This window comes from Vibrio chemaguriensis, from assembly GCF_012275705.1.
Taxonomy (GTDB): domain Bacteria; phylum Pseudomonadota; class Gammaproteobacteria; order Enterobacterales; family Vibrionaceae; genus Vibrio; species Vibrio diabolicus.
Window position 1 is genome coordinate 57672 of sequence record NZ_SHOE01000015.1, and the last position, 57671, is coordinate 115342.

General features: G+C 44.5%; 55 protein-coding genes and 1 riboswitch (2 of these 56 cut by a window edge). Of the genes, 19 read left to right on the top strand and 36 right to left on the bottom strand.

From position 1 onward, the window contains the following. The 21 genes from EX191_RS14990 to aspS form a co-directional block, all read right to left on the bottom strand. Positions 1 to 492, bottom strand: the 5' end (the start) of a protein-coding gene (locus EX191_RS14990) for a glutathionylspermidine synthase family protein (protein ID WP_193447984.1). It extends 675 nt beyond the left edge of the window; the window shows 492 of its 1167 coding nt (coding positions 1-492); the start codon lies at positions 490 to 492; its stop codon lies beyond the left edge, outside the window. A gap of 8 nt (positions 493 to 500) precedes the next feature. Continuing rightward, positions 501 to 1070 carry a DUF1190 domain-containing protein gene (locus EX191_RS14995; protein WP_193447985.1) on the bottom strand — a complete coding sequence of 190 codons (570 nt, stop codon included), beginning with the start codon at positions 1068 to 1070 and terminating at the stop codon, positions 501 to 503. Positions 1071 to 1078: 8 nt separating this feature from the next. Continuing rightward, positions 1079 to 1495 (bottom strand): DUF350 domain-containing protein, encoded by a 417-nt coding sequence (locus EX191_RS15000; RefSeq protein ID WP_005390766.1) that lies wholly within the window; start codon positions 1493 to 1495, stop codon positions 1079 to 1081. After that, positions 1495 to 2538 (bottom strand): potassium channel family protein, encoded by a 1044-nt coding sequence (locus EX191_RS15005; RefSeq protein ID WP_193447986.1) that lies wholly within the window; start codon positions 2536 to 2538, stop codon positions 1495 to 1497. The genes EX191_RS15000 and EX191_RS15005 overlap by 1 nt, the downstream gene beginning before the upstream one ends. Before the next feature lie 118 nt (positions 2539 to 2656). Then, positions 2657 to 3718, bottom strand: coding sequence for a quinolinate synthase NadA (nadA, locus tag EX191_RS15010; RefSeq protein WP_193447987.1), 1062 nt, complete (start codon positions 3716 to 3718; stop codon positions 2657 to 2659). A 253-nt stretch (positions 3719 to 3971) separates the two neighbouring features. Further along, on the bottom strand, positions 3972 to 4724 hold the full coding sequence (ybgF, locus tag EX191_RS15015; protein WP_006742904.1) for a tol-pal system protein YbgF: 753 nt from the start codon (positions 4722 to 4724) through the stop codon (positions 3972 to 3974). A 15-nt stretch (positions 4725 to 4739) separates the two neighbouring features. Next, complete coding sequence (pal, locus tag EX191_RS15020) at positions 4740 to 5264, bottom strand: peptidoglycan-associated lipoprotein Pal (protein WP_005378293.1); 525 nt, start codon at positions 5262 to 5264, stop codon at positions 4740 to 4742. A 30-nt stretch (positions 5265 to 5294) separates the two neighbouring features. Beyond that, the gene (gene tolB / locus EX191_RS15025) at positions 5295 to 6647 is read right to left on the bottom strand and encodes a Tol-Pal system beta propeller repeat protein TolB (protein WP_005390758.1); all 1353 of its coding nucleotides are present in this window, start codon (positions 6645 to 6647) and stop codon (positions 5295 to 5297) included. A 12-nt stretch (positions 6648 to 6659) separates the two neighbouring features. After that, on the bottom strand, positions 6660 to 7727 hold the full coding sequence (gene tolA / locus EX191_RS15030; protein ID WP_193447988.1) for a cell envelope integrity protein TolA: 1068 nt from the start codon (positions 7725 to 7727) through the stop codon (positions 6660 to 6662). A 13-nt stretch (positions 7728 to 7740) separates the two neighbouring features. Continuing rightward, positions 7741 to 8184 carry an ExbD/TolR family protein gene (locus tag EX191_RS15035; RefSeq protein WP_005378298.1) on the bottom strand — a complete coding sequence of 148 codons (444 nt, stop codon included), beginning with the start codon at positions 8182 to 8184 and terminating at the stop codon, positions 7741 to 7743. A 3-nt stretch (positions 8185 to 8187) separates the two neighbouring features. Next, a complete protein-coding gene (gene tolQ, locus EX191_RS15040; protein WP_005378301.1) occupies positions 8188 to 8886 on the bottom strand; it encodes a protein TolQ in 699 nt (232 codons plus the stop codon). Continuing rightward, on the bottom strand, positions 8876 to 9295 hold the full coding sequence (gene ybgC / locus EX191_RS15045) for a tol-pal system-associated acyl-CoA thioesterase (RefSeq protein WP_012841975.1): 420 nt from the start codon (positions 9293 to 9295) through the stop codon (positions 8876 to 8878). Before ybgC ends, tolQ begins: the two co-directional genes overlap by 11 nt. Positions 9296 to 9467: 172 nt before the next feature. Further along, positions 9468 to 9770: a cyd operon protein YbgE gene (gene ybgE / locus EX191_RS15050; RefSeq protein WP_193447989.1), complete on the bottom strand. Its 303-nt coding sequence runs from the start codon at positions 9768 to 9770 to the stop codon at positions 9468 to 9470. Next, positions 9763 to 9870, bottom strand: a complete 108-nt coding sequence (gene cydX / locus EX191_RS15055; protein WP_000270284.1) for a cytochrome bd-I oxidase subunit CydX — start codon at positions 9868 to 9870, stop codon at positions 9763 to 9765. The genes ybgE and cydX overlap by 8 nt, the downstream gene beginning before the upstream one ends. A gap of 12 nt (positions 9871 to 9882) precedes the next feature. Then, complete coding sequence (cydB, locus tag EX191_RS15060; RefSeq protein WP_006742909.1) at positions 9883 to 11019, bottom strand: cytochrome d ubiquinol oxidase subunit II; 1137 nt, start codon at positions 11017 to 11019, stop codon at positions 9883 to 9885. A 17-nt stretch (positions 11020 to 11036) separates the two neighbouring features. Continuing rightward, positions 11037 to 12623 (bottom strand): cytochrome ubiquinol oxidase subunit I, encoded by a 1587-nt coding sequence (gene cydA / locus EX191_RS15065; protein WP_012841977.1) that lies wholly within the window; start codon positions 12621 to 12623, stop codon positions 11037 to 11039. A 461-nt stretch (positions 12624 to 13084) separates the two neighbouring features. Beyond that, the gene (ruvB, locus tag EX191_RS15070; RefSeq protein ID WP_031780162.1) at positions 13085 to 14089 is read right to left on the bottom strand and encodes a Holliday junction branch migration DNA helicase RuvB; all 1005 of its coding nucleotides are present in this window, start codon (positions 14087 to 14089) and stop codon (positions 13085 to 13087) included. 286 nt (positions 14090 to 14375) lie between these two features. Beyond that, on the bottom strand, positions 14376 to 14987 hold the full coding sequence (ruvA, locus tag EX191_RS15075; protein ID WP_012841979.1) for a Holliday junction branch migration protein RuvA: 612 nt from the start codon (positions 14985 to 14987) through the stop codon (positions 14376 to 14378). Between the two features lie 67 nt (positions 14988 to 15054). After that, positions 15055 to 15576 carry a crossover junction endodeoxyribonuclease RuvC gene (gene ruvC / locus EX191_RS15080; RefSeq protein ID WP_012841980.1) on the bottom strand — a complete coding sequence of 174 codons (522 nt, stop codon included), beginning with the start codon at positions 15574 to 15576 and terminating at the stop codon, positions 15055 to 15057. A 102-nt stretch (positions 15577 to 15678) separates the two neighbouring features. After that, a complete protein-coding gene (locus EX191_RS15085) occupies positions 15679 to 16425 on the bottom strand; it encodes a YebC/PmpR family DNA-binding transcriptional regulator (protein ID WP_193447990.1) in 747 nt (248 codons plus the stop codon). A 142-nt stretch (positions 16426 to 16567) separates the two neighbouring features. Then, the gene (gene aspS, locus EX191_RS15090) at positions 16568 to 18346 is read right to left on the bottom strand and encodes an aspartate--tRNA ligase (protein WP_046874741.1); all 1779 of its coding nucleotides are present in this window, start codon (positions 18344 to 18346) and stop codon (positions 16568 to 16570) included. A 273-nt stretch (positions 18347 to 18619) separates the two neighbouring features. Between aspS and EX191_RS15095 the strand changes: the two genes are divergently transcribed. The 7 genes from EX191_RS15095 to EX191_RS15125 all read left to right on the top strand — a co-directional run bounded on the left by EX191_RS15095 (position 18620) and on the right by EX191_RS15125 (position 25259). Continuing rightward, positions 18620 to 19486: a DUF72 domain-containing protein gene (locus tag EX191_RS15095; protein ID WP_193447991.1), complete on the top strand. Its 867-nt coding sequence runs from the start codon at positions 18620 to 18622 to the stop codon at positions 19484 to 19486. Between the two features lie 93 nt (positions 19487 to 19579). Next, positions 19580 to 20317 (top strand): carboxy-S-adenosyl-L-methionine synthase CmoA, encoded by a 738-nt coding sequence (gene cmoA / locus EX191_RS15100; RefSeq protein WP_048626189.1) that lies wholly within the window; start codon positions 19580 to 19582, stop codon positions 20315 to 20317. Positions 20318 to 20402: 85 nt separating this feature from the next. Next, positions 20403 to 21374 carry a tRNA 5-methoxyuridine(34)/uridine 5-oxyacetic acid(34) synthase CmoB gene (gene cmoB / locus EX191_RS15105; RefSeq protein ID WP_012841985.1) on the top strand — a complete coding sequence of 324 codons (972 nt, stop codon included), beginning with the start codon at positions 20403 to 20405 and terminating at the stop codon, positions 21372 to 21374. Positions 21375 to 21650: 276 nt separating this feature from the next. Continuing rightward, a complete protein-coding gene (locus tag EX191_RS15110; RefSeq protein WP_012841986.1) occupies positions 21651 to 22397 on the top strand; it encodes an ATP-dependent zinc protease family protein in 747 nt (248 codons plus the stop codon). An 11-nt stretch (positions 22398 to 22408) separates the two neighbouring features. Then, the gene (locus EX191_RS15115; protein ID WP_005390741.1) at positions 22409 to 23914 is read left to right on the top strand and encodes an inactive transglutaminase family protein; all 1506 of its coding nucleotides are present in this window, start codon (positions 22409 to 22411) and stop codon (positions 23912 to 23914) included. A 3-nt stretch (positions 23915 to 23917) separates the two neighbouring features. Next, complete coding sequence (locus EX191_RS15120) at positions 23918 to 24886, top strand: alpha-L-glutamate ligase-like protein (RefSeq protein ID WP_005390739.1); 969 nt, start codon at positions 23918 to 23920, stop codon at positions 24884 to 24886. A gap of 220 nt (positions 24887 to 25106) precedes the next feature. Then, positions 25107 to 25259, top strand: a complete 153-nt coding sequence (locus EX191_RS15125; protein ID WP_005390736.1) for a hypothetical protein — start codon at positions 25107 to 25109, stop codon at positions 25257 to 25259. Positions 25260 to 25386: 127 nt separating this feature from the next. Here the strand turns inward: EX191_RS15125 and mukB are convergent, their stop codons facing one another. From mukB to cmoM, 4 genes are read right to left on the bottom strand one after another with little or no spacing between them, the layout of a single operon-like run. After that, positions 25387 to 29850, bottom strand: coding sequence for a chromosome partition protein MukB (gene mukB / locus EX191_RS15130; RefSeq protein WP_193448005.1), 4464 nt, complete (start codon positions 29848 to 29850; stop codon positions 25387 to 25389). 2 nt (positions 29851 to 29852) lie between these two features. Beyond that, positions 29853 to 30578 (bottom strand): chromosome partition protein MukE, encoded by a 726-nt coding sequence (gene mukE / locus EX191_RS15135; protein ID WP_168187816.1) that lies wholly within the window; start codon positions 30576 to 30578, stop codon positions 29853 to 29855. Beyond that, on the bottom strand, positions 30559 to 31896 hold the full coding sequence (gene mukF, locus EX191_RS15140) for a chromosome partition protein MukF (protein WP_048626187.1): 1338 nt from the start codon (positions 31894 to 31896) through the stop codon (positions 30559 to 30561). The genes mukE and mukF overlap by 20 nt, the downstream gene beginning before the upstream one ends. A 2-nt stretch (positions 31897 to 31898) precedes the next feature. Continuing rightward, entirely contained in the window at positions 31899 to 32690 is a 792-nt protein-coding gene (gene cmoM / locus EX191_RS15145) for a tRNA uridine 5-oxyacetic acid(34) methyltransferase CmoM (RefSeq protein ID WP_031780158.1), read from the bottom strand. A 114-nt stretch (positions 32691 to 32804) separates the two neighbouring features. Here cmoM and elyC point away from each other — a divergent pair, with 114 nt between their 5' ends. Then, a complete protein-coding gene (gene elyC, locus EX191_RS15150) occupies positions 32805 to 33590 on the top strand; it encodes an envelope biogenesis factor ElyC (RefSeq protein ID WP_006742121.1) in 786 nt (261 codons plus the stop codon). 72 nt (positions 33591 to 33662) lie between these two features. Here the strand turns inward: elyC and torR are convergent, their stop codons facing one another. Then, positions 33663 to 34373, bottom strand: coding sequence for a two-component system response regulator TorR (torR, locus tag EX191_RS15155; RefSeq protein WP_005390726.1), 711 nt, complete (start codon positions 34371 to 34373; stop codon positions 33663 to 33665). Between the two features lie 266 nt (positions 34374 to 34639). On the opposite strand from torR, the gene torD reads away from it, so the two are divergent. The 5 genes from torD to EX191_RS15180 all read left to right on the top strand — a co-directional run bounded on the left by torD (position 34640) and on the right by EX191_RS15180 (position 38984). Continuing rightward, the gene (torD, locus tag EX191_RS15160) at positions 34640 to 35287 is read left to right on the top strand and encodes a molecular chaperone TorD (RefSeq protein ID WP_134646941.1); all 648 of its coding nucleotides are present in this window, start codon (positions 34640 to 34642) and stop codon (positions 35285 to 35287) included. Between the two features lie 467 nt (positions 35288 to 35754). Beyond that, positions 35755 to 36759: an HTH-type transcriptional repressor PurR gene (gene purR / locus EX191_RS15165; protein WP_053807169.1), complete on the top strand. Its 1005-nt coding sequence runs from the start codon at positions 35755 to 35757 to the stop codon at positions 36757 to 36759. Positions 36760 to 37044: 285 nt separating this feature from the next. Beyond that, positions 37045 to 37134, top strand: a riboswitch (cyclic di-GMP riboswitch). Positions 37135 to 37250: 116 nt separating this feature from the next. Continuing rightward, the gene (locus EX191_RS15170; RefSeq protein ID WP_005390721.1) at positions 37251 to 37841 is read left to right on the top strand and encodes a TfoX/Sxy family DNA transformation protein; all 591 of its coding nucleotides are present in this window, start codon (positions 37251 to 37253) and stop codon (positions 37839 to 37841) included. Between the two features lie 115 nt (positions 37842 to 37956). After that, positions 37957 to 38643 (top strand): TVP38/TMEM64 family protein, encoded by a 687-nt coding sequence (locus EX191_RS15175; protein ID WP_193447992.1) that lies wholly within the window; start codon positions 37957 to 37959, stop codon positions 38641 to 38643. A 20-nt stretch (positions 38644 to 38663) separates the two neighbouring features. After that, a complete protein-coding gene (locus tag EX191_RS15180) occupies positions 38664 to 38984 on the top strand; it encodes a hypothetical protein (protein ID WP_005390719.1) in 321 nt (106 codons plus the stop codon). A 37-nt stretch (positions 38985 to 39021) separates the two neighbouring features. Here the strand turns inward: EX191_RS15180 and EX191_RS15185 are convergent, their stop codons facing one another. The 4 genes from EX191_RS15185 to topA all read right to left on the bottom strand — a co-directional run bounded on the left by EX191_RS15185 (position 39022) and on the right by topA (position 45841). Then, positions 39022 to 39825 (bottom strand): alpha/beta fold hydrolase, encoded by an 804-nt coding sequence (locus EX191_RS15185; RefSeq protein WP_006742124.1) that lies wholly within the window; start codon positions 39823 to 39825, stop codon positions 39022 to 39024. A 110-nt stretch (positions 39826 to 39935) separates the two neighbouring features. Continuing rightward, the gene (gene glgA, locus EX191_RS15190; protein WP_193447993.1) at positions 39936 to 41393 is read right to left on the bottom strand and encodes a glycogen synthase GlgA; all 1458 of its coding nucleotides are present in this window, start codon (positions 41391 to 41393) and stop codon (positions 39936 to 39938) included. Further along, a complete protein-coding gene (glgC, locus tag EX191_RS15195) occupies positions 41383 to 42600 on the bottom strand; it encodes a glucose-1-phosphate adenylyltransferase (protein ID WP_005390714.1) in 1218 nt (405 codons plus the stop codon). Before glgC ends, glgA begins: the two co-directional genes overlap by 11 nt. 610 nt (positions 42601 to 43210) lie before the next feature. Further along, positions 43211 to 45841, bottom strand: coding sequence for a type I DNA topoisomerase (gene topA, locus EX191_RS15200; RefSeq protein WP_005390711.1), 2631 nt, complete (start codon positions 45839 to 45841; stop codon positions 43211 to 43213). A 437-nt stretch (positions 45842 to 46278) separates the two neighbouring features. Here topA and EX191_RS15205 point away from each other — a divergent pair, with 437 nt between their 5' ends. Next, positions 46279 to 46527 (top strand): YciN family protein, encoded by a 249-nt coding sequence (locus EX191_RS15205; protein ID WP_005387884.1) that lies wholly within the window; start codon positions 46279 to 46281, stop codon positions 46525 to 46527. 63 nt (positions 46528 to 46590) lie between these two features. Here EX191_RS15205 and aroA read toward each other — a convergent pair whose 3' ends face one another. Both aroA and EX191_RS15215 read right to left on the bottom strand, forming a co-directional pair. Further along, positions 46591 to 47871 carry a 3-phosphoshikimate 1-carboxyvinyltransferase gene (aroA, locus tag EX191_RS15210; RefSeq protein WP_046874732.1) on the bottom strand — a complete coding sequence of 427 codons (1281 nt, stop codon included), beginning with the start codon at positions 47869 to 47871 and terminating at the stop codon, positions 46591 to 46593. A gap of 290 nt (positions 47872 to 48161) precedes the next feature. Further along, a complete protein-coding gene (locus tag EX191_RS15215) occupies positions 48162 to 48638 on the bottom strand; it encodes an outer membrane lipoprotein (protein WP_193447994.1) in 477 nt (158 codons plus the stop codon). Between the two features lie 39 nt (positions 48639 to 48677). Here EX191_RS15215 and aat point away from each other — a divergent pair, with 39 nt between their 5' ends. The 3 genes from aat (at position 48678) to infA (ending at position 50383) form a co-directional block, all read left to right on the top strand. Beyond that, positions 48678 to 49385 carry a leucyl/phenylalanyl-tRNA--protein transferase gene (gene aat, locus EX191_RS15220; protein WP_048626183.1) on the top strand — a complete coding sequence of 236 codons (708 nt, stop codon included), beginning with the start codon at positions 48678 to 48680 and terminating at the stop codon, positions 49383 to 49385. Beyond that, positions 49382 to 50083 (top strand): arginyltransferase, encoded by a 702-nt coding sequence (locus EX191_RS15225; protein WP_145474280.1) that lies wholly within the window; start codon positions 49382 to 49384, stop codon positions 50081 to 50083. Before aat ends, EX191_RS15225 begins: the two co-directional genes overlap by 4 nt. An 81-nt stretch (positions 50084 to 50164) precedes the next feature. Beyond that, positions 50165 to 50383 (top strand): translation initiation factor IF-1, encoded by a 219-nt coding sequence (gene infA / locus EX191_RS15230; protein WP_001040192.1) that lies wholly within the window; start codon positions 50165 to 50167, stop codon positions 50381 to 50383. 135 nt (positions 50384 to 50518) lie between these two features. On the opposite strand, the gene clpA is transcribed toward infA, so the two are convergent. Together clpA and clpS are read right to left on the bottom strand one after the other, a co-directional pair. Further along, positions 50519 to 52786 carry an ATP-dependent Clp protease ATP-binding subunit ClpA gene (gene clpA, locus EX191_RS15235; RefSeq protein WP_005390700.1) on the bottom strand — a complete coding sequence of 756 codons (2268 nt, stop codon included), beginning with the start codon at positions 52784 to 52786 and terminating at the stop codon, positions 50519 to 50521. Between the two features lie 50 nt (positions 52787 to 52836). Beyond that, positions 52837 to 53157, bottom strand: a complete 321-nt coding sequence (gene clpS, locus EX191_RS15240) for an ATP-dependent Clp protease adapter ClpS (protein WP_031780157.1) — start codon at positions 53155 to 53157, stop codon at positions 52837 to 52839. A gap of 703 nt (positions 53158 to 53860) precedes the next feature. On the opposite strand from clpS, the gene cspD reads away from it, so the two are divergent. Further along, complete coding sequence (cspD, locus tag EX191_RS15245) at positions 53861 to 54079, top strand: cold shock domain-containing protein CspD (protein WP_005378407.1); 219 nt, start codon at positions 53861 to 53863, stop codon at positions 54077 to 54079. 187 nt (positions 54080 to 54266) lie between these two features. Here cspD and EX191_RS15250 read toward each other — a convergent pair whose 3' ends face one another. Next, positions 54267 to 56492 carry an NADP-dependent isocitrate dehydrogenase gene (locus EX191_RS15250; RefSeq protein WP_193447995.1) on the bottom strand — a complete coding sequence of 742 codons (2226 nt, stop codon included), beginning with the start codon at positions 56490 to 56492 and terminating at the stop codon, positions 54267 to 54269. Between the two features lie 311 nt (positions 56493 to 56803). Here EX191_RS15250 and EX191_RS15255 point away from each other — a divergent pair, with 311 nt between their 5' ends. Then, positions 56804 to 57505: a pseudouridine synthase gene (locus EX191_RS15255; protein WP_193447996.1), complete on the top strand. Its 702-nt coding sequence runs from the start codon at positions 56804 to 56806 to the stop codon at positions 57503 to 57505. Between the two features lie 98 nt (positions 57506 to 57603). Here the strand turns inward: EX191_RS15255 and EX191_RS15260 are convergent, their stop codons facing one another. Continuing rightward, positions 57604 to 57671, bottom strand: partial view of a DUF2057 family protein gene (locus tag EX191_RS15260; RefSeq protein ID WP_104972064.1) — the 3' end only. The gene runs 610 nt beyond the window's last position; the window shows 68 of its 678 coding nt (coding positions 611-678); its start codon lies beyond the right edge, outside the window; it ends in the stop codon at positions 57604 to 57606.

Consider the following 57671-nt stretch of genomic DNA (forward strand, 5'->3'; position numbering starts at 1 on the left):
GGAAAAACGCTCAATCAAAAAGTCTTGAAGAATGTTGAATTGATCCGCGCTCTGGTGAATTAGACCTTTATTTACAACATCCTCTAACCACACCCACTGCCAAAAACCCGTTTCAAACAGGCTGGTCGGCGTATCCGCATTGTTCTCCAGTAACTTAGCTGGCGAAGTTCCGTTGTATGCAAAATCCAGACGCGAATAGAGTGAGGGTTCATTTCGGTGCCACGAAGAAGCAACCTGCTCCCACATAAATTCAGGGATCGCACATTGCGTCAGCAACCTCTCACTCCGAACTACTTCATCCACAATAGCCAAGCACATCTGATGCAGCTCTTCAGTGGGCGCTTCAATATCGTTCTCTATTTGCTCAAGCGTGAATTGATAGTAAGCACTCTCATCCCAATACGGTTGGTCATACATGGAATGGAAGCCAAAACCAAACTGGCGTGCTAACTCACGCCAGTTTTCTCGTTCTTGTATTTCTCGTCGAAACATAGTGCTTATTAACCGCCTCGGCTGACCGATACCGCTTTACCAAACCCGCCTCGAGACATTGCTCTACCAATAGTTCCGCCACCACGTTTATTTAGGTTATTGGTCGCCACCTTCGTCGGCTGATTACGATAGGAACCAAAAAATTGTCCGGCACCATTATAGAATTTGGATTTATAGCGATACATTGGTTCAGAGTAATAGCTCTTGTTGTAACCTTTCAAACCGCTCAGTGCGCGACTGTAAAAGAAGCCCCCAAAGTGAGGCACATAAGCTCGGGAACTGGAACTGTAGTAACAATCGTCTTCGTAAAAATCATTTTCACATTCGAACTCATTGTTGTAGCGAGGGGCATTTCGTTCGGCGCGAGCCAAAGCTTCTTGATAAGCAATGTCACACTGCTCACTGAACTCTGGCGAGTTTGATTTGCATTCATCAGCGTCAGAAAAAATGTAGCCCTCGGTTTTCGATTCTTGTGTCGCAAAGAAGAAAATACCGCCAAAAGCAGCAAAGGGAATAATTTTCCCAAGCTTTAAACTTTTGTCCATGGAAGAACGTTTAACGTTAGAACTCCGCTTCATCGTTCCTCCTAGTACGTCATACAAGCGGCATTTAATACACCGACCGATATAGAAACAGCCGCTAATACAATACCGGCAGGCAGCTCATCTTTTTCGATACGCTCAGTCACTTTTGGAAGTAAAACAAAACGTACAATCGCAAATGCAATGATCTGCGCCAGCATTGCAACAACGCCCCACACCATAAAATCGACAATGTTGACTGAGTTTTTTGCAGCCCCCGAAATCGCAATACAATAACCAAGAAATGCGCCACTTAGTGCAATCGCTGCCGCTGTATTTTGCTTTTCTTTGATCAGGTGCCATTCATCGTAAGGCGTAAGCTTGACGTAGATGAACTTAAACGCCAAAACGAAAATAATAGAAACAGAAAAATAGAGTAAAAAATTGGGAAAACCTGCTAACAGGTCAGCAATCATGTGCATTATTGTTCCTTGTTCATTTCTTTCCATGCAAAATCTTCAATACGTTCATCTGCAATGTAAAACAGCTTGGTACTCGGTGGTACTTCTGCATCTAAATCTGGGTTGAGTTGGATACCATGGCCAATGTCAAAAGCAATTAGCGTGGCATGATGACGCCTTTTGAGAAAAACGAAGAGACTCTCAACAGTAGTTACTGGCAGCCTTTCAGGATAAATGACCGAGTATTGAGTCATACCTCGTGTTGAAGCTAATAGCTCTTGGTGAAGTGCACTTGAGCCCGGATCTACCGCCGCTTTTGCCAGCATTTCCGCGCCAACTGCAGGTATGCATTCCGCTTTCGGACAATGTTGACTTAAAAGACGGCCTAACGCCTCATCTTTAAAGTAAGCGACCAAATGTGCGGAAGGATTCACAGAAGCGCAGTACAGCGCGGCTGACAGCGTAATATCGTCCGAGAGGTTATCAACAATAACGCAAGCGGCTTCCGCAATGTTGGCGTTTTTCATCTCTTGTGAATCCGTGTAGCTGGTCACTTTGATAAAACTGATCTCGCCTGGTAACGGGTTTTCTATTTCTGAACGGCTGCACAAAACAATCGGACGCTTCCCCTCTTCTTCATGTTGTAACATGCGAATAAGGTGCATCGTTCTCGATCCATTCCAACCCAACAATACAATATGGTTTTCCACTCTTACTCTCCGTTTTCCTAAAATACCCGCTCTCCAGTAATCCATCGCTGCTCCAGCGACACGTCCCAATAATGCAGCGAATAGGCTCAAACCGCCTGGGATCACAAACAGAGCAACAACCCATTTACCCAAATCTGTCACTGGAGAATGATCGCCATAGCCCACCGTACTCGCCGTAACCATAAGGTAATAGATAAAGTTAGAGAAGCTGTCTGTTAATGCGGTTTCACCAGCGAGAACAAGCAGTCCCCATGAAAGGCTCACATACAAGCCACTAAAGATGAGAAGACTTCGGTTGCTCAATTTAAAAAGGTGTGAACTAAGCCACTTTTTAACTACTAACCACACCGCCATAAATTTATGACCTCGATATTCATTGATTACATCAATAGTAACTCATTGATAGTAAGACACAAAAAAACCAGCCATATTCGGCTGGTTTTTGAGATTTACTTTCAGTTACGCCTACTTTTTAAGCATTACCTTTCACTTGCATATTTAGCTGCTCAGCAAAGTCCAACATACGATTTAACGGAATGAGCGATTTAACACGCAATTCTTCATCAACAAAGATCTCGTGTTCTTCACCGCCTTCGCTAAGCGCTTTCTCTATCGCTTTCAAACCGTTCATTGCCATCCAAGGACAGTGTGCGCAGCTGCGACATGTTGCGCCAGCACCTGCGGTTGGCGCTTCGATAAGTTCTTTATCTGGCACAAGTTGCTGCATTTTAAAGAAAATGCCTTTGTCTGTCGCAACGATCATTTGTTTATGAGGAAGCGCTTTCGCTGCTTTGATCAACTGACTCGTCGAGCCAACGGCATCGGCAAGTTCTACGACACTTGCTGGTGATTCAGGGTGAACCAAAATAGCCGCATCTGGATACACGCTCTTCATTTTGCGTAGCGCATCAGCAGAAAACTCATCATGAACCACACACTCACCTTGCCATAGCAGCATGTCTGCGCCAGTTTTATTAGCGATGTACGACCCTAGGTGACGGTCTGGTCCCCAGATGATTGGCTTGTCTTCAGCGTCTAAGTGTTCCACGATTTCAAGCGCAATGCTTGATGTAACGACCCAATCGGCACGAGCTTTAACTGCGGCAGACGTATTTGCATAAACCACAACCGTGTGATCAGGGTGAGCATCACAGAACTCACTGAACTTATCCGCTGGACAGCCAAGATCGAGCGAACATTCCGCTTCCAACGTTGGCATTAGAATTCGCTTTTCTGGTGTTAGGATTTTGGCCGACTCGCCCATAAAGCGAACACCGCCAATGATCAGTGTGCTTGCAGGATGACGATTACCAAACTTCGCCATTTCCAACGAGTCACCAACAAAACCACCCGTTTCTTCCGCTAGGGCTTGAATCTCAGGATCGGTATAGTAGTGCGCGATAAGTACCGCATCCTTTTCTTTTAGCAGCTTTTTAATGCGCTCAATGTAAGATGCTTTTTCTTCTTCGCTTAATGGAACTGGTTTCGGTGGGAATGGGTAAACAGTGTCGATTTTATCTAATATATGGCTCATTGCTCTTGCTCTACGCAACTTCCTTTAATCCGAGTATTGTAACCTCGTTAATTTTCAAAAACCAACTTGTCGCGGGGATTTCTAGCTATCTAGCCGTATATCTTTGTTACAGGTAGCATTTCTGATTGAAAGAATCCGTTACAAGATGGGGGTGAAAGGCTCGATGCCATTCCTCTCGATTTCTTCGATCACCACCGATAAAGAAACGGAAAAGAAAAAGGAAGCCGAAGCTTCCTTTTTAAAACATAACGTCTTACAGCTTAGAGCTGGCAAGTTTTGCAGATGCACTACCTGGGTATTCATCAACCACTTGTTGGTAGTACTTTTTCGCTTGAGCTGCATTGTTATTACGCTCAGCGATTTCACCTAACTTGAGCAAAGCATCGGCTCGCTTATTGGAGTCTTTATAAGACACCACCGCAGCAAAGCTCTTTACAGCATCTTTGTCCTGCTTCTTAGCGAAGTACAATTGGCCTAGCCAATAGTGAGAATTCGCTGAGTATGTGGAGTCAGGATAATCTTTCTGGAACTGCTGGAACGCTGCAATTGCGCCAGTGTAGTCACGTTTCTTGAGAATGAGGTCGACTGCATTTTGGTATGCCGTTTGCTCATCAACATTTGGTGTGTACTGACCACCTGTTTTAGCCGGTTTCGCTTCTTGCGCAGGCGCGGATTTGATTTCTCCACGCACACGATCTAGCTCGACAAACAACTCTCGTTGACGTTGCAACATTTGCTTCATTTCGTAGCTATTTCGCTCTAATTGACCACGTAACTCACTGATCTCTTGTGACATTTGGTCAATTTGCTGTTGCATTTGGAGCTGAACGCGATTGCGATTTTGTAGCAAGCGCTCTAGACGCTCTACTTCCGTTTCAGATGAACGGCTCTTAGAGACGGATGATGTGCTGTTGAGATCGGATACTGGAGCTGGTGCAGCGAACGCAAAGTTCGCTGCACTTGCCAGTAACGTAAGCGCAACAGCGCGCTTAGTGTTACTGAACATGAGGATTACCTCGAATTAGTATACTAGAACCGCGCGACGGTTCTTAGCGTAAACTTCATCTGATTGACCTAGAAGAAGTGGCTTCTCTTCACCGTAGCTAACGATTGAGATTTGGTCAGCTTGAACACCTAGTGCTTGCAGGTAGTTCGCTACTGCTTGTGCACGACGCTCACCAAGAGCGATGTTGTACTCAGGAGTACCACGCTCATCAGCGTGACCTTCGATAGTTACGTTAAGAGCTGGGTTCTTGCTTAGGTAAGAAGCATGAGCTGCAAGCATCTCTTCGTAATCTGCTGCAATTGTTGAGTTATCAAAAGCAAAGTAGATTGTTTGAGTTTCACGTAGCGCTTGCTCTTTTAGCTCTTGCTCTGTTAGCTGACCGCTTTGATCAATTGGCGTAGCTACTGTTGTTTCAACTGCGCCATTGTTGTTTGTTGCTGCACCAGTGTTAGAAGCAGCGTCGTCGCTTGAACTACACGCTGTAACAGCCATTACAGGAAGCGCGATTAGTAGCCCTTTTAGAACCTTGTTCAGTTGCATCTTATTTTCCTTTATTAATCAAACTTATTACTACAAAAACGGTGACCATGCAGGCGCTCTAACACGCCCATTTGTTGCCGGTAATCTAGCTTTGAATCGACCATCAATTGACACCATCGATAGTACGTTTTTCTTGTTGTAAATCGAGCTATACACAACCATGCCACCGTTTGGGGCAATACTAGGAGACTCATCAAGCAAGGTCTTAGTTAAGACTTGAAGAGCACCAGTTTCCAAATCTTGTTTCGCCAAGTTAAATCCTGCGTTACTGCGGTTCACCATTACTAGGAATCGCCCATCAGGAGTAATCTGGCCACCCAAATTTTGGCTGCCTTGCCAAGTCAAACGGTCAATAGAACCGCTGCCCAAATTTACTTGATAAATCTGTGGTTTACCACCCCTATCCGATGTGAAAATCAACGATTTTCCATCTGGATGCCAGAACGGTTCAGTATTATTTGATCTGCCACGCGTAATTTGCGTCAGCTTGCGAGTGTTAAGATCGAACGTATAAACATGAAGCGAGCCTGTCTTAGAGAGAACAATCGCTAACTTGTTGCCATCAGGCGAAAATCTTGGCGCACCATTATGACGTGGGTATGAAGTAATCTTCTCACGCTCACCGGTGTAGATGTTCATGATAAAGATTTCTGCTTGACCATTTTGGAAGCTAACATACGCAAGCTTTTTACCATCTGGCGACCATGCTGGTGACATTAATGGTTGCTTAGAACGTAAAACCAAGCGCTCGTTGTAACCATCGTAATCAGCCACACGAAGTTGGTAAGGGAAACGGTCTTTATCATTCACCACCACGTATGCAATACGGGTCATGAAGGCACCACGGTCACCCGTTAACTGCTCATACACCAAATCAGAGATGCGGTGAGCGTACTCACGCATGCGAGGGCCTTGAACGGTCGCGACCTTATTGAACAGCACATGATCTTTTGACAGTACTAATTCGCCATCGCTACCAAGCGCTTTACTTTTCCCGCCCGTTAGCTGGCCACGCACAATATCAACAAGTTGGTAGTTGATAACGTAATCACCTTGAGCATTTTGTTTGATTGAGCCAGTCAGCAGAGCATCTACACCTAAATTAGTCCAGGCATCAAAATTGACTTCTGATTCACTGAACGGAGTTTGTGGCATCTTGCTCGTTGGAACGGGGCTGAACTTACCACTGCGTTGCAAATCCGAGGCAATAACAGCAGAAATATCCGTTGGAAGCGCTTGAGTGCCCTCCCACTTAAACGGAACAACAGCAATTGGTCGTGCTGAATCAATACCATCGGTAATGACCAACTCTAATGCGGCATTCGCCACATTTGTCATACTGCTAAACAGTACAAACATTCCTAGTAAAAGGCGTCTAATCACGTCTTATTCCTTTTAGTCCAAAGCAACAGTTATGTTGATGTCTTTTAGTCTTTCGTTTACCGCAGCTTCTGAAGATTTAGGGAACGTCCCTACCTGAGCTATCGCTCGCTTCGCCGCTGCACATACTCGAGTATCGCCACTCAAAACGGTAACACCAGAGACCATCATATCAGTTCCTGTCGGAATCAATTTGATGTTTACCCTACACTCCTTTCCCAGCAAGTAGTCATCCTTAATCAACTTTTGCTGAATATTTTGAGTATAGATGGATGACATTCGAGAAAGTTCGTCGTCAATAAATTGATTTCGAGCAGCACTATTTTTACTAACCTCATCCTCAAGGCCTGCAAAAATATCATCTAGCGCGGCTTCTTGCGCTTTACGCTCGCGCTCTGCACGTTCCGCAGCTTCTCTCGCTTTGCGCTCTCGCTCTGCCGCCTCTTTTGCCGCTTTCTCTTTTGCGATGCGCTCTTGTTCAGCTTTTTCAGCGGCTTCACGCTCACGACGTGCTTTTTCTTCCGCTTCTTTTGCCGCCTTTTCACGTGCTAGACGTTCTTGCTCAGCTTTTGCTATAGCCGCTTCTTTCGCTAAACGCTCCTGCTCAGCTTTACGCACAGCTTCTTCTTTTGCCTTACGCTCTTTCTCTAGCTTAGCAGCTCGCTCTTTTTCTTTGCGAACGCGTTCTTCTTCCTGCTTGCGCTCTTGCTCTTTTTTCTTACGTGCTGCTTCTGCTTCTCTTGCCGCTTGAGCATCTTTCGCTTGCTGTTCTTTCAACTTGCGAATTTGCTCTTCTTCAGCTTTACGGTTTTTTTCTAGCTGCTCCGCTTCGCGTCTCAGTTTATCAAGACGCTCTTGTTCTTTTTTTGCTGCCTTTTCGCGTTGCTGGCGAATTTCTTTCGCTTGTTGCTGCACAAGTTTTGGATCGATGACAACAGCTTGAACCATTTGCCCTGTAGGCTCTGGTTTAGACATGTTGAAGTCCGTCCCCCAAAGCAGGGCTGCAACTAGAATTGCATGCAAACCAACCGATATTGCTATAGGTTTGGTGTATTGGTTGGGTTTCTTCTTGTGATCTTTCATAGATAATTGATGTCTATTCCCTGATATCGGTCATTAGACCTACCTTAGGGATACCAGCTCGACTTAGTTCATCTAGCAATAGAACAACATCGGCATATGGTGTTGCCGCGTCGCCACCTACCGCAACTGGTGAATCCGGCTTAACCTCTCGCTCCGCTTTCACTCGCACAATAACATCTTGCAACGACAAACCTCGCTGAACTTCTTCATCATTTACGCTTAGGCCTAAATTACCCTCACTATCAATTTCGATGATAATAAAGCTACTGTCAGTCTCGCCAGCAAGGTCTTGCATAGATTCTGCGGTCGATGTTTTCGGAAGATCAACATCGACGCCTTGAGTCACAAATGGAGCGGTCGCCATAAAAATGATCAACAGTACGAGCATTACGTCGATATACGGAACAACGTTGATCTCCGCTGTCATTTTTCGCTTTTTAGGTTGATAACCCGCCATGCTTTATTCCTTATCCGCGCTGTCTCGGCCAGCCATCGCTTGACGATGAAGGATGCTGTGGAATTCTTCAGAAAATGTTGCGTAAGTGTGCTCTAGTTTGCTCACTTTATTGCTTAGGCGGTTGTAGGCCATTACAGCCGGAATAGCCGCAAATAGACCCATCGCTGTCGCGATCAATGCCTCGGCGATACCCGGTGCAACCATAGACAACGTAGCTTGTTTTACTTCACCCAACGCAATAAAAGCGTGCATGATGCCCCAAACGGTACCAAATAGGCCGATGTAAGGACTGATAGAACCGACTGTCGCTAAGAACGGTAAGCTTGTTTCTAGTTCATCAACTTCACGAGAGACAGCAACGCGCATTGCGCGGCCAGTGCCTTCCATGATGTACGCTGGTGAGTTTGCGTTGCTCTTACGTAGACGAGCAAACTCCGTGAAACCTGCGTAAAAAATTTCTTCTGTGCCTTCAATTTCGTCTTTACGCGCTTTTACTTTTTGGTAAAGCTGAGAAAGATCAGTACCCGACCAGAATTTGTCTTCAAACTGCTCTGCATTCTTTGACGCTTGAGAAAGCACTTTGCTGCGCTTGATGATCATTGCCCATGACACAATTGACATACCAAGCAACGTCAGCATCACAAGCTTTACCAACAGACTAGCCTGAAGAAAGAGATCTAAAATGGAAATATCAGCAGTCACTATTTGTTAGCTCCGAATTTATAAAGGTTGGAATAGCTATTGGTTTCATTTTCTTATTATCGATACATGCTACCTTAACAGAGGCCTTGCACAATATCTTGCCTTGATCATTGACCAACTCTTGACAGAATTGCAGGGAAGCACGTTTTATTTCTGACACTCGGGTTAATACTGTCAAATGCTCGTCCAGCCTTGCCCCTTGGTTGAAATCAATATCCATGTGTCGGACAACAAAGCCGATATTTTGTTCCAGTAACACATGTTGAGAAATGCCTTTGGCACGTAACATTTCTGTCCGCGCGCGCTCAAAGAATTTTAGATAATTAGAATGATATACAACGCCGCCCGCATCGGTGTCTTCATAGTACACGGTGATCGGCCAGCGAAAGAGATTTGATGTGCCTTGCAAGGGAGTCCCAATATATTCAATTCTTTAAAGTAATTACTATAACTGAAGCGACAGCAATTGGTACCGAGCTAAGGGAATATTTTTGAAATTTGTAGAAAAAATAAAAGCTAGGCGAAATACCTAGCTTTTATTCGATGATTTAGTAACCGACTTTATTACAGCGTATTTCAGCCTAAAAGAAATAAAGTGCCGTTAAATAAATTAAGATAGCTAACGAAAAATAAGGACTAAACAAAACTTGCCAGTACCAGTTTCTCGGTTTGAAGCCCACCCCATACACCATGCTTGAGCATACAGACCAAATCAGTGCCGGTGCGATGATTGAGTTAAAACCACCAATCGCTTGATGATAAGCTTCAGGATCCCACATCACCAATCCTACGTGCATAAAGCCAAGGATGAGAGATAAGACTCTTAACAGAGTCTTATCCATCGGAGCGTGAAGTTGCGCTACCTTATCAGCGAAATTACTCACTGTCTTTGTCCATCATTTCTGAGTGCTCTAACCAAAGAGCGTTGATGATACCGAATGCACAAGCAAGTAGTACACCTAGAATCCATGCGAAATACCACATAGTAAATGCTCCTTAGTAAAGTGAGTTTTTGTTGTCTTCAATGTACTGATCATCAAGGCGACCAAACATCTTGTAGTAAGTCCAAGACGTGTAACCAAGGATGATTGGTACCATAACAAACGCAACGCCTGTCATTAGGTTCAGAGTCAGTTCAGATGACGTTGCATCCCACATTGTTAAGCTGTGGCTTGGCATTAAGTCTGAAGGCATGATGAATGGGAACATCGCAAAACCTGCAGTAAAGATAACGCCAGCAACACCCAGACTTGAAGTAATGAACGAAATCGCACATTTTTCAAGACGAGATGCCAATACGGCAAGAAGCGGCATTGCAACACCTAGTACAGGAGCAGCCCATAGTAGTGGGTAGTTTTCAAAATTCTTCATCCACGCACCAGCTTCACGGATTACCTCTTTGTTTAGAGGGTTAGAAGCTGCATTAGTGTCGATACCGCCAACAATGACGTAACCATCAATATTTTGGATCCAGAAACCAGCCGCTACAAACGCTGCAACCGTCAGTAAACCTGCCAACTGAGCAACGTTGCGAGCACGCACATGCACTTCGCCCGTTGTTTTCATTTGTAGCCAAGTCGAACCTTGCATCAAAATCATGAACAAGCTAACTAGGCCACACAACAGTGCAAATGGGTTTAGAAGACCAAAGAATGAGCCATGGTATGTTGGCATCAAGAACTCACTCAATTGGAATGGTACACCCTGTAGTAGGTTGCCAAACGCTACACCAAAGATGATTGGTGGAACAAAACCACTGATTGAGATACAGATATCCCAGGTATTGCGCCATTTTGGATCTTCAATTTTAGAGCGGTAGTCTAGGCCCAGAGGACGAAGCCATAGCGCTGCCAGTGTCAAAATCATCGCTAAGTAGAAGCCTGAAAATGACGTTGCGTAAACCAAAGGCCAAGCTGCGAACAGTGCACCACCAGCAGTGATAAGCCAAACTTGGTTACCATCCCAGTGAGGGGCAATTGAGTTAATCATGACGCGACGTTGTGTGTCGTTTTTACCGATAATAGGTACAAGCGCGCCTACACCCATATCGAAACCGTCTGTTACTGCAAAACCAACTAGTAGAACACCGATTAGCACCCACCAGATGAGTCGCAAGATTTCGTAATCAAACATCTTGTTATCTCCTTACCTTACGCTTCTACTTGGCGACTAACTTTGTCTTCAACAGAGTCAGCATTTTGCTCGAAGTGGTAGCGACCCGTTTTCAGGCTGCTTGGGCCTTTACGAGCGAATTTCAACATTAGGTAAACTTCTGCAACCAGGAATACCGTGTATAGCGCCAGAATTGCGAAGAGTGAAGTCCAGATTTCGCCAGCAGTTAGTGCAGAAGCTGCAACGTGCACTGGTAAAATTTCACCAACAGCCCATGGCTGACGACCGTACTCAGCGACGAACCAACCCGCTTCAATCGCAATCCACGGTAGTGGGATGCTGAATAGTGCAGCTTTAAGAATCCATTGTTTTTGTTCGATCTTCTGACGACACGTTTGAATAAACGCCGCACCGAAAACGAATAGCATGATGAAACCACAAGCAACCATGATACGGAATGACCAGAATAGCGGCCATACTGTTGGGATTGAGTCATCTGCAGCAGCTTGGATTTGCTCTTCTGTCGCATCAACAACATTGTCTGTGTAGCGTTTTAGAAGTAGACCGTAACCTAGGTCACCCTTCACTTCATCAAACGCAGTCATGTTTTCTTCTGACTTGTCGCCCGCACGAAGCTTCTCAAGAAGTTCATAAGCGTACATGCCGTCACGAATACGATCGACGTGCTCATCACGTAGGTCACGAAGACCTGTTACTTGCTCATCAAAAGAACGTGTCGCGATGATACCCATTACGTAAGGGATCTTGATTGCGTAATCTGTGTGCATGGTTTCTTGGTTAGGAACACCAAACAACGTAAACGCTGCTGGAGCTGGCTCTGTGTGCCATTCTGCTTCAATTGCAGCAAGCTTCACTTTTTGAACTTCACCAAGCTCGTAGCCAGATTCGTCGCCAAGAACGATGGTAGATAAGATAGCTGCAATACCGAAAGATGCAGCGATAGCAAATGAACGACGAGCAAACGCAATGTCACGACCTTTTAATAGGTAGTATGAACTGATGCCTAGAATAAACATTGCGCCACAAGTGTAACCAGAAGCAACCGTATGCACGAACTTAACCTGAGCAACTGGGTTTAGTACAACTTCAGAGAAGCTTACCATTTCCATTCGCATGGTTTCGAAGTTGAAGTCCGCGCCTACTGGGTTTTGCATCCAGCCGTTTGCGATAAGAATCCAAAGTGCAGAGAAGTTAGAGCCCAGCGCCACAAGCCAAGTAACCGCTAAGTGTTGACGTTTAGATAGACGATCCCACCCGAAGAAGAATAGACCAACAAAAGTTGACTCCAGGAAGAATGCGACAAGGGCTTCGATCGCTAGCGGCGCACCGAAGATGTCACCTACATAGTGGGAGTAGTAAGACCAGTTCGTACCAAACTGGAATTCCATGGTAAGGCCTGTCGCCACACCAAGTGCAAAGTTAATACCGAATAGCTTACCCCAGAACTTGGTCATGTCCTTGTAGATTTGCTTGTTCGTCATTACGTACATCGATTCCATAATGGCCAGAAGGAAGGCCATACCAAGGGTCAATGGTACGAATAGGAAGTGATACATCGCTGTCAGTGCAAACTGCAACCGCGATAGATCAACTACGTCAATCATGGTAACTCCTATGTGTCGGCTGAATGACACTCTCTACATATTGCAATCCATATTCAAGTGTTATTTACACTTGAAAAATGTTGAATTATCACAACTCATTGTTGCAAAAATGTGCTTCATTGGTTAGTTAATTGTTAAGCATCAGCTAATATAGCTAGGGCTAATATTACTTGTAAAAACAGATTGTTTCAAAAGGTTTATAGCCGGAATGCGCTTTGATATACATCAATGTTTATGCGCGGAATTTGCACAAAAATCCATCACATTGATCCAGATCAACCAGTATTAGATACGGATGTTAAGAGAGAGTAATCAGGAGAGAAATTAACCAGTTGCGAGCAAACATAGAGTTAACAATCAATGCTTTTTACTTACTAAACTGGTATGAGAAGAAATTCAAAAAATGTGAGTTTGGTCAACTTTAATGAAGCGCTGGGCAGCAAAGGCCCAGCGCGGGAATCTTATTTTTCAATTCCGAAATGCAAATACGCACGATCTGTCGCGATTCTTCCACGTGGAGTGCGTTGTAAATAACCTTGCTGAATAAGATAAGGCTCAAGAACGTCTTCGATGGTATCCTTTTCTTCACCAATCGCTGCCGCCATGTTATCGAGTCCGACCGGACCACCACCAAATTTCTCCATAATTGCGAGTAGTAGTTTGCGGTCCATGTAATCGAAACCTTCGGCGTCCACATCAAGCATATTCAGCGCTTTGTCGGCAACCTCTGCACAAATGTGACCATTTCCTTTCACTTCCGCATAATCGCGAACACGACGTAGTAGACGGTTAGCAATACGTGGTGTGCCACGTGCACGTCTTGCCACTTCCAATGCGCCTTCAGGTTCCATTGACAAACCTAAACAATCCGCGCTGCGCTGCACAATATCTTGTAGGTCTTTTATCTTATAAAATTCAAGACGCTGAGTAATACCAAAACGGTCTCGTAATGGTGACGTTAAAGAGCCCGCTCGGGTCGTTGCACCAATCAAAGTAAACGGCGGCAAATCGATCTTAATAGAACGAGCGGCCGGACCTTCACCGATCATAATATCCAGTTGATAATCTTCCATCGCCGGATACAGCACCTCTTCAACCATCGGGCTTAAGCGGTGAATCTCATCGATGAACAACACATCGTTTTCTTCTAGGTTGGTTAGTAACGCGGCTAAATCCCCTGCTTTCTCAAGTACAGGGCCCGAAGTGGTGCGAATGTTCACTTCCATTTCATTGGCAACGATATTCGCAAGTGTGGTTTTACCCAAACCTGGAGGACCAAAAATCAAAAGGTGATCAAGTGCTTCGCTACGTAACTGAGCAGCTTTAATGAAGATCTCCATTTGGTCACGGACATGGTCCTGACCTTGGTAATCCGCTAATTTTTTTGGCCGAATAGCACGGTCAATGACATCTTCATCACGAAAGGCAGGGTTTTCTGGCGCGATTAAACGATCGGCTTCAATCATCTTTTTACCTTGAAAAATGGTTACCTGAGAGAATAATGCCGCTCGTTTAACAGCAAGTGGCATATTTCTATATCTCGTCATCCTGTACAGCGACGAAGGAGCGTGATACAGGATCTTCTATCCGAGCGGTTTATGGTCAAATTGTTTCATTAACCGCTCAGCGTGCTGCTATTAGATTCCCAGTCTCGCTAGGCTCGCTGGAATGACACAAAAAACATCGTTAAGCGATTGGCATTAACCTTAGAGAATGAGTTATCTTGAACAAATGCTCACTGTGAAACCAGCGTTACACCATTGATTTTAGAGCTTCACGGATCATTTGCTCACTGCTCATGTCCGGTTTAGCAATTTGAGACACCACTTTCGATGCTTGAGTCGGCTTGTAACCCAAAGCTAGAAGTGCGCTAATTGCCTCTTCTTCCGCGTTGTTGGATGTCGCACCAGAATCCGCAGGAGCAGCATCCGTAAATGGTGTAAATAGATCGCCAGCGCCCCACCCTTTCAATCGGTCTTTCATTTCAACAACCAATCGCTCTGCGGTTTTCTTGCCAACGCCTGGAAGCTTAACCAGCGTAGAAACGTCTTCATGTTCCACACAAGTAACAAATTGCGTTGCTGTCATACCAGAGAGAATACCAAGACCGAGTTTAGGACCAACGCCATTGGCTTTGATCACTTCACGGAAAAGTGCTCGTTCTTTTACTGTGTTGAAACCGTATAGCAATTGTGCATCTTCACGGACGACAAAGTGAGTATAAATAATGGCTTCTTCGCCAACATTTGGCAGCTCGTAAAAACAGCTCATTGGCATCTGGACTTCATAACCAATGCCATTAACTTCAATTAATACTTCAGGTGGTTGTTTTTCAATCAGTGTGCCACGAAGACGTCCAATCACTATAAATACTCTTTGGAAATGAATTTGCGACAGGATAATAAAGAACTGGATAGACATCCAGTTAATTTTATCGGTAGCGCCCTTTTCTGGCACTGGTTGCTTTGCCCGCTAAGGCAACGAGGGTTTTGTTCGTATTGGCATGACAAATCGCCACACCTAAAGCATCGGCTGCATCCGCTTGAGGCTTGGCGGGCAGTTTAAGCATCTGCTGAACCATATGCTGAACTTGCGCTTTGTCCGCACCACCAGTACCTACTACAGCTTGCTTAATAAGACGCGCGGCGTATTCGTATACCGGCAACTCTGCATTCACCGCAGCAACAATTGCGCTGCCACGAGCCTGGCCAAGCTTTAATGCTGAATCCGCATTTTTAGCCATAAACACTTGTTCAATCGCAAATACGTCCGGTTGAAACTGAGTAATGATTTCCGTGACGCCAGCGTAAATCTGCTTAAGACGGCCCGGAAGTTCTTTTTCTGAAGTACGAATACAGCCACTACCAAGGTATTGCAAATGGCGTCCATTTTGACGAATGACCCCATAACCGGTAATGCGTGAACCTGGGTCAATGCCCAAAATAATTGACATGAATGTTCCTAAAAAGGAGGCCGAATACGGCCTCAATTTCTTATTATTACTTCTAGCTTACTTTCTAACTTCGGAGCGAATACCGCTCACTGCACATTGAGTTTACTCTAGAGAGGCTGCAACGTCGTCAGAGATGTCACCGTTGTGATAAACCTCCTGAACATCGTCCAGATCTTCTAAAGCGTCAATCAAACGAAGCAGTTTTGGCGCAGTGTCCACATCCAGTTCTGCTTTCGTTGAAGGGATAAGCGACACTTCGGCGTTTTCCGCCTCAAAACCTGCAGCATCAAGGGCATCTTTTACGAGTCCAAAATCGCTTGGCGCGGTGTAAACATCAATCGAGCCATCTTCTGATGTTTCGATGTCATCAGCGCCACTTTCTAACGCCACTTCCATCACCGCATCTTCATCTAAACCTGGGGTGTATGAGATCACGCCTTTCTTGTCGAAAAGATAGTTTACACTACCATCCGTACCCAGATTGCCTCCTGACTTCGAGAACGCATGGCGTACGCCAGATACTGTGCGATTTCGGTTATCCGTCATACATTCGACCATGACCGCAGTGCCACCCGGACCATAACCTTCATAGATTACGGTTTCCATATTGTCATCGCCTTCACCACCAGCACCTCGGCTGACAGCGCGGTTGACAGTGTCACGCGTCATGTTGTTAGACAACGCTTTATCAATTGCAGCTCGCAAACGTGGGTTATTTTCTGGCTCACCGCCTCCCTCTTTTGCAGCAACAACGATTTCACGGATTAATTTGGTAAAGATTTTGCCGCGCTTCGCATCTTGCGCTGCTTTACGGTGACGAATATTCGCCCATTTACTATGACCTGCCATAATTCACCTTTTAATGTATTTTGACGCTTAATAGCAAACATGAGCTAAAAAGCGTTGCTTGGGAAATTGCTTTGGAAGTTTCTTAGGTTTATTTAAACAAAAACTCCCGCAGTTGCGGGAGTTTTCTTCAAATGTTGTGCGCTTATTCTGCGTCTTTTTCTTTCGCTGCAGTCACTGCGATTGCTAGCTCTTCTAGCGCTGCTGGGTTCGCAATGCTTGGTGCGTCTGTTAGTAGACACGCCGCTGCTGTTGTTTTCGGGAATGCAATAACATCACGGATGTTCTCGGTACCACATAGCAGCATCACTAGACGGTCAAGACCGAATGCAAGACCAGCGTGTGGAGGCGTACCGAATTTTAGTGCATCAAGCAGGAAGCCGAACTTAAGCTGTTGCTCTTCAGGTGTGATGCCTAGAATATCAAATACGGCTTCTTGCATATCTGCGTTGTGGATACGAACAGAACCGCCGCCAACTTCGTAACCATTTAGAACCATATCGTAAGCGTTAGAGTTTGCCGCAGCTGGGTTCGCTTTTAGCTCTTCCGCAGTCACACCTAGAGGTGACGTGAATGGGTGGTGCATCGCGTGTAGGTTGCCTTCGTCATCTTCTTCGAACATTGGGAAGTCAACGACCCACAGTGGAGCCCATGCAGATTCGTCAGTTAGCTCTAGATCTTTACCTAGCTTCAGACGCAGTGCGCCCATAGCTTCTGCAACGATACCCGCTTTATCAGCGCCAAATAGGATGATATCACCAGATTCCGCTTGAGTGCGATCTAGGATAGCGTTGATCACGTCTTCGTTTAGGAACTTAGCCACTGGAGACTGGATACCTTCCATGCCTGCAGCACGGTCGTTAACCTTCATCCATGCTAGACCTTTCGCACCGTAGATACCAACGAATTCACCGTAGCCATCAATTTGCTTACGAGTCAAAGATGCACCACCTGGAACGCGAATAACGGCAACGCGACCTTTCTCATCGTTTGCTGGGCCAGAGAATACTTTGAACTCAACGTCTTTCACTAGGTCAGCGACATCAACTAACTCTAACGGGTTACGTAGGTCTGGCTTGTCAGAACCGAAACGGCGAATCGCTTCGCTGAATGGCATTACTGGGAACTGACCTAGGTCTACGTTTAGTAGCTCTTGCCACATATCGCGAACCATGTTTTCCGTCACTTCACGTACTTGGTCAGCCGTCATGAATGACGTTTCGATATCGATCTGAGTGAATTCTGGTTGACGGTCAGCACGTAAGTCTTCATCACGGAAACACTTAACGATTTGGTAGTAACGGTCAAAACCAGACATCATTAGAAGCTGTTTGAATAGCTGTGGAGACTGAGGAAGCGCGTAGAAGCTGCCTTTGTGAACACGGCTAGGTACTAGGTAGTCACGCGCGCCTTCTGGTGTCGCTTTCGTTAGTACTGGTGTTTCGATATCTAGGAAGCCGTTGTCATCTAGGAAACGACGAACAAAGCTAGATGCTTTAGCACGTAGCTTGATGCGGTCACTCATTTCTGGACGACGAAGGTCTAAGTAACGGTACTTCAGACGTTGCTCTTCAGAGTTCTTTTGGTTGAAATCTAGAGGCAAAACGTCACTGCGGTTGATGATTTCAAGACCTGTCGCAAGGATCTCAACTTCACCTGTTGCCATGTCTTTGTTTGCTTGGCTTTCTGGACGAACGCGTACTTCACCCGTTAGTTTGATACAGAATTCATTACGAAGTGTGTTAGCCACTTCATACGCATCCGCCATATCTGGATCAACAACTACCTGAACGATACCTTCGCGATCTCGCATATCAATAAAAATAAGACCGCCTAAATCACGACGACGGTTAACCCAGCCGCAAAGTTCTACAGTTTGTCCTGCAAGGGACTTGTTCAGGTGACCACAGTAATGGGTACGCATAATGAAATTCCCAATCTCTCAAATGTTGTTAACTACGCTCTGTCAGCCTCATTGCCAAGCAGAGTAAAGATTCAGTTATACGCTGAATGTCCACGAAAATCGACTACTCAACATACAATTACGTGTGTTTTATCATTCACTGGTGCTTTTTAGTACAACAAATGTTCAAAAGCGCACCAAAGCGAAAAAATTGGTGGGGATTATAGCGTGAAATTACCTATTTCAGCAAAACTCTCGTAAAGTATTCACACGAGTAGCAAGCAGTAAAGAATAATGGATAACTTACCTCTTCGACTTGGATTGACGATGTGGTCGCACAATCAATGGCAACAAAGCTTTTACGGCAGCGGGACAAAGCCCGCTGAACGTTTAGAAAAGTATGCACAGGTGTTCCATACCGTGGAAGGCAACACGACATTTTATGCCACGCCGACGCTCAACACAGTGCAAAACTGGAGAGCAGCAACCCACGATGATTTTCGCTTTACTTTCAAACTTCCTAAAGCCATCACTCATGAGCAAATGCTAAGAGGTTGCAGCGAACAACTGAGAGACTTCATGAAAGTTATGGAGCCGTTGCATGACCGTGTGGGGCAATGGACAATTCAATTGCCAGCCGCATTTGGTCCTGAGCACCTTGATCAACTGAAAAAGTTCTGTGAGAGCTTTCCACCTAACTTCCCTCTTGGTGTTGAGGTTCGTCATATGGCATTTTTCTCCAAAGGTGAAGAAGAGCGAGCGCTTAACCAATGGTTAGTAGAAAATAACATTGACCGCATTATTATGGATAGCCGCCCTGTCTTTGCCGCTAAGCCAGATAATGAAGCGATCATTGATGCGCAAATGAAAAAACCAAGAGTACCAGTCCACGCTATTGCTACCGCTTCACATCCTTTGGTTCGCTTTATTGGTCATCCAGAAGAACAGCAAAATTACGAGTTTTTTACACCATGGCTCAGCAAGTTGCCGCAATGGATTGCAGAAGGTAAACAGCCGTATGTCATGATCCATACTGCGGACAATATAATTGCGCCGGAGTTGGCAGCCAATCTGTATAAAGACATACAAAAGCGTATAACACTTCCTGACTTAGCCTCTTTCCCAGCTAACGATGGCAACTCGCAGTTGCAGATGTTCTAACGCAACACATGACAGAGGCGTGAAATTCCCATAAAATACGCGCCTTTTTTGATGCCTAACGTTTTCAGGCGGCTTGTATGCAGAGACTTGGTTATGAACCCTAAGAGCAATCCAGATACTATTTTTTCGGCTCCAATCGATAAAATTGGGGATTTCACGTTCGATGAACGCGTAGCGGAAGTATTTCCTGACATGATTCAACGATCGGTGCCGGGTTACAGCAACATTATTTCTGCAATTGGTATGCTGGCAGAGCGTTTTGTAAAACCTCACTCAAACATCTACGACCTAGGTTGCTCTTTGGGTGCTGCTACGCTGTCTATGCGTCGTCATATCAAACAAGAAGGCTGTAAGATCATTGCGGTCGACAATTCACCTGCAATGGTTGAGCGTTGCAAATTACATGTAAACGCGTACCGAAGCGATACTCCTGTAGATGTGGTTGAAGCGGATATTCGTAATATCGATATTGAAAACGCATCAGTTGTCGTACTGAACTTTACTCTGCAATTTCTTTCTCCAGACGATCGTTACGCCCTGCTTGAACGAATCTACGCAGGTCTACGTCCAGGCGGAATTTTGATTTTGTCGGAGAAATTCGTCTTCGAAGATGAAGTGTCAAACGAGTTATTAATTGACCTTCACCACGACTTTAAACGTGCAAATGGTTATAGCGAACTAGAAATCAGCCAAAAGCGCAGCGCGATAGAAAACGTAATGCGCCCAGATTCAAAGAAAGAGCATAAAGAGCGTTTCGCTAAAATTGGCTTTTCTAGCTACGATGTTTGGTTCCAATGCTTTAACTTTGGCTCCATGTTCGCAATTAAATAAACCGTGCATACAAAGGCCCTGAATCACGCCACTTTAGGCTGTTATTTAATAATTTTAATACCATCAACTCAGCGATTAACTAACTATGTTTAACTTTGCAAACTTCTACCAATTGATTGCCCAAGACACACGTCTTCAACCTTGGCTCAATGTGCTACCACAGCAGCTAACGGATTGGCAAAATGCAGAGCACGGTGACTTTGGTCGCTGGTTGAAAGCACTGAACAAGATTCCAGAAGGCTCACCGGATCAAATTGACATCAAGAATTCAGTGACCATCAGCAACGACACTCCTTTCCATGAAGGTGAGCTGAAGAAATTAGAGAACTTACTTCGTACATTCCACCCATGGCGCAAAGGGCCATACCACGTACACGGCATTCATATTGATACTGAGTGGCGCAGTGATTGGAAATGGGACCGCGTGCTTCCGCATATTTCTCCATTAAAGAACCGCAGCGTACTCGATGTTGGTTGTGGTAACGGCTACCACATGTGGCGTATGCTGGGTGAAGGTGCACGCTTAACCGTCGGTATCGATCCATCTCACCTGTTCCTAATTCAGTTCGAAGCAATTCGTAAACTAATGGGAGATGACCAACGTGCGCACCTACTGCCGTTGGGTATTGAACAACTACCTAAGTTAGAAGCGTTCGACACGGTATTCAGCATGGGCGTGCTTTACCACCGTCGCTCTCCACTGGATCACTTAGTGCAGCTAAAAGATCAATTAGTGTCTGGTGGTGAACTCGTATTAGAAACACTAGTGATTGAAGGTGATGAGAATTCAGTGTTAGTTCCAACTTCTCGTTACGCACAAATGCGCAATGTCTATTTCTTCCCTTCAGCAAAAGCGCTGAAAGTATGGTTAGAGTTGGTAGGATTTGAAGATGTGCGCATCGTTGATGAAAATGTCACTTCGGTTGATGAACAACGTACCACAGATTGGATGACGCATAACTCTCTACCAGACTATCTAGATCCGAACGACCCAAGCAAGACTGTAGAAGGTTACCCTGCCCCTCGCCGCGCGGTTCTTGTCGCTCGCAAACCATAATTCGCTGAGATTCCTGACATTGTCTTAACTCATTTTACGAATTAAGACATTACCCTCTTCCCTCGTACTGAGCGTGTTTGTTTTTCGAGTCCATTTGTTACATCAAAACATAAGCACGCTCTAAATAAGGATGCGCTTTTATGTCCTTGATTTTTAGCTTTTCATCACTATTCCTCAAACAATAAGTAATAGAGAAACATTCTTACTTGTGAGGCTTTATCGATATGAGCTAAACTCCTAAAAAATAAACAACTTAATCCAATCCCAAGGTTTTCAATGTTATTACGATTGACCCCGATTGTTGCCATCGCCTTACTATCTGGATGCTCACTAACCAAAGGCGAACAGTACCACCAAGAAACGTTAGCGGCTATTCAAACTTCAGAAGCGAATGTCAATAATCGCATTACTAACTTAGAGCTTCAGCTCAGCAACCAATCGGACTATATCGACAGCCTTGAAGAACAAGTCGATAAACTACAGGTTGAACTTCTGACATTTCGTGATGAAGCAATGGCAGAAGTGAAAAAGCCAAAAGAGCCGATTATTGTCCAATCTCCTGCTCCTGTGGAACCAACACCAACTCATGATATTGTCCTTGGCTCAATTGAAAAGGTCACTATCGACTCCATTAAGCAGACTTTTGATGCACGTGTCGACACCGGTGCCGCAACCTCATCTTTAAATGCAGTTGATATTGAAGAGTTCGAAAGAAACGGCAAAAACTGGGTTCGATTCCACCTGGCAGATACCAGTAAATCTGAAGAAGAAAAAAATACTTGGATCGAAGCGCCAGTCATTCGTTACGTAAAAATTCGCCAAGTTACCAGTGAAGAACTAGAACGTCGCGCTGTAGTCGAACTTTGGGTGCGCGTTGGAAAAATTCATGAAAAAGCGCAATTTACGTTGGCAGATCGCTCGCATATGAACCATCCTATTTTACTGGGTAGAGAATTTATGCGCGACATCGCACTTGTCGATGTAAGTCGTACCTATATCCAAACGGACGAAGATAAAAAATAATAAGGTAGATTATGACGTCAAAAATACCGTTTTACCTTTCAATCATCTTATTGGTGATTGCGGGCATTGCTTTGAGTGTTTTCAGACATGAAAACTACGGCGTGCCTTGGACACCAGGCGAAACTCGTCAGGTATGGGATGTAGAGGCACGTATTGAGTTCAATGCTAACGGCAATGAAGTCAAAGCTTCACTCGCAGCACCTCATACACAAAGTGGTTATACGCTTATCGGTGAATCCGCTTCCTCTTCTGGTTATGGCGTTTCCTACATTAATTCTGATTCTGGACGTCGTGCCGAGTGGTCAATTCGTCAGGCCAAAGGTCCTCAAACCATTTACTACAAAGCGCAGTTCTTAGTGGACCCTCAGGCTAAAGTTACGCCTCTACCACCAACTGAAGACATTACGCCACCAACTCTATCAGCGCCACAAGCTGCGGCGGCAAATGCCCTTGTTGAGCGTGCGATGAGTCGTTCTGCCGACAATGTGACCTTTACTCGTGAACTCATCAAAGCGCTTAATGACCCAGACAGTCAAAACTCATCGCTACTACTGAATGACTTCAGCCGTACTGATGCATTGCACAATATTCTGCTAACGGCTGGCATCCAAAGCAAAACAGTTGGTGTGATTGAATTAGAAGATGGCCGTCGACGCCAAACCATTCAACCAATGGTTCAGGTTTGGTCAGGTAAAGATTGGGTGCTGTTCTCACCGAATTCCGAGCAGAAAGCCGTGAAACCAAACTTATTAGTTTGGGATGAGTCGAATGTATCCCTGCTTGATCTTGTTGGTGGTAAAAATAGCCAAGTTCATTTCTCAATGATCAAGCAAGAAATGACTCCACAGCAAGCGACGAACAACAAGATAGAAGCTGATGGGCTGCTGAATATTTCAATTCATAGCTTGCCTCTTGAAGAACAAGCAATGTTTAAGACCATCATGCTGATCCCTATCGGTGCCCTTATCGTGGTGTTCTTGCGTGTGATTATCGGTCTAAAAACATCCGGTACTTTCATGCCAGTACTGATTGCTGTTGCGTTTGTTCAAACCCAGTTATTAACGGGTATTGTCGGTTTCTTACTGATCGTTGGCACAGGCTTGATTATTCGAAGTTACTTATCGAGGTTGAACTTACTGCTTGTAGCACGGATATCAGCGGTCATTATTACCGTTATTATGATCATTTCGGTGTTCACAGTAGTCGCATTTAAGATGGGCTTAACGGAAGGCTTAACAATTACGTTCTTCCCTATGATCATCTTGTCTTGGACAATTGAACGTATGTCTATCCTATGGGAAGAAGAAGGCGCGAAAGAAGTCGCTCTGCAAGGTGGGGGCTCACTGCTCACCGCAGTATTGGTTTACTTAGCGATGACGAACTCATACATTCAGCATCTAACCTTTAACTTCATTGGTCTACAGTTGATTGTTCTGGCCGGTATTCTATTGCTAGGTACTTACACAGGTTACCGTCTAACTGAGTTACGTCGTTTCAAACCACTAGCGGAGGACTAAACGATGTTCGAAAGTTTTACTTCGCCAGCTAAGCTTCGCCATAAAGGCATTATGGGAATGAACAAACGTAACCACAGTTATATCGGCCGTTACAATGATCGTTCTAAATACCCATTAGTTGATGACAAGCTCAAGACTAAAATTATTGCGCAGGCAGCAGGGGCGACAGTCCCTGCCCTGATCGGCGTTATTCATAACCAAGCAGAAGTAAAGACCATCCATAAGATGGTGCAAGATTGGCCTGGTTTTGTTATCAAGCCCGCTCAAGGTAGTGGTGGTAAGGGTATTTTGGTTATTACCTCGCATAAAGATGGGGTCTATACCAAACCTTCCGGCTCTACAATTGGTAAGGACGAAGTTGAACGTCATATCAGTAATGCGCTTGCTGGCCTTTTCTCTCTTGGTGGTAAAAACGACGTCGCAGTCGTTGAGAATCTGATTAAGTTTGATGATTGTTTCGATGGCTTCAGTTATGAAGGCGTGCCTGATGTTCGAATCATCGTATTTAAAGGCTACCCTGTTATGGCAATGATGCGCTGTTCTACGGCGGCGTCGGACGGTAAAGCAAACCTTCACCAAGGCGCTGTGGGCGTGGGCATTGATATCGCCACAGGTAAAGCAATCCGAGCGGTGCAATTCGACCATCCAGTCACCCACCATCCGGATACAGGCAAAGACCTTTCTACCCTCCAAGTCCCGCACTGGGAGCGCTTGCTTGAGCTTGCGTCTAGTGCGTGGGAGATGACAGGGTTGGGATACATGGGTACGGATATGGTGCTGGATAAAGAGGAAGGACCTATGGTTTTAGAGCTCAACGCTCGTCCTGGCTTGGCAATCCAAATCGCCAATGGTGCAGGCTTGCTTCCTCGTTTGAAACACATAGAGAGCCTCGGCACACCTGCCGAGTATCCAAAGCCGATTGAACGTGTCGCCTACGCAGCAGAGCAGTTTGGGGTAAAACCGCAGTTCTAATCGCCAATCATAATATCATTCGCCAGTAATTGTTCGGATTGCTGGCGTTTTTTGTTTCCGTTTCCAAAACCGTCTACCTACTCATCTTATTAAACAAACCTATCTCACCTATAACTTGAATCAATGATCGAGCTAACAGAATCAACATAGATCGTTTCTTTTCTCCTTTAACTTTTGAGTATGATGAGGTCTCCCCTTACTCAACTTGAGAGGTTGAGAAATGCTAACAAAAGAAACAGATAACGATGAACCAGAGCTTGAAGAACAAGAGAGCTTAGACCAGCATTTACAACGCTTGTCTGAGCTTTCTGTCCAAGCACTTGAAGAGCTTGCTGAAATGATCGATATCAGAGACGATATTTCAGAGGAATAGAACTTAGCCTCCCCGCTAAGTTCTATTAATAAGCCGAGACTGTCGTCCTACAGTCTCGGCTTATTTTATACGCTAACAAATACAAAAACGCCCGCGTTCATTGCGGGCGTTTTGCTAGATTCGAAGTTTACGATTCAAACTCTTCGATCATCTCTTGCGCTTCGGTCTTAGGCTTATCCGTTTGACCAAAACCACGTAGACCAACTACGTGTACGTGCTCATGGTCTTTAAACACCTTACGCACCAACTTGTAGGTAGTACCTTTCTCTGGGCTGATGTTTTCTGGTGCCGCGATAAGAAGTTGCATATCCAGACGGTCACACAATTCGAACAATGTCGCGATCGATTTCGCATCCAGACGCGCTGCTTCATCCAAGAAGAGTAAACGACAAGGCACAATGTCTTTGCTGCGTAGACGACGAGACTCTTCTTCCCAGCTTTGCACTACCATCAGTAGGATTGACTGACCGGTACCGATCGCTTCACCTGTTGATAGTGCGCCAGACTCAGCCTGTAGCCAGCCATCTGTACCACGGTTCACTTCTACACTTAGCTCTAGGTAGTTACGGTAATCCAGTAGCTCTTCACCCAGAACCTGAGGAGAACGTTGACCCATATCGATATGTGGGTTCACACGTTGGAACAGTTTCGCCATTGCTTCAGAGAAGGTAAAGCGAGTCGATTCGAACAGATCTTTATGCTGCTCTTGTTGTGTCGCTAGACCGTTCAGTAGCACTTCGTGACTTTCGCGAATTTTCACGTTTAGACGTACGCCCTTGACCTGACCGAACGAGATGTTCGACAAGCCTTGGTTCAGCATACGAATACGGTTTTGCTCACGCTGAATCGTCTTCTTGATGATGCTCGCTACCGACTCAGAGCTGATCGCTAGGCGGTTTTCACGTTGCGTTAGCTCTTCCGTTAGACGCGCCAGTTCCACTTCCATCTCTTCGATTGCTTCAACTGGGTCATCAGTACGGATGATATCCTGACGAATACGCTCACGAAGGTGTTGGTATACCGCAATGTAGAACAGAACTTTACGCTCTGGGCGAGCGTTGTCTTCAGACAAACGGAGTGCATCACGCAAGTCATCATTGTTTGCAACAGCAAGACGCAGCGCACCCAATGATTTATCCGACATGGAACGCAATTCATCTGCCGACATATACGCCAGTTCACGTTTGTGTAGACGACGCTCAACATCGTTTTCACGCGCTAAGCGAAGTACTGAACACCAACCCGCTTTCGCTGCAACGACAAATTTGCGCAGCTCTGCGTATTCTTTCTGCACTTTCTTCAGACGTTTCGCTAAGCCTTTCATCTCAAGCTCGGTCGACGTTATCGTGCGCTCGTATTCACTCTTACGACTACGTGAAGTATGTAAGCGTTCGTGCAGCTCGTCACGACGGCGCATTGCACGCTCTTCCGCACCTTCGTCGGCATTTACGCCATACTCTTGCAGCTCTTGTTTGAACTCTTGAACCGTTTCCAGTTTCGCTTGGTGTGAGCTCTTCAATGACGCCAATACTTGGTTGTATTGGTTCATTTGACCTTGCGACTGTTTCAACTCTTCACGAGAGCGAGTACGCATTTGTTCAGCTTGAACCAATTTCGCTTTTAGCTGCTCGCTCAGTTCGCTGCTCTTGTTCAATAGGTCTACTGAATCTGAGTAAGCGAAGTAGTGACGACGTTCAACCAGATCCGAGAGTGCAAAGATTTGCTTCTTAAGATCTTGTAACTGTTCATCTGCCGCTTTGTATTCTGCTTCTAGTGCATCAAATTGCTCTGGGTCAGCATCAAGCGCAGACGCAATATTCTCTAGTTGCGCGACGGCTTTTGCATGGTTGTTTAAGAAGTTTTTCGCCTCTGCAAGCTGAGCGATTTTCTCTTCTAGCTCATCAAAACGCGCTTGCAATGATTCATCTTCAACAAGCACCATGTGTGATGATAACTTGTCCAGAGAAGACAGTGCTTGCTTACTAGTTTGAAGCTGAGAGCGTTGCTGCTGCTCTTTTGCATCCAGATCCGCCAGCACGCGAGCGATTTGGTTACGCTTATCACGAATGGTTGCGAGTGCTTGTTCTGGATCGGCGTCAAAAGCAACTTGAATATGGTTAGACACAAATTGGTTAAATGCTTGGTACAAACGCTGCATTTTCTGAGAATCAAACGCCGCTTTTGCGTGTTTCTCTACCACTTCTTCTCGTTCGTTACGCAGCAACTCAAGACGCTGCTCACGTGCTGCACGACCAAACAATGGGATCTCAGGCAAGCGAGAGTAACGCATTTGGCGATCGTTCATGCGAACACAAACCGCGCCCTCTAACTCTTCTGCATCGAACGAGCTGTCATCAAAGGCATCGATGTCACCTTCAATGATGTACAAGTCCTCTGGACAGTCGTCTAGCTCTACCAGTTTCTCTTCGATACCTGACAGGTCAGAAACAACGATAGCGTGACGAGCCGGACCGTACATCGCACTGAAGTAAGGCGCATCATCAATCGTGATGTCATCGTAGATCTCAGACAGTAATACACCGCCTAAAGTATCAGCCAAACCTTTCAGGCGAGGGTCGTTTGAACCACCAGGAGAAGCAAGACGTTCAATCTCAGTGTCAAGCTGACTGCGACGCTCAGCAAGCTTATCTTTAGCTAAAGACAGCTCCCTTTCTTGCTCAAGGACAACTTGCATGTGGTTCATTACCGCATGGCGATCCTCAAGCTCTTCACCGCTCTGCTCTCTCAGTTTCTCTAGCGCATCGTTCGCCGCAATCCAAGCTGGTGCTATTGCTTCAAGCTTACTGATTTCTGCCACCGCGTTTTGCTCTAGACGGCGCTGTTCACCGCACTGATCACGAACTTCTTCTTGAGCTATCTCTAGTGATTCGATTTGCGTCGCATGACGTTCACGTTCTTGTTCAAACGTAACCTCATCGGTTAGTTCAACGTGATATTGTTTTTTGTATTCAGCAACCAGTTCACGTGCTTGACGCTGCTGGTTAAGGCTGCGTTCGAGATCACGGTGTTGTGCTCGCCATTGCTGTTCGTTTTGTGCGATTTGTTGTGACTCACGCGCTTTCGCAATTGCGGTTTTCGCATGTTCAGACGCGTCTTTGCGCTCAACTTGACCAACGATGCTTTGTACCAGTTTAAGCGCGGTTTCAAACTGCTCTGCCGCTGCAGAAGACATGTCCAGTTTGTGCTTAACCGATAGCAACGCATTGGTGTTTTCTGATTCTTTGCTCTTAAGCTCAGAGACAAGCGCTTGAGCCGATTCCGCCGTTAGGCTGTCATCGCCAAGTAGCTGCTTCGCTTTCTCCAGCGCTTGAACTGCTTGTTGATATTGAAGGGCGCGAGTTTGCTGAACGTCAAGAGCTTGCTGGTAATCAGCAAGTTGCGTCTTAAGGCTATCCACCTCTTCTTCTGCAACGGTCGCTTGCTCTTCAGCCATCATCACGCGTTCTTGCGCTTCTTCCACTACCATCATTTGTTCTTCAAGACGCTCGCTCAGCTCTTCAAGATCTTCTTGGTAGCGTTCTATCTTCTCTTGCTGACGCAGCGCGTTTTGCACCAGTTGCAAGTGATCCGAAGCCGCTTGGTAGTCTTGCTCTAAAGAAGATTCTGATTCGATCAGCAGTTCCAGCTCTTCTTGAACGCGGTTAAGCAGGTTGTTTTGCTCAATCAAGGTCTCGCGAGAACCAAATAACTCTGAACGCAAAGACAGTGTCTGTTCTAGTTTTTTACTACGCTCGTTGGCATGGCGCATATAGTCTGCTGCCACGTAGTTGGTCGACTCTGTAATCAAGTGCTTGAACAAGTCACGGTCTGCTTGCGTAGTTTTGATCGCTTCTAGCGTCATGCGGTTTTCACGCAGCGCCGATTCCATATCTTGGAACGCTTTCTTCACGCCGCCGTTTTGTGGCAGAAGGTAGTCACGTAGCGAGCGCGTAATCGCACTTGAAATACCACCGTAAAGCGATGCTTCGATCAAGCGGTAGAATTTAGAGCGGTCACCAGAGTTACGCAATTTCTTCGGAATCACACCGAATTCAAACATTTGTGCGTGGTAATCCACGATAGAAGAGAACGCTTTGAACTGAACGCCTTCAAATTCCGCGATCGATTCTTTTACTTCGTTGATTTGACGTACACGAGCTTGAGTCGCAGATACGCTTTCAACCAAGATATCCGTTGGTTTCACATGGCTTGGAAGACCTTGGATAACAAACGGTTTGATGTCTACTTTCTTATCACGACCCGCAACTTGCTGCAGTTTTACTGCAAACAATAGGCGTTGGTTACGTGAGTTCACCACGTCCAGTGCCGCGTAACACGCGCCCGGTTGTAGCTTACCGTACAAACCTTTGTCGCGAGACGATTGGCTGCTGCCCGCTTCGGTTGTGTTACGGAAGTGCAGTAGCGTTTGGTCAGGAATCAATGCGGTGATGAACGCCGCCATTGTGGTTGATTTACCTGCACCGTTACCACCTGATAGCGTGGTGACCAGACCATCGATGTCAAAAGTACGGGCAAAGAAGCCGTTCCAGTTGACCATGGTCAGCGATTGGTATTTACCGCGTTCAATCATGCTCATGCTTCACCCTCTTCTGTTGTTTCTTCTTGGGCTTGGTCGTCTTGTTCTTCTTCAGACAATAGGCTGCCTTGGCTTGGCTCTTTGGTGTGCACTACCGCTTCACCATCACGGATCAGACGTAGCTGCGCTTCACGCATATCATCGCCAATACGTACATCGGCACCAAAGCGGAATACAGCTTCACTGATGCTGAATTTACCAGTCTCACCGATGTTGATGATCATGCCTAGGCGACGTAGACGACGAAGTGACGTACGTACTTTTTCAAACAGCTTTTCTTTATCAAGGTCAGAACCGGTAGCACGGTTCGTCACTAGCTTCATCAGCTTGTTTTCATCAGCCAGAGCAAGTAGCTCGTCGTACAACTCTTGGTTAGTGAAGATGCCTTCGTGCGCAAGACGCTCTGGGCTTAGGTAAAGGAAACACAGTACCTTACCCACCAGCATATCCAGCTCAGAAAGCACACTGCGGCCAATCAAAGAAGTTGAACGAGGACGAAGGTAGAAGAAACCTTCTGGCGCTTTCACCAATTCGGTATTGTAGCGCTGGTAGAAAGAAGAAAGCTCAAGTTCGAAGTCCGATAACAACGCGTGGTTATCCAGATCTTCACTTGAGATATGACGCCCTGCTCGTAGCATGCTGTCTAGCGCTGGGAACAGAGGGTTAGAAATTGCTTTTGCCAGTTTATCTGACATGTATTCATTAGTATCGGTCGATGACATTCGCTTGTACCTTTGCCCCAAATTCGTTGATCGCTTTCCAGTCTGGTTGAATCGCTTGGTAATCCGATTCTGAATACCCTAGACGCACAGCTTGATCGACAATAATGCGAGCTAAATCAAAATGATGAGTGTAAGGATGCTGTGCAAGGTAATCTCGCAATACCACACTCAAGTCGATTGGCGTGCCTTGATCTTTATGCGCTTTTAGCATGTCACCAATTCGTTCAGACAACTCATCATTGACTTGTTGAAATTCTTCATACTCTACTTCCATCGGAACTTGGCCGGTCACTTCGTCATCACGTAGCACCAACGCCTCATCACGAAGGTCAGAAAGCCTTTCCGCATCTGCATAAGTCAGATACCAAGGCGCATCGAAGTAATCTTTGACGGATTGACGTAGACGCGAGCTAAACGCACGGTTCTTATCCATATCAATTGCAGTACGGATGAACTTGTGCACATGTCGGTCGTAACCAATCCAAAGGTCAATCGCTTGCTGGCCCCAGCTTGTGATTCGATCCAGCTTCATTTGCAGACCAAACAACGCTTCTTCGATGAACTCTAGCTCAGGATCGCCGTACACAATTTCTTGAATATCTAGGATCTGAGTTTGCAGTTCATCACTGGCGGCTTGCAGCGTATCTTGAAGTTCACGCAACGTGCTTGATGTTTCTGATAGGAGCGCTTCACAGTTGTTGATCGCTTCGCGCCAGTCTTTATTTAGCAGATCGGCAATTTGTTGTTTTACAGATTGCTGCTGCTCATCCATCACACGTTGGTTAAGATCGATTTGATCGAAGATTTCGCCTACAGAATATTTTAAAACTCCGTATACGTTTTTCTTCCAGTGGCCCGGTGTGCCACCTTTTTGTGCTGCCTCAATCGCTTTCGCCATTTCATCTGCCACCATAGACAGTTGAATAGAAAGGCGCAGTTTCGAGAACTCACGATGACGCACGTAGTAATCGGTAATTCCTATCGCTAAAGGCGACAAGCGGTAAATGCTCGCTCCATCAGTAATCTCACTGACAAAACGGCTAATAAGGCGCTGCTTTACCATCTCGTTGATGGCGTTGTTAGCACGAAAAGCGGATGCTTCGCCAGTCTCATCAAATAATCGAGTGACGATGGCAAACGCATCATGCAATTCACCTTCACCCAATTCTTCATCGAACCTTTCATTACTCAGTACGGCAATGGCTATTAAGAATGCCAATCGCTCTGTGGTCAGGTTCAACGAGAAATCGTGCTGCTTAACCCAGCCAACCAACTCATCGATTGGTTGCTCTGCAGCATTGAGAGTCATCTCACTCATTGTTATTCCTGTTTATCGTTCTTTTTAGCCCACACATGAATGTAGCGGCCTAATGAGAGGTATGGCTCTTGTCGACAAAGTTGTTTTTCTAGCGCCAACACATCTTCAAACTCGTAATCGCCCATGTATTGCATATTGCCTATGTAATCACTAAATGAGCGGATACCAGATTTGCCACAAATACTAAAGCCTGAATCTTCTATCCATTGGTAGACTTCTTCAGGTTTTAAGCCTTTTTGCGGCTGTAGTTTAAATCTTTTTCGGTGAGGCATGCCGTCTAATATATGAGGAATGTTGCCACAAACCACGTTTTTATAGACTAAACCATGGTGGTTATAGAACATCACTGATGCGATGCCTCCCGGTTTTACTTGTTCTAGTACCGTTTCAAGTGCGGCCTTAGGATCGACCAACCACTCCATGACGGCGTGAAACATAACAAGATCCACCTGTTCACCCATATGCTCACCAATGGATTGGACAGGCGAATGAATCAGGCGATACTGCTCAAGCAAACCGTTTTTTTCAATATCCTGCTTAGCCAACTGCAGCATTTCCGAAGATAGATCACATAAAGCGATTCGATGTCCGAGCTTAGCAAGCTTTTGCGACATTTGTGCCAAACCACCACCAGCATCCAACACCTCTAGGGGTTGCTGGTCAGCATCTAATTCACTTAGAATCTGTAGAAAATCTTCCCACACAATGATTTGGCGGATCTCCCCTTTGTCGGAGCCGTAAATATTTTTTGCAAATTTGTGGGCGATATCGTCGAAATTGCGGTCTTCTGTCACTTCTGCTGAGTTATCATAACGGATTGTGCCGCTATTCTGGCACAAGGAAAGCAGGAATAAAGAGGGGTACCCTCATTTTTATTATCAATTGATGTTTTTTCGGACTATTTATGTATGTTTGAGCTGAAAAAAGTAGTGTCAGCCTTGCTTATGCCACTTCCGGCATTGCTGCTGATAGGCTTGTTGGGTCTTGCTCTCATTAGTTTTACCACAAAACGTAAAACTGGCTGCTTCGTTGTTCTATTCTCTTTTGTTGGCATTTTTCTTGTTGCCTTCCAACCTGTTTCAACCAAGCTGCTTATGCCATTAGAGCGAGAGCATAAAGCCTTTTTGCCAGTTTCTGGCACCATCGACTACGTGATGGTTTTAGGGAATGGTCATGTTATCGATGACGAAATTCCACCCACCTCGCAGTTAAGCCGTGCAGCATTAATGCGCTTAACTGAAGGCATTCGTATTTTAAGAATGTATCCAGGTGCTAAATTAATTTTGTCTGGCTATGCTGGCGGTTCTGAAATTAGCCATGCGAGAATGATGGCGAACGTTGCCCTTGCGTTGGGAGTCGCGAAATCCGATATCATTTTATTAGAAGATGCGAAAGATACGTGGGAAGAGGCGCGTCAAGCGGCTGCATTCGTTCAACAAAAGGAGATTGTGTTAGTCACTTCTGCGAGTCACATGAGCCGTGCATTGTATGAGTTCAACGCAGCAGGCATTAAACCAATCCCAGCCCCGACCAACTTCTTAGCTATTAGCGAAATCAGTCAACCTTGGGATAAATACTCACCTAAAGCGCGTTACTTAGAACAAACAGAGCTTTATTGGCATGAGTACTTGGGCAGCATTTGGCAAAGACTGCGTGATACTGTCGGCCAAACACCAATGGTTGAAGCAAAGTAGTACTATCTTGAAACCACAAAAAAGGAGAGCCGAAGCTCTCCTTTTTCTTTTTAAGACTTAGGTTTGTTCAGTTTAATCACCAGCAAACATATAGCCTTCGCCGTGCACCGTCACAAAAATTTGCGGGTTCTTTGGATCAAACTCCATTTTTGCGCGCATACGTCGAATAAGAACATCAATAGTACGATCATTGGGAGCATCAACTCGGTGGCTGATCATATTCAAAATACGCTCGCGACTTAACACCTGGTTAGGGTAAGACGATAACGCCACCAAAAGTTCGTATTCTGCTTTGGTCAATTTTACGGGTTCGCCGTTACGGCTCAGCGCACGACGTTGAATGTCGAATGTCCACTCTCCAAAACGTACGATATGTTCTTCACTGGTTTCGTTCGCTTTCGCGCTACCGCTACGCGCTGCTGAAATACGCCACAGCAAGTTTTTAACGCGAACCAACAATTCCCTCAGTTCAAAAGGTTTTGTCACATAATCGTCAGCGCCCATTTCTAGGCCTACGATTTTATCAATGCTATCCGTGCGTCCTGTTACTAATATGATACCAATATCCGATTGGCTACGTAATTCACGAGTAAGCATCAGGCCGTCTTCACCCGGCAGGTTGATATCCAGCATGATTAGGTCTACATCACCCGCTTGCAGGACCTCACGCATTTCTGCGCCACTCTCTGCTTCGCTGACTTGGTAACCCTCATTTTGGAAATATCCCGCAAGCTTACTACGAGTTACAACATCATCTTCTACGACTAATACGTGATAGCTCATTTACACCACTTTTCTGTCTTCTTATTATCCAAGACGTATTCTATTCATAACTAGTAACATTTCTAGTCATAGATACATTAAAAAGCAAGATTTAGCGTTTTTATTGATTCAAAACAAGCTTACCCATCGCTATTAATAAACGTTAATTTTTGACCATAAAACATAATAATTATAGTTACTGCTATTCATTTTAATTGATTACACTTAGGGGATATCCCTAATTGACTTTGTGATGCACAACTTGAAGCATCATTCAGGAGCCCAAAATGCAAGAAGTGAAAGCTTTTAATGAAAAACGCGCTGAAATTTACTGGTGGTTTTCGAGCTTGTTCGCAAAAGAGCTAACAGAGAAAGAGCTGGAAGCCTACCACAGTGTTGAAATTCGTAGTTTTCTAGCAGGTTTAGGTGAAAATGAGTCGCTGAAACCAGCCGTTGATAGCCTCGTTGATGCGCTAAACCGATTGCAAGATCGTGAAGACGCTCAATTGGAGCTTGCTGCTGACTTTTGTGAACTGTTTTTGAAGACAGAAAAATACGGCGCTCTTCCTTACGCATCGATGTACATCGGTGAATCAGGTTTGCTGAATGACAAGCCAGCCGAGGAAATGGAAAAGTTGATGGCAGAATTTGGCGTTCAAGTAGATGAAAATCTAAAAGAGCCTGCGGACCACTTAGCCGTTGAACTCGACTTTCTCGGCAACATGATTATCCGCTCAAACGAACTTGAGCAAGAAAAACACATGGAAGAAGCCTTCGTTAAACAAAACGACTTTATCCAGCAACAGTTGATGTCTTGGCTACCTCAGTTTGCAGACAAATGTAAACAATTCGACGAATTTGGGTTCTACTCGAGCGTCGCGAAACTATTAGTTGCATTTTGTAAACTAGACAGCGCTTACCTTATTGGGGAATAATTGCCGCCTATTTTTTAAGGAGCCCGCCTATCGGGCTTCCTGTATACCTGAAATAACTGAATGTAAGTAAGTTGGGTATATTATTCGTTTGCCTTAACTTAGCTCAAAGACGCTTGGTTATTTAGCAGTCAAAATGTGACTTCAAATACACAAATCTCTTGCTGAAAACATTGCTAGTCAGTCCACATAGGGCTAAAATGTGAGCGCAAACGATTAAATATGATTTATATGTAAACCGCTGAAATATAGCGGTTTTTGTGTTTTTTAACAGGTTGATGGCAATTTCTAATCAGATAGAAAAAAGATAAAATTCATCGACCGATGCTGCTACGTACCCTTTTGTCGTACTTGGACCAACCGCTGCCGAAACACTTAGCGCCAACCTTAGATTGCTGGGTGTAAAACCATTAGAGCATCAGGTACATCCAACACGACATATTTCAGTAGCTCGATACAGGACACCATTTATGGCCACTATAAAAGACGTTGCTCGCTTAGCCGGCGTTTCCACTACGACAGTTTCGCACGTTATCAATAAAACGCGTTTCGTTGCAGAAGCAACGCAAGAAAAAGTAATGAAAGCCGTGGACGAGTTGAATTACGCGCCAAGTGCGGTTGCACGCAGCCTAAAGTGCAACTCAACTCGTACGATTGGCATGTTAGTAACGCAGTCAACCAACCTATTCTTCTCAGAAGTGATTGACGGGGTTGAGAGCTACTGTTACCGCCAAGGCTACACTCTGATTCTGTGTAATACGGGTGGGATTTACGAAAAACAACGCGATTACATCCGTATGCTGGCTGAAAAACGTGTTGATGGCATCCTAGTGATGTGTTCTGACTTAACCGAAGAGCTTAAAGAGATGCTTGACCGTCATGCCGACATTCCTAAAGTGGTCATGGATTGGGGTCCAGAAAGCTCACAAGCGGACAAGATCATGGATAACTCAGAAGAAGGTGGCTACATCGCAACCAAACATCTGATCGACAATGGCCATACTGATATTGCTTGTCTAAGCGGTCATTTTGAAAAACTTGCTTGCCAAGAGCGCATTGCAGGTTTCCGTCGCGCGATGAGCGAAGCAAACCTAGCTGTAAATGAAGATTGGATCCTTGAAGGTAACTTTGAATGTGATACGGCCGTCTTAGTCGCAGATAAAATTACAGCAATGGACAAACGTCCGACAGCGGTATTCTGTTTTAACGACACAATGGCTTTGGGCTTAATGAGCCGCCTACAACAAAACGGTATCAAAGTTCCTGATGATATTTCAGTGATCGGCTACGACAACATCGAGCTTGCGGAATACTTCTCTCCACCGTTAACCACTATCCACCAACCTAAACGTCGTGTGGGTAAAAATGCGTTCGAGATCCTACTTGAGCGAATCAAAGATAAAGAACACGAAAAGCGAATTTTCGAAATGCAACCTGAGCTTGTAATTCGAAACACCGTGAAGAAAATGAACTAAAATTCGCCAAATATAACGATGTCAAATAAGCGCTCTAAAAGGGCGCTTATTTTTTGTATCTAAATAACTTTTCCCTGACTTAGGTTTGTTAGACAAAAAATCTCGAATCTCTAAGTCTCTGTTTTATATGTAGGTAAATCACACTCCCTCACAACCTCGAGGTCATCCCGCCTTATTCTCAAATATGCACAAATATGCGCTTGTCGACACTTTTTATTGAACCAGAATCACACTTTTACGGGTAAAACGTGATGTTAATTCAATATACGAAGTATGCTCATTCTGTCACGCACAGGGCAAACCATTCGAAAGGGTGGGACGCAAAGCCTCCGGCCTGAACCATAGTACTATATGGAAGGTAGCGGGGTTACCGATGGCAAGTGTGCAAGCGATGACTTTACCCTGTAATGACATTGCTTTTGCGCATGTTTGCTACTCTCTCGGACCTGACTTTTGGTGGCGTAATATTAATTACACCGAGATAACAAAACATGGATAAACCGATACTCAAAGACTCTATGAAGCTATTTGAGGCACTTGGTAATATCAAGTCGCGCTCAATGTTTGGTGGCTTCGGACTATTCGCTGATGAAACAATGTTTGCACTAGTTGTAAATAATCAGCTTCATATAAGAGCAGACCAACAAACTTCATCTGACTTCGAGAAACAAGGGCTAAAGCCTTACGTTTATAAGAAACGTGGCTTCCCAGTCGTTACTAAGTACTACGCAATTTCCAACGATTTATGGGAGTCTAGCGAACGCTTAATCGAAGTAGCTAACCAATCGTTGAAAAAGGCAAAGCTTGAAAAAGAACAGCAAGCAACTACAAAGCCTAATCGCTTAAAAGATTTGCCTAACTTACGACTGGCGACTGAACGCATGCTGAAAAAAGCAGGCATTGAGTCAGTAGAAAAACTGGAAGAGGAAGGTGCACTTAACGCTTATAAAGCGATAAGAGATACGCACTCTGCAACCGTCAACATTGAGCTGTTATGGGCACTAGAAGGGGCTATTAACGGTACTCATTGGAGCGTTGTACCTCAAGCTCGCCGAGATGAGTTGATGAACGGCCTCCAATAAAAGTCGGCCTTAAAAACTATCTTGTAAAACCGCAGTCTAATCTGCGGTTTTTTTGTGAAATTTTTTCGACTTTCCTTCTGTCTTATTATATATATCCCAAATTGGAATCATAAATATGAATAAGAAACTGATATTAGGCCTAATCCTGGTCGCGATCATTATCTTTTTAGGCGTTAACTTTAGTCAGTATTTAACGTTGGAAAATGCAAAAGCACAACAAGAAGAGCTGACCACATACATCGATCAGAACTTTGTTTTTTCGGCAGCTATTTACTTTTTTGCCTACATTGCAATTACCGCTTTTTCTATTCCTGGGGCAGCTGTGGTTACATTACTTGGTGCGGCTCTATTTGGTTTTTGGACGAGCTTATTACTGGTTTCTTTCGCCAGTACTATGGGTGCAACACTAGCATTTTTAAGCAGCCGATATTTGCTGCGTGACTGGGTACAAAACAAGTTTGGCAATAAGTTAATCGCAATTAACCAAGGCGTCGAGAAAGACGGAGCATTTTATCTATTTTCCTTACGTCTCATTCCGGTATTTCCTTTCTTTCTTATCAACTTGTTGATGGGCTTAACGCCAATGTCTGTAGGTCGATTTTATCTTACTAGCCAAGTAGGTATGTTGCCAGGCACTGCAGTTTACTTAAACGCCGGTACTCAGTTAGCCACAATTGAAAGCCTGTCAGGCATTGTTTCACCTGCGGTATTGGCCTCTTTTGCATTACTGGGGCTGTTTCCAATCATCACTAAATGGGTTATGAATAAAGTAAGGCCAACACCGAGTCAGCAAAACTCATAATTAGTAAGTGGACGTGTTTAATGAAAATATTCATTGCTAAAAACCCAGCAGAAGCGCATATCGTGTGCGAATTATTGAAAACCGAGCAAGTCTATTGTGAAGTCCGCGGAGAAGGTATTTTCGGTTTAAAAGGAGAGCTGCCGTTTAGTGATGATACCGATCCTTATGTCTGGCTTTTTGACGCCAAACAACAAGTAAAAGCAGAAGGAATAGTACAAGCCTACCGCAAACAATCCGATGGAAATGAGTATCAAGATTGGCAGTGCCCGAAGTGCCATGAGGTAAACGAGGGGCAGTTTGGTGCTTGTTGGCAATGTGGACATCAAATAGGGGAGCCTTAATAACTCCCCTACTCCTACTCAATCGATTTATTCAGCGCTAAGCAGAAACCGTTTGCTGCTTAATAAATTCGATGGAATGTTGATTGAAATCTTCAGGGCGCTCAACATTACAAACATGACCACAGTTTGGGATCTCTCGTAAAACACTAAGCTTATGCGCCGCAACCATTTCTTTAACAGGCTTAATAAACATGTAATCTCTGTCGCCCATTAAATAGAGTGTGGGAATGGGTAACTCTCGATCTTTAAAATACTTCATTAAAGGATTTACATCAGCAGCAAGAATAAACCAACGTTTAAATTCTTTTTGGCAAAGCTTCTTGGCCTCACGAATAAAAAGATGGCGAGACTCTCGCTGGCTTCTCTGTGGCATAACAATGTACGCAAAAAGTTTGTAGAGCCACATGTACGGCAGAATGTGCTTACAAAAATTACCTAATTTAACCAATATTTGAGAACGAGTATTGAGCCTTGTGACAGCGCCACCGAGTACCATTGAACGCACGCGTTCTGCTGATAATTCAGCAAGGTTTCGAACAATAATGGTACCAAGTGACATACCGACAAAATGAGCGGATTGGATCTTTAAATGGTCCAATACTTTCAAAATATCTTGGGTAACTTCAGTAAAGGTATAACGGCTGGCAATGAGCTCTTTAAGTAACTGATTTGACTTTCCATGACCTCTTAAATCGATCAGCAATAAGTTAAAGTGTTGCTTGTAAGCTTTGATTTGCTTGAACCAGATAGAAGAGCTACCGCCAGCACCATGCACAAATACAACCCACTCATGACTAGTAGGGTGCAAATAGGTTTTATGAAAAAGTAGCGGCTGGGTCATATTCAAGTATCAAAAAGGTCGTGCTATTGAGTAAAAAGCCATCCTACCACACTCCCCTTACTCAAGATAATAAAGGCACCTTATTCGGTGCCTTTCGTTACAATTTTAAGTCAATTTAACGCCGAATTGTAAAGTTGCAAATAAGCTTCTGCGGCCTTTTGCCAACAAAAATCTTGTTGCATCGCGTGCAACTGTACTTTATTCACTTCAGGTTCGTTTTGAGCATAGAGCAACAGTGCCCTTAGCATCGTTAACAACAATGCCTGCGGTGTCGGTTCGAAAAAAACAAACCCCGTCGCTTCAGAAGGGTTCACATCATAATCGTTGACGCTGTCTTTTAGACCACCGACACCACGTACTATCGGTAATGTCCCATAAGCCATACTATAGATTTGATTCAAACCACACGGCTCAAACTCAGAAGGCATCAGAAAGAAATCAGAACCCGCTTCAACGATATGCGCAAGTTCATTATCATAAGCTTCTACGAAGACAAATTTACTAGAAAACTGTGCAGCAACCTCTTCTAGCTGAGCGGCTAGTACAGGGTCTCCGGTCCCAACGACAACTAGTTGAACATCGTGCTTCAAAAAATCGGCCAAAGCAGGCAACAAGTAATGCACACCTTTTTGCTGGGTTAACCGACAAACCATACCGAACATAGCAACATCTTTTTCAGGCAAATTTAGCCGCAGCTGTAATGCTTGTTTACACGCTTTCTTGCCTTGCGTCATACTTTGTTGGTCAGCGCAGTAATTAACTGGCAAGTAAGTATCCGTTTCCGGGTTCCAAGCACTGTAATCACAACCGTTCAAAATACCAACTAAGTCCTGCGCGCGTTGCTGAAACTCCCAAGCCATTCCATGACTGCCAAGCTCTGTTTTGAGTTCCTCTGCGTACGTAGGGCTGACCGCGTTTATCTTATCTGCATTCATTACACCAGCTTTGAGCATCGTAATATGCGTTGCATTCACCGCAGCATCGGGAACGTTTCGACAATGAAACTCTGGCAAGCACTGCACGTCTTCATAACTAAATACGCCTTTAAAGACCGCATTGTGAATTGAAATGACGCTTTTAGTATGAGCAAAAAACGGATCATTGCCATACCTGTGCTTGAGCAAAAATGGAACAAGACCAGTGTGCCAATCGTTCGCGTGTATGATATCCGGCTGAAAAGCAAGCTTTGGCAACATGTCTAAACATGCCGCACTAAAAAACGCAAAGCGCTCACCGTTATCGGTATACGCTTGGTTGTTCTCCGCATACATCGATGGTCGATTGAAATACGGCTGACAATCAATCAGATAAACAGGATTTTGACCTAACATGAGCCGCAGAACTCGATATTCCGTATGCGGCCATGATGTTAGTTCTGTTTCTAATACAACTTCTGCGTCAGCGAGTTTATCAATACTGCTGTACGCGGGGATGGTAATTCTTACGTCTTGCTGTAGGTTTTGAAGGGCTTCCGGTAGTGCCTTGGCAACGTCTGCCAAGCCACCACTTTTAATGAGACCTTCAACCTCAGAAGCTACAAACAGAATAGATAAGTTGTTAGTAGCCAACTCGAGCTCCTTTCGGAATAACAACAATGCCCTCCTCAGACACGTGGAAGTGTTTTTTATCTTCTTGAAGATTCACACCAATCTGAGTACCAGGAGCAATATCGGCATCCTTATCGACAATCACACGACGTAAAACACAGCCTTCGCCAATTTTCACGTCACCAAGAAGGATACATTCGCTGATATCGCAAGCAGATGCAATATTACTGCGGAACCCAAGCACCGACTTTTCTATTCTTGAGCCTCTGACGTAACTGCCATTACATACCAAACTGTCGATGATCTGAACACGGCCATTATCAGAGTCTGTAAATGTTGCTGGCGGCAATGGAGGATAATAAGTATGCAGCGGCCATTTACGGTTATATAGTGAAAACGGTGCGTCTTTTTCTAGCAGATCCATGTGCGCTTCCCAGTACGCATCAATGGTTCCCACGTCACGCCAGTACACCTCTTCTCTTTCACCGCTGATTTTGTTAGTACTGAAGTCATACACGAACACGTCACCTCGAGGGAACATCTTAGGAATAATGTCCTTCCCAAAATCATGTGATGAAGCTTCATTATCCGCATCTTCAACCAACTCAGAGAATAACACCTGAGCCTCAAAAACGTAGTTACCCATTGAAACTAAAGCGTAATCAGGATCGCCAGGAATTGACTTCGGGTTTGCTGGTTTCTCTTCAAAGCCTATCATGCGACCTTCACTGTCCACTTCGATAACCCCAAATTGCGACGCCTCTTTTAGTGGCATACGCAATGCCGATACCGTCAGAGAAGCCTGCTTTTCTGAATGGAAGTTCAGCATTTGTTTGATATCCATCTTATAGATATGGTCAGAGCCAAAAATACAAACTTGCTCTGGTTCCTCTAATTCCATAAAACGGAGATTTTGATAGATCGCGTCTGCCGTTCCTTCGTACCAACGCTTACCAGTGCGCATTTGAGCAGGAATAGGATCGATAAAGCGGTCAGTGATGCCATTAATGTTCCAGCCCTTTTTTAAATGATGGAACAAAGATTGAGATTTAAATTGGGTGAGGACGTAAATGCGCATTAAATCCGCATTTACAAAATTGTTTAGAGCAAAATCGATCAATCGATAGCTACCACCAAACGGTACCGAAGGTTTACTACGAGATTCTGTTAAAGGTCTCAAACGAGAGCCTTCACCGCCAGCAAGAATCATTCCCAAAACACCAGCCATTTGTTGTTCTCCATATCGTTATAGCTTGGATTTGGTACTCGCTTGAATGAGTCATACTCGGGGAGTCAAGCGAATACATTTAGTAACCGTATCAGGAGTTTCTTTGAACTCTTACAACACGATAAAAAAGCTACGGCACTTCCAGTATGCAACGTCCACTCTTTTCTTATTTTTCGACGCAAAATGCACACAGTTGCACTAATTTTTGTAATAAATTATCTAAGCAGGTTCTAAATTACAATTTTTAATACGCCATTCTGTGTTCCATACAGTTCTTGCTTACTCAAGACGATATCTAGATCACACATGCAAAAGCAAACGATTACATTATGAAAACAATTTACGAACGGATTCACTACACTACCGACTTTTTGAGCTTAATATATAACAAATATATGAACGCAAAATGAAAGTTACGACGAATGTTTTTTACATAAAAAATACGTTCGCTACCAATAAATCGTGACTCTGGTGTTTTCTAGCGACAATGGTGCTTGTTAAAGTGAGGAAAGGTCGATTAGAGGAAGAATGCGCAGGAGAAAACTGTCGGCCCCTACGCAAAAAAGGCAGCGATATCGCTGCCTTTTTACATTACCTTAATGGTGCATTTTTATGCTTTCGCTTTTTTACGCTTATCTGTGACTTCCCACTTACCTTCAACAAAGAGCGCTGTCCAACCAGATGGTTTGCCGTTCTCTTCCGAACGAACGTAGTTCTCTTTTGTTTTGCGACTAAAGCGTACAACTGCAGGACGACCATCAGGATCTTCTTGCGGTGCGGTCGCTAGGTATTTGAACTTCTCAGGTAAACGCTCTTCAAAACGTGCCAGTTCAGCAACCAAAGGAGCACGTGTCTCGCGCGATTTCGGGAAGTTGCTTGCCGCCATAAATAGACCTGAAGCACCATCACGAAGTACGAAATACGCATCTGAGTTTTCACATGGCAACTCGGGAAAATGAACAGGATCTTCTTTCGGTGGCGCGACTTCACCATTCTTCAGAATCTTACGAGTGTTCTTACACGTTTCACTCGTACAGTCCATGTATTTACCAAAGCGACCGTTTTTAAGAACCATATCAGAGCCACATTTGTCACATTCAACAACTGGACCATCATAGCCTTTGACTTTGAACTCGCCGTATTCAACAAGGTAGCCCTCACAGTTCGGGTTATTACCACAAACATGCATCTTACGCTTGTCATCAATCAGGTATGCGTCCATCGCCGTTTCACAGATCGGACAACGCTTTTTAGCACGAAGCGCGGCCGTTTCAACGTCTTCTTCTAGAACGTTAATAATACCTTCTTCGTCACCCAAGTTGATGGTTGTCTTACAACGCTCTTTTGGTGGTAACGCGTAACCAGAACAACCTAAGAACACACCTGTCGAAGCAGTACGGATACCCATTGGACGGCTACACGTCGGACACTCGATATCCGTCATGACGATGTGGTTTAACTTCATACCGCCTTCTGACTCATCCAGCTCCGCTTTTTCAAGATCGCCAGTAAAATCAGCAAAGAAGTTGTCTAACACAGCTTTCCAGTTCACTTCACCTTCAGCGATTTGGTCCAATTTCTGTTCCATACGCGCAGTAAAGTCGTAGTTCATCAAATCGTTAAAGCTGTCATCAAGGCGGTCAGTAACAATTTCACCCATTTTTTCAGCGTAGAAACGGCGCTGATCAACTTTCACGTAACCACGATCTTGAATCGTAGAAATGATCGATGCATAAGTCGAAGGACGGCCAATGCCTCGTTTTTCCAGCTCTTTAACCAGTGCCGCTTCAGTGTAGCGCGCAGGTGGCTTAGTAAAGTGCTGTTTAGGGTCAAGTGACTCTAAGCTTAGCTTATCGCCAAGTTGTACCGCAGGAAGGATTGTATCCTCGTTTTTGCCCATTGGACGCTGTACACGAGTCCAACCATCAAATTTAAGGATACGGCCTTTCGCTTTAAGCGTGTATTCTGCCGCTTTTACACTGATGGTTGTTGAATCGTATTCTGCTGGCGTCATTTGACACGCGACAAACTGATTCCAAATCAAAGCGTAAAGTTTGTGCGCATCAGCATCGACACCTTGCAGGTCTTCCGCTTTAACACCCACATTTGAAGGACGGATCGCTTCGTGCGCTTCCTGTGCCCCTTCTTTACTACCATACGTCAGCGGTTTCGCTGGTAAGTACTTATCACCAAACTCAGAACCAATAAAGTCACGTACAGCGTCCACAGCCTCGGCACTTAGGTTAGTCGAGTCCGTACGCATATAAGTGATGTAACCGGCCTCATAGAGGCGCTGAGCTAGCATCATGGTCTTTTTCACGCCGTAGCCAAGACGTGTACTCGCTGCCTGTTGAAGCGTAGAGGTGATGTAAGGTGCTGAAGGCTTGCTCTTCGTCGGGCGATCTTCACGCTTACATACTTCGTAACTTGCATTCTCAAGCACAGACATCGCTGCTTTGGTTTCTGCCTCATTAACTGGCTTAAACGCAGAACCATCTTTCTGAGCAACAAGCAGCTTAAAGTCAGCTTTGTCTTTCGTTTTCGTATTCGCATGAATATCCCAGAATTCTTCTGGTACAAACGCGTTAATCTCACGCTCACGCTCAACTAATAGTTTCACCGCAACAGACTGCACGCGACCAGCAGATAAACCACGAGCCACTTTCTTCCAAAGTAAAGGTGAAACCATAAAACCAACGACACGGTCCATGAAGCGACGCGCTTGTTGGGCATTAACACCATCCATGTTCAGCTCACCAGGTGTCTGGAAAGCTTGTTGGATCGCGTTTTTCGTAATTTCGTTAAAAACTACACGTTTGTATCGCTCTTCATCGCCACCGATGATCTCACGAAGGTGCCATGCGATTGCTTCCCCTTCGCGGTCCAAATCGGTTGCGAGATAAACGCAATCTGCGTCTTTGGCGAGTTTTTGTAGTTCGTTGACAACTTTTTCTTTGCCTGGAAGGATTTGGTAATTCGCTTCCCAGTCATGATATGGGTTAATCCCCATTTTTTTGATCAACGCTTTGCGGTCTTTCTCTTTTTTAACGCGCGCTTTCTCTTCCGGACTCATCCCTTTTGTTGAGATGGCTGCGGCTTTTTTCTCACCAGTGCTTTGACCGGCCGTAGGCAGATCACGCACATGACCAACACTAGACTTAACAATAAAGTCTTTACCAAGGTACTTATTTATCGTCTTTGCCTTGGCTGGTGACTCCACTATAACGAGTGATTTACCCATAACTGACTCTAACGTCCTTCATAATAATGCGGGTAGAAACCTTGTTTAAAGGCCACCCGCATAATGTTCTATTTCATTGCTTCTTTTTTTACTATTGTGCGAGATGAAAAGAAGATCAACTGCTTTTTTGAAATTCAGATCCGATTGGTTGACAATTCATCGTCTTTATACTTCAAAGAGACAGGGTTCTGAAAGGTATTGAGCGGCATATCTAAACAGGCAAACTTAGCATCCGCTAATCCAATGCAATAAATTTTGTTACGCATCACAAAATAGTTTCGTTCAGTAGCTCTGTCATATCCTCCAACTAATCATACTTACACTCTAAAAATTGATCTGTTTAGGCTAAGTGAACGATTGACTGAATTAATCATGCAAACCCATTTTAGTTGTAGGTATACTCAGCGTTCTCAACTGAAATGAATGGTAGAAAAAGTATGTCTGATAGAACGTTTATCGAAGAGTTCGACCTTCTTTTGATCGCTAACCAAATCATCCAAGAACACGATGATTACATCGAAGGGATGCGAGCAACAAGCGTAGAAGAAAAAGAAGGTGTTTTAGTTTTTAAAGGTGAATACTTCCTTGATGACAAAGGTTTACCAACTTCAAATACGACTGCAGTATTCAATATGTTCAAATACTTAGCGCATCACCTTTCCAAGGAATTTACGCTGGTTAAATAGTAGCGGAAAACAAAAAAACCAGAGTGTTATTCGCTCTGGCTTTCCTGTTTCAGGTCAGAATATTTAGCAGCTTAAAGCCTTAAGTTTGTCGAAGTAGTCAGGGAACGTTTTCGACGTACACTTTGGATCGTTAATCGTCACAGGCGTATCACTAAGTGCCACCAGCGAAAAACACATCGCCATTCGATGATCATCGTAAGTATCAATCGCAGCATGCTTTAACTGAGAGACAGGTTTGACGATGATGTAGTCTTCCCCTTCTTCCACTTCCGCACCAACTTTACGTAATTCCGTCGCCATAGCTGACAAACGGTCTGTTTCTTTTACACGCCAGTTATAAACGTTACGAATAGCAGTAGTGCCTTCGGCAAATAGCGCTGTTGTCGCGATGGTCATTGCAGCATCAGGGATATGGTTGTAATCCATATCGATGCCTTTCAATTGACCAACACGTGAAATTACGTAGTCATCACCCCATTCAATTTCTGCACCCATTTTTTCAAGCGCATCAGCAAATTGAATATCACCTTGAATGCTGTTTTTACCGATACCCGTGACTTTAACTTCTCCGCCTTTGATGGCTGCCGCCGCTAAGAAGTAAGAAGCAGAAGACGCGTCACCTTCAACCAAGAAATCACCTGGAGCGATGTATTGCTGACCGGCAGGAATCACAAACTCTTGATAGTCGTTGTTGATCACATCGACCCCAAACTGCTTCATGATATGCAGGGTGATATCGATATAAGGCTTAGAAACCAACTCGCCTTCGATGTTGATGCGAATTTCACCTTCAGCCAATGGCGCAGACATTAAGAAAGCGGTCAAGAACTGACTTGAAATGGATCCATCGATAGAAACTGTACCTGCTTTTAGGCCAGTACCGACTATTTTGAGAGGCGGAAAGTTCTCGTTTTCCATGTACTCAACGTTCGCACCAGCATCTTTCAGTGCCGTGACAAGGTGACCAATTGGACGCTCTTTCATACGAGGTTCGCCCGTCAGTACATACTCCCCTTCTCCAAGACAAAGAGCCGCAGCTAATGGTCGCATCGCAGTGCCAGCATTACCGAGAAATAACTCTACCGGTTCTGAGACAGAAAACGGACGCCCAAGGCCTTCAACGAGACATTCTGTTTTATCTTCGGAAAGTTGGTATTGAACGCCGAGTTTAGTCAGCGCATTCAGCATATGACGGATATCATCACTGTCGAGGAGGTTAGTAAGGCGAGTTCTGCCTTTAGCAAGAGCAGCAAGTAAAAGAGCTCGATTAGAAACGCTTTTAGAGCCAGGAAGATTCACTTCCCCTTGAATTTTATTGATAGGTTGTAACGTTAGGCTTTCCATTAAAAGTTGATAATCCTTTGTGCCCTCAACATACGATTTTTTATGAGAGCTAAACAATTCTTCGTGAATTCAGACTACCCAAAAAAACACGACAAAACCAGAGCAAATCGGCGCTAATTTATGAATATACTCAAGTAGCCTAAAGATGCAGAATTAAAGGCATTGCCAGCGATGTAAATAAGAGCGAAAGAGGCGCGACGAAACAGCAAGCTATTTCGACTTTATTTGACGATAAGCCAGCCCTACTGTGCATGCCTGGTTAGGCTACCTTAGGTTAAAATAACGTAGGATTAATAAGCGATATCAACCCTGACTCCATCATCAAAATATAAGATACGAACTTCATCCCCTCGACTAAATAGCATATTTTTATCAACATCTTGGATAACATTAATCAGCTTGTCGCCCTTCACTTTGATGAGTAGCTCAACTAACTTATATTCAACCGTGTATTGGTAATTACTTTGATTTTGTGCAACCGCTACACCTGCAAGTGCACCCACTGCCGTCGCAACTTCTCGTCCAGTACCACCACCAAATTGATTGCCGACTAAACCGCCTATTGTGGCACCAAGTAGCGTTTTCCAACCATTATTTTTCGATTGAACGACCTCTTGCTGAGTAATATAACGGACAGAGTCAATCTTCCCATACACCACTTCATTTACCGGCTTGGCAACATTTCTTTCATATGCTGCGTTGGCGGCAAGTGGGAAAAACAGTATGATCCAAAGCCATACTTTCACAATATTTCTTGACCAGGTCATCATAAACTCCTCTGACTCTAATGTTGGTAACGACTTCTTATGGCTATTTATTTAACTGAACTCGATGATACGTTCAACTTTCCCTCACCGTATAAAGCACTTAGCGATCCCAATGGTTTGCTTGCTTTTGGCGGTGACTTAGATCCCATGAGAATCCTCAATGGTTACTATCAAGGCATTTTCCCTTGGTATGGTCCTGGAGAACCTATTCTATGGTGGAGCCCTTCCCCACGCGCTGTTTTTGATCCCTTAGCGTTTAAACCGTCTAAAAGTCTCAAAAAATTTCAGCGTAAACATAACTATAAAGTAACGCTCAATTTCGCGACAGAAGAAGTGATTAGACTATGTTCATCAACACGTCCTGCAGAGGAAACTTGGCTCAACGAGGAAATGCAAGCGTCTTACATTGAGTTAGCTAAACTTGGTCACTGTCACTCTGTAGAAGTATGGCATGACAACGAGCTCATTGGGGGACTATATGGCATCTGCGTTGGTCAGCTTTTTTGCGGAGAGTCGATGTTTAGCCTAAAAGATAACGCATCTAAAATTGCATTGTGGTACTTATGCAACCATTTGGCGTCAAAGCAAGGTCAATTAATCGATTGTCAGGTTATGAACTCGCACTTGGCATCACTTGGCGCATTTGAACTAGAGCGTAACGAGTTTATGCAAAAACTACTATCTTTAAGAGAAAAACAAACACTATTTGATACCTATAAGCCCCAAGTTTTGCAGGATTCAGTATGAGTACGGATATACAACATATTCGAATTGGATTAACGAATAATCACCCTTGCAGTTACTTGCCTGAACGGCAAGAGCGTGTGGCGGTGGCACTTGATGCAGGGCTGCATACTGAAGAAAACTATCAACTACTGATGGCTAACGGTTTTCGTCGTAGTGGAGATACCATATATAAACCGCACTGCGAGCATTGCACCGCTTGCCAGCCAATTCGAGTCTCGATTCCAGACGTTAGACTATCAAAAAGTCAGAAGAGGCTGCTCAGTAAAGCACAGCCTTTACGTTGGGAAATGAAACCCGAAATGGATGAGGAATGGTTTGCGCTTTACAGTCGGTACATCTGCAAACGGCATAAAAACGGCACTATGTATCCACCAAAGCGTGATGAATTTTATCGGTTTGCCCAAACCAGCTGGTTGACCACTTCATTTTTGCATATTTACGATGAGTCAAATCAATTACTCGCCATTGCGGTAACGGATGTAATGACTCAATGTTCGAGTGCATTTTATACTTTTTTTGACCCTGACTACCCGTTATCTCTTGGCACTTTGGCAGTGCTCTATCAAATAAAATACTGCCAAGAAAACAAACAACAGTGGCTTTATTTGGGTTATCAGATTGATGAGTGTCCAGCAATGAACTATAAAACACGCTTTCAACGCCACCAAAGGCTAGTAAATCAGCGTTGGCGAGGGTAGAATACGCCTCAACTTTACATAATTACTATTTAGCGGCAGAATATAGACCGCTAATATTGCCTAATTTCTAAAGAGGATTAAATGGCTAAAGAAGACGTAATCGAGATGCAAGGCACGGTCCTTGACACTCTACCAAACACTATGTTCCGTGTTGAACTTGAAAACGGTCACGTTGTGACTGCTCACATCTCTGGCAAGATGCGTAAGAACTACATCCGTATCCTAACGGGTGACAAAGTAACTGTAGAGATGACTCCATACGACCTGTCAAAAGGCCGCATCGTCTTCCGCGCTCGTTAATCTCTGATTTTCGGATGCAATAAAAAACGGAGCAGTTTGCTCCGTTTTTTATTGCATGATTTTTATTTCCGAGTAGGTTCAGACAAACAAAAAGCGCACGATAAAATCGTGCGCTTTTACTTCCCTACGGAGCAATTAATGCATCGCTGCCTCTTTCTCACTCAAATATTCAAATTTAAGTGTGTCATTCACTAGTGTTACTTTCACAGTGCCGCCGTCGACTAGAGAGCCAAACAACAATTCATTAGCCAAAGGTTTCTTAAGTTGCTCTTGGATAACGCGTCCCATTGGGCGAGCACCCATCGCCTTATCATAACCTTTATTCGCTAACCAATGGCGTGCATCTTGCGATACCTCCATTGATACGCCACGAGCATCAAGTTGCACCTGCAGTTCAACAATAAACTTATCAACAACTTGATGGATAACGCTTTCATCAAGGCTGTTAAACCAGATGATGTTATCAAGACGGTTACGGAACTCAGGAGTGAATACCTTCTTAATTTCCGCCATCGCATCGTGACTGTTGTCTTGCTGAATCAAACCAATTGATTTCTTCTCAGTTTCAGCCACACCCGCGTTGGTTGTCATAACGAGGATGACATTACGGAAGTCTGCTTTACGACCGTTGTTGTCCGTTAGCGTACCATTATCCATCACTTGCAATAGCAAATTAAAGATATCTGGATGCGCTTTCTCAATCTCATCGAGTAATACGACTGAATGTGGGTGCTTGATAACAGCGTCTGTCAGCAAGCCACCTTGGTCGTAACCGACATAACCAGGAGGTGCACCAATTAAGCGACTCACGGAGTGACGCTCACCATATTCCGACATATCAAAACGAAGTAGCTCGATCCCTAGAAGCTTAGATAGCTGCACCGTCACCTCTGTTTTACCCACCCCAGTAGGGCCAGCAAACAAGAATGAACCAACTGGTTTGTTATCCACGCCCAAACCTGCACGTGTCAGCTTGATCGCTTCGGATAATGCATCAATCGCATTATCTTGACCAAATACCAACATCTTCATCTTGCTATCTAGGTTCTTCAAGATGTCTTTATCTGAAGAAGAAACCGACTTCTCTGGGATTCGTGCCATCTTGGCAACCATCGCTTCGATATCGGCAACACCAACCGTTTTCTTACGGCGGCTTGCAGGAGCAAGACGACTGCGAGCGCCAGCTTCATCAATGACATCAATGGCTTTATCTGGTAAATGACGTTCATTGATGTATTTCGCCGAAAGTTCTACCGCGGCACGCAGTGCTTTATTGGTGTAACGTACTTCATGGTGTGCTTCGTACTTCGGCTTCAAGCCCATCAAGATTTTAGTTGTGTCATCCAGAGAAGGCTCTACAACGTCTATCTTTTGGAAACGACGGGACAACGCACGCTCTTTCTCGAAAATGTTGCTGTATTCTTGGTATGTAGTCGAGCCGATACAACGCAACTTACCGCTACTTAGTAGAGGTTTGATAAGGTTTGCGGCATCAACTTGACCACCAGAAGCCGCACCCGCACCGATGATTGTGTGTATCTCATCGATGAACAAAATTGCATCTTCTTCTTTTTCAAGCTGTTTCAAAATCGCCTTGAAGCGTTTTTCAAAATCACCACGGTACTTAGTACCAGCCAATAGAGAACCTATATCCAATGAGTAAATCACGCTGTTTTGAATAACTTCCGGGACCTGCCCTTCTACAATTCGCCAAGCAAGACCTTCTGCGATGGCTGTTTTACCTACCCCGGCTTCACCCACTAATAATGGGTTATTCTTGCGGCGGCGGCAAAGTACTTGAATAGTGCGCTCTAGCTCTTTATCGCGACCAATCAGTGGATCGATATTGCCATCTTTAGCGACCTGATTAAGGTTAGTCGCAAAGCTTTCCAAACGTTCTTCAGAATTCGGCTCTTCGACACTCTCTGAACTGAACGAATCTGATGATGGGTCTTCGCTTGCACCTGACGCTTTAGTAATACCATGGGAGATAAAGTTAACAATATCTAATCGGGAGATGTCGTTTTTCTTCAGTAGGTAGGCGGCATGCGACTCTTGCTCACTGAAGATCGCCACAAGCACGTTTGCACCTGTTACTTCGTTGCGGCCAGACGACTGTACATGAAAGACGGCGCGTTGTAGCACACGTTGAAAACTCAAAGTCGGCTGGGTTTCACGCGTCTCATCACTGTCTGGGATAAGAGGCGTAGTTTGATCGATGAATATATCGAGTTCGTTACGTAAAGCGTCAAGATCCGCTTTACAAGCTAAAAGGGCTTCCTTAGCTGCATCATTTTCCAATAATGCAAGTAGGAGGTGTTCGACAGTCATAAACTCGTGGCGTTTATCTCGCGCCCGAGCAAATGCACCGTTAAGGCTTGACTCTAGTTCTTTATTTAGCATAAGTACCTCCCGAAAAAACAACTTGGGTTGTTCGAGCAAGTCTTCTTTGTTTACGCTTGCTCCATAGTGCAAAGTAGCGGATGTTCATTTTCCCTTGCGTACATCGTAACTTGCGCTACTTTTGTTTCGGCAATTTCTGCACTGTATGTGCCACAGATTGCCTTTCCTTCATAGTGAATCTTGAGCATGATCTGAGTCGCTTTATCAATGTCATGTGAAAAGAATCGCTCAAGTACCTCTATGACGAAATCCATAGGTGTATAGTCATCATTATTTAGTACAACATTGTACAGCTTAGGTGGCTGAACTTTCGTACTTTCTCGCTCCAGAAGATCAGAGTCCGGAGTGACCCATTCAAAATTTTTACTCATGGCAATTCAAAGATATCGTATCAAAGGGTTGATGTTTTCGACCTATAAAAACAATCTACCACAAGCGTGCAGCGCGGTGTAGTGAGATATGGCACCGAATTCGATCTTTGATCGATAAAAGTTGCTACCTAATATAGAGACTAATGCAGGTCTTGAGGGGGCGCAAATAAAAGATGCTTGTCGATAAGTTACACATTTTTACTTATAAAATAACTTTCTTTTTACCCCTCCGAGCTATTGCAAAACATCTCTCAGTCTTCTACCGAGATCACACTTCCTAACTGAGAATGGGGTAATTATCACGAAAACTTCATTTTTTATTCAGTTAGAGGATTCGTCTATCATAAGCAACACGAACAGTATGGTTTTTCCAGTGAATACTACTTTGCAGGCTAATTGACCAAACTTCCGCGTATATACGAAAAACTGTTTGCAAAATTGTTAATCTCAAAAGTGATTTGTTTTCAATTATGTTTCTGTTTGTTGCTTAATGCTATTGACTGTCGGGATTCATTGACTACAGTGGAAAGTGTTGATGCATAAATCGTCATTTTGAATCCATTTGTTTTTAAGCAGCTTGGTGAATGTGATTTCTCATTGACTAGATGTTTGTTAGCGTTCGCTGACAATAGTAGTACCAAGTTAAAGGTATAACTTGGTTGTTGTAACAACTCAGTAAAAAATGCATGAGGGATGTAAAAGCATGGCTACAGGTACAGTAAAGTGGTTTAACAATGCCAAAGGATTTGGGTTTATTTGTTCAGATGAAGAAGAGGGAGATATCTTTGCCCACTACTCAACTATCCAAATGGACGGTTATCGTACACTGAAAGCAGGCCAACAAGTCTCATACGAGATTGAAAAAGGTCCCAAAGGCTGTCACGCGAGTAGCGTCGTGCCTCTTGAAGGTCAAGCCAAATAATTAGAGCGCTGTCGAAAAATAAAAATATTGCTCTCGAAACATCATTTTGATGTTCTGAAGAGAAAAATAAACCCGCCAAGATAGCGGGTTTCTTACTATTTGTAGCTTATGAAATGCAGATAGACCACATACAAAGTATTGATAAAATAAGAAACACGTCGAAAGCGACGTGCTCTTTTCATCTATTTTACTTGTTAATGATCGCGTTAAAGGTTTCGCTTGGGCGCATCAACTTAGAAACCAATGCATCGTCTAGCAGGTAGTAACCGCCCAGCTCTCCTTTCACACCCTGTGCGTTGTTTAGCTCAGCGACGATTTTTTCTTCATGCTCTGACAACGCTTTCGCAATCGGTGCAAACTCAGCAGCGAGATCAGCATCGTCTGTTTGCTCGGCAAGTGCTTTCGCCCAGTAAAGTGCGAGGTAGAAATGACTACCGCGGTTATCTAATTCGCCCACTTTACGTGATGGAGACTTGTTGGTGTCTAAAAACTCACCAGTCGCTTTGTCTAGCGTATCCGCCAAAACTTGTGCTTTCGGGTTGTTTGCCACCACACTTAGATGTTCTAGGGATGCTGCTAGTGCTAAGAACTCACCTAAAGAATCCCAACGAAGGTGATTCTCTTTTTCTACTTGTTGAACATGCTTAGGAGCAGAACCACCAGCACCTGTCTCAAATAGACCACCGCCATTCATCAATGGAACGATAGATAGCATCTTAGCTGACGTGCCTAACTCTAGAATTGGGAACAGGTCTGTTAGGTAGTCACGAAGAACGTTACCCGTTACAGAGATAGTATCCAAACCCGCTTTCATACGCTCTAGCGAGTACTTACAAGCATCAACAGGAGATAGGATCTTAATCTCTAGACCGTCAGTATCGTGCTCTGGTAAGTAGGTATTTACTTTCTTAATGAGTTCAGCATCGTGCGCACGGTTTTCGTCTAGCCAGAATACGGCTGGAACACCTGTTGCACGTGCGCGAGTCACTGCTAGTTTAACCCAATCTTGGATTGGTGCGTCCTTCACCTGACACATACGGAAGATATCGCCTTCTTCAACCGCTTGCTCTAACAATACGTTACCCGCAGTATCAACAACGCGAACAGTACCCGCTGCGTCTAGAATAAATGTCTTGTCGTGAGAACCATACTCTTCTGCCTTTTGAGCCATTAAGCCAACGTTAGGCACGCTACCCATAGTGGTCGGGTCAAATGCGCCGTGCTCTTTACAGAAATCAATCACCGCTTGGTAAATACCTGCGTAGCTACGATCTGGTATCATCGCTTTGGTGTCTTTTTGTTTACCATCTGGTCCCCACATTTGACCAGAAGAGCGAAGCATTGCTGGCATAGAAGCATCTACAATAATGTCGCTTGGTACATGTAAGTTTGTGATACCACGATCAGAGTCAACCATCGCAAGTTCTGGTTGAGTTTGGTAAACCGCTTGAATGGCCGCTTCAATTTCTGCTTTTTGCGCTTCAGGTAAAGACTCAATTTTTGAGTAAACATCACCGATGCCATTGTTTACATCAACGCCTAGCTCTTCAAACAGCTTGCCGTACTTATCGAAAACGTCTTTGTAGTAAACTTTTACTGCATGGCCGAAAATGACAGGGTCAGAAACTTTCATCATTGTCGCTTTCATATGAAGAGACAGCAGCACGTCTTGTGCTTTCGCTTCAGCAATCTCTTTCTCGAAAAATTCAACCAGCGCCTTCTTCTTCATCACTGAAGTGTCAATGACTTCTTGATCTAGTAATGGGAACGCAGACTTGAGCTCTTTAACTGTACCGTCATTACCAACAAACTCGATTTTTACCTCTGTTGCACCAGAGATAGTCGTGGACTTTTCGCTACCAAAGAAGTCATTGTCTGACATGCTCGCAACATGAGACTTAGACTCTGATGACCACGCACCCATTGAATGTGGATTTTTCTTCGCGTAGTTCTTAACCGAAGTTGGAGCACGACGGTCTGAGTTACCTTCACGAAGTACTGGGTTAACCGCACTACCTTTGATTTTGTCGTAAGCCGCTTTAATCGCTTTCTCTTCGTACGTGCTCGGTTCTTCTGGGTAGTTTGGTAAATCGTAACCTTTCGCCTGAAGCTCTTTAATCGCCGCTTTAAGCTGAGGAACTGAAGCTGAAATGTTAGGCAGCTTGATGATATTTGCTTCTGGAGTTTGAGCCAGTTCACCAAGCTCAGTCAACGCATCGCCAATGCGCTGTTCTTCTTTTAGATGCTCTGGGAAGTTAGCGATAATTCGACCTGCTAGTGAAATATCACGAGTATCTACATTGATGCCAGACGATGCTGTGAATGATTGAATGATTGGTAGTAATGAATAAGTTGCTAGCGCCGGCGCTTCATCAGTGATGGTGTAGATAATTGTAGGTTTTTCTGTAGGCATGAAATTTCCCTATTTTTTAATCAACTTGTTGGCTGATCAACTCAGCGTCTGAGTTGGTTTAATTGACGCATTGCTGCACGTTAGCAGTACATGTCTCCTCACTAACGCCACATGCGGTTCGCACTCTTTGTTGTAGTTTGAAGCTCTAAGCTCTGAATCCATGAGTGCACTGATATAATTAAACAAATAACACGAATTAGTCTATCATTCTGTGCGCGTTTGTTAGTTTTAGGCGCGCAAATCATATCCGATCATGAGAAAACTTAAAACTTTCAAACACAGTTCATTTACATTTTTGCAGGGTAGTTAACATGTCATCTCGTACAGGTCAGGAAAAAGGTCGCAGTCGTAACCAGTCTAAAACGGGCCATTTTAAACACTCAGGAGCTCGCAATGGCTCGAAGACTCGTACTCAGCAAGACCGTCGCCCTAATCGCCCAACAAAAAGCCAAAAGCCAAAAGTGGCCCCCAAAGATCGTAAAGTCATTATTTTCAATAAGCCTTACGATACGCTCAGTCAATTTACCGATGGCGATGGTCGCAAAACGTTAGCGGACTATATCCCAATCAAAGATGTCTATGCGGCTGGCCGATTGGACCGAGACAGCGAAGGTTTGATGGTGCTCACTAACGATGGCATCTTGCAGGCGAAGCTCACGCAGCCAAAGTCAAAATCCCCGAAGACTTATTGGGTTCAAGTCGATGGCGCTCCTCTAGAGCAAGATCTTGAAAAATTGAGAAAGGGAGTAGAGCTAAAAGATGGTATGACCCTACCAGCCGAAGTTGAAGTGATTCCAGAACCACAAGTCTGGGATAGAACCCCTCCTGTTCGTTTTCGGGCAAATATCCCAACAACGTGGCTAGCCATTACCATTATTGAGGGAAGAAATCGCCAGGTGCGTCGCATGACTGCACACATTGGCTTCCCTACTTTGCGCCTCATCCGTCATTCGATGGGTGATATCGTCCTTAACGACCTAATGCCTGGTGAATGGAGAGAAATCTCTCTCTAATACGGCAGAAAAGATAAAAGCAGGCTTAAAGCCTGCTTTTTAGATTCTTGGAAGCGTTTCAACCTCTTCCGTCAAACCCTATCTAACAAATTGAGGGATTACTGCTCAGCTAGCCAGTTTTTAAATGCCTCTTTTTCCGCTGGAGACGCTTTATTGTACATCGTCT

Coding starts and splice junctions, on each gene's coding strand:
- EX191_RS14995 (WP_193447985.1), bottom strand. CDS start 1,070: ATGAAGCGGAGTTCTAACGTTAAACGTTCTTCCATGGACAAAAGTTTA.
- EX191_RS15000 (WP_005390766.1), bottom strand. CDS start 1,495: ATGCACATGATTGCTGACCTGTTAGCAGGTTTTCCCAATTTTTTACTC.
- EX191_RS15005 (WP_193447986.1), bottom strand. CDS start 2,538: ATGGCGGTGTGGTTAGTAGTTAAAAAGTGGCTTAGTTCACACCTTTTT.
- nadA (WP_193447987.1), bottom strand. CDS start 3,718: ATGAGCCATATATTAGATAAAATCGACACTGTTTACCCATTCCCACCG.
- ybgF (WP_006742904.1), bottom strand. CDS start 4,724: ATGTTCAGTAACACTAAGCGCGCTGTTGCGCTTACGTTACTGGCAAGT.
- pal (WP_005378293.1), bottom strand. CDS start 5,264: ATGCAACTGAACAAGGTTCTAAAAGGGCTACTAATCGCGCTTCCTGTA.
- tolA (WP_193447988.1), bottom strand. CDS start 7,727: ATGAAAGATCACAAGAAGAAACCCAACCAATACACCAAACCTATAGCA.
- EX191_RS15035 (WP_005378298.1), bottom strand. CDS start 8,184: ATGGCGGGTTATCAACCTAAAAAGCGAAAAATGACAGCGGAGATCAAC.
- cydX (WP_000270284.1), bottom strand. CDS start 9,870: ATGTGGTATTTCGCATGGATTCTAGGTGTACTACTTGCTTGTGCATTC.
- cydB (WP_006742909.1), bottom strand. CDS start 11,019: ATGTTTGATTACGAAATCTTGCGACTCATCTGGTGGGTGCTAATCGGT.
- cydA (WP_012841977.1), bottom strand. CDS start 12,623: ATGATTGACGTAGTTGATCTATCGCGGTTGCAGTTTGCACTGACAGCG.
- ruvB (WP_031780162.1), bottom strand. CDS start 14,089: ATGATTGAAGCCGATCGTTTAATCGCGCCAGAAAACCCTGCCTTTCGT.
- ruvC (WP_012841980.1), bottom strand. CDS start 15,576: ATGTCAATTATTTTGGGCATTGACCCAGGTTCACGCATTACCGGTTAT.
- EX191_RS15085 (WP_193447990.1), bottom strand. CDS start 16,425: ATGGCAGGTCATAGTAAATGGGCGAATATTCGTCACCGTAAAGCAGCG.
- aspS (WP_046874741.1), bottom strand. CDS start 18,346: ATGCGTACCCATTACTGTGGTCACCTGAACAAGTCCCTTGCAGGACAA.
- EX191_RS15095 (WP_193447991.1), top strand. CDS start 18,620: ATGGATAACTTACCTCTTCGACTTGGATTGACGATGTGGTCGCACAAT.
- cmoA (WP_048626189.1), top strand. CDS start 19,580: ATGAACCCTAAGAGCAATCCAGATACTATTTTTTCGGCTCCAATCGAT.
- cmoB (WP_012841985.1), top strand. CDS start 20,403: ATGTTTAACTTTGCAAACTTCTACCAATTGATTGCCCAAGACACACGT.
- EX191_RS15110 (WP_012841986.1), top strand. CDS start 21,651: ATGTTATTACGATTGACCCCGATTGTTGCCATCGCCTTACTATCTGGA.
- EX191_RS15115 (WP_005390741.1), top strand. CDS start 22,409: ATGACGTCAAAAATACCGTTTTACCTTTCAATCATCTTATTGGTGATT.
- EX191_RS15120 (WP_005390739.1), top strand. CDS start 23,918: ATGTTCGAAAGTTTTACTTCGCCAGCTAAGCTTCGCCATAAAGGCATT.
- EX191_RS15125 (WP_005390736.1), top strand. CDS start 25,107: ATGCTAACAAAAGAAACAGATAACGATGAACCAGAGCTTGAAGAACAA.
- mukB (WP_193448005.1), bottom strand. CDS start 29,850: ATGATTGAACGCGGTAAATACCAATCGCTGACCATGGTCAACTGGAAC.
- mukE (WP_168187816.1), bottom strand. CDS start 30,578: ATGTCATCGACCGATACTAATGAATACATGTCAGATAAACTGGCAAAA.
- mukF (WP_048626187.1), bottom strand. CDS start 31,896: ATGAGTGAGATGACTCTCAATGCTGCAGAGCAACCAATCGATGAGTTG.
- elyC (WP_006742121.1), top strand. CDS start 32,805: ATGTTTGAGCTGAAAAAAGTAGTGTCAGCCTTGCTTATGCCACTTCCG.
- torR (WP_005390726.1), bottom strand. CDS start 34,373: ATGAGCTATCACGTATTAGTCGTAGAAGATGATGTTGTAACTCGTAGT.
- torD (WP_134646941.1), top strand. CDS start 34,640: ATGCAAGAAGTGAAAGCTTTTAATGAAAAACGCGCTGAAATTTACTGG.
- purR (WP_053807169.1), top strand. CDS start 35,755: ATGGCCACTATAAAAGACGTTGCTCGCTTAGCCGGCGTTTCCACTACG.
- EX191_RS15170 (WP_005390721.1), top strand. CDS start 37,251: ATGGATAAACCGATACTCAAAGACTCTATGAAGCTATTTGAGGCACTT.
- EX191_RS15175 (WP_193447992.1), top strand. CDS start 37,957: ATGAATAAGAAACTGATATTAGGCCTAATCCTGGTCGCGATCATTATC.
- EX191_RS15180 (WP_005390719.1), top strand. CDS start 38,664: ATGAAAATATTCATTGCTAAAAACCCAGCAGAAGCGCATATCGTGTGC.
- EX191_RS15185 (WP_006742124.1), bottom strand. CDS start 39,825: ATGACCCAGCCGCTACTTTTTCATAAAACCTATTTGCACCCTACTAGT.
- glgC (WP_005390714.1), bottom strand. CDS start 42,600: ATGGCTGGTGTTTTGGGAATGATTCTTGCTGGCGGTGAAGGCTCTCGT.
- topA (WP_005390711.1), bottom strand. CDS start 45,841: ATGGGTAAATCACTCGTTATAGTGGAGTCACCAGCCAAGGCAAAGACG.
- EX191_RS15205 (WP_005387884.1), top strand. CDS start 46,279: ATGTCTGATAGAACGTTTATCGAAGAGTTCGACCTTCTTTTGATCGCT.
- aroA (WP_046874732.1), bottom strand. CDS start 47,871: ATGGAAAGCCTAACGTTACAACCTATCAATAAAATTCAAGGGGAAGTG.
- EX191_RS15215 (WP_193447994.1), bottom strand. CDS start 48,638: ATGACCTGGTCAAGAAATATTGTGAAAGTATGGCTTTGGATCATACTG.
- aat (WP_048626183.1), top strand. CDS start 48,678: ATGGCTATTTATTTAACTGAACTCGATGATACGTTCAACTTTCCCTCA.
- EX191_RS15225 (WP_145474280.1), top strand. CDS start 49,382: ATGAGTACGGATATACAACATATTCGAATTGGATTAACGAATAATCAC.
- infA (WP_001040192.1), top strand. CDS start 50,165: ATGGCTAAAGAAGACGTAATCGAGATGCAAGGCACGGTCCTTGACACT.
- clpA (WP_005390700.1), bottom strand. CDS start 52,786: ATGCTAAATAAAGAACTAGAGTCAAGCCTTAACGGTGCATTTGCTCGG.
- clpS (WP_031780157.1), bottom strand. CDS start 53,157: ATGAGTAAAAATTTTGAATGGGTCACTCCGGACTCTGATCTTCTGGAG.
- cspD (WP_005378407.1), top strand. CDS start 53,861: ATGGCTACAGGTACAGTAAAGTGGTTTAACAATGCCAAAGGATTTGGG.
- EX191_RS15250 (WP_193447995.1), bottom strand. CDS start 56,492: ATGCCTACAGAAAAACCTACAATTATCTACACCATCACTGATGAAGCG.
- EX191_RS15255 (WP_193447996.1), top strand. CDS start 56,804: ATGTCATCTCGTACAGGTCAGGAAAAAGGTCGCAGTCGTAACCAGTCT.